The following is a 57,671-nucleotide window of genomic DNA, read 5'->3' on the forward strand; positions in this document are numbered from 1 at the left end:
GACATCGCGGCCGGTTTCGACGAGATCGTGCTGGCCGAGGAATTCGTCACCGGGCGCGAGCTGACGGTGGCGGTGCTGGGACGCGGCGCCGGTGCGCGCGCGCTGCCGATCGTCGAAATCGTGGCACCGGACGGCAACTACGATTACCAGAACAAGTACTTCACCGACGACACCAGGTATTTTTGCCCGGCGCAGCTGGACGACGCCACCAGCGCCGAAGTGGCGCGCCTGGCGGTGGAAGCCTACCGCGCCATCGATTGCGAAGGCTGGGGCAGGGTCGACGTGCTGCTGCGCGCCAGCGACAACAAGCCCTTCCTGATCGAGGTCAACACCTCGCCGGGGATGACCAGCCATTCGCTGGTGCCGATGGCGGCGCGCGCGCTCGGCATCAGCTATGAAGACCTGTGTGTCGAGATTGTTCGTTCGGCACGCTTGAAAATGGCCCAGGGCCAGGGTTAATACAGTAATGTGGCATGACGTACGCGCTTTGAATGCAACCGCCAGCGGCCTGATGGCCGCCGTGGTGATCGCCTGCCTGGCGTCGGGCGTGTGGTGGCTCTCGCAGCTGCCCATGTTCACGCTGCGCACGGTGCGCGTGGACAGCGTGTTCGGGACGGAACTCAAGCATGTGAACAAGCTCACCCTGCGCGCCGGCGTGGTGGGCCGCATCAAGGGGAATTTTTTCACGACCAACCTGGAACAGGTGCGCACCGCCTTCGAAGCGGTACCCTGGGTCAGGCGGGCCACGGTGCGGCGCGAATGGCCGGACCAGCTGATCGTGGAAGTCGAAGAGCACGAAGCGCTCGGCACCTGGGGCGAAGACGGGCGCCTGCTGTCGATGAAGGGCGATGTCTTCACCGCCAACCTGGCCGAGGCGGACGAGGATCATCCCTTGCCGGCGCTGGACGGGCCGGAAGGCAGCGAGAAGGAAGTGCTGGCCCGCTTCCTGGAATTGCGCGCGATGTTTGCGCCGATCGGGCTGGTGCCGGAAAAGCTGGACCTGTCGAACCGCTATGCCTGGACCGTGAAACTCGATAACGGCACCAGCGTGGCGCTGGGACGGGAGCAGGACAAGACCACGCTCAAGGAGCGGGTGCAGCGGCTGGTGGGGATTTATCCGCAACTGGCCAGCCGCCTGCAGGACGGCATCGACACGATCGACATGCGTTACCAGAACGGCCTGGCGCTTTCCGCCGCCGCCCTGGTACTGCCCGACGATCCGCACAAGCCTGTGAAGCCGGCGGCAAAGCCGGTGGTAAAGAAAACAGAAAAGACAACAAGCAGATCAACCAGTAACAAACCAAAGCAAAGACAGTAGGCGACAGCACATGACAAAAGACGCGAAAAACCTGATCGTCGGCCTCGACATCGGCACCTCGAAAGTGGTGGCGGTGGTGGCCGAGGTCATGTCCGACGGCCGCCACGAGGTGATCGGACTGGGTCAGCACGAGTCGCGCGGACTGAAAAAAGGGGTGGTCGTCAACATCGAGGCGACCGTCGAATCGATCCAGCGCGCGCTCGAAGAAGCCGAGCTGATGGCCGACTGCAAGATCCGCAATGTGTACGCGGGCATCGCCGGCAGCCATATCCGTTCCTTCAATTCGAGCGGCATGGTCGCGATCAAGGACAAGGAAGTCACGGCCACCGACGTGGCGCGCGTGATCGAAACGGCGAAGGCGGTCAACATCCCGACCGACCAGCAACTGCTGCACACGGTGCCGCAGGAATTTATCGTCGACAGCCAGGAAGACGTGCGCGAGCCGATCGGCATGAGCGGCATCCGGCTGGAGGTGCGGGTGCACATTGTCACCGGTGCGGTGTCGGCGGTGCAAAACATTGTAAAGTGCGTGCGCCGCTGCGGCCTCGAAGTGTCGGACCTGATCTTGCAGCCGATGGCCTCGGCCGACGCGGTGCTCACGCTCGACGAAAAGGAACTGGGCGTGGTGCTGATCGATATCGGCGGCGGCACCACCGACATTGCGGTGTTCTCGGACGGCGCGATCCGGCACACGGCGGTCATTCCGATCGCCGGCGACCAGATCACCAACGACATCGCGATGGCGCTGCGCACGCCGACTTCGGAAGCCGAAGAGATCAAGATTCGCTACGGCGTGGCCAAGCAGGTGCTGGCCGATCCGCACGAATCGCTCGAAGTGCCGGGACTGGGCGACCGCGGGCCGCGCAACCTGTCGCGCCAGGCGCTGGCGGCGGTGATCGAGCCGCGCGTCGAGGAATTGTTCGCGATGGTGCACCAGGTGGTGCGCGAATCGGGATACGAAGGGGTTCTGTCGTCGGGCATCGTGCTCACCGGCGGCACCGCGATCATGCCCGGCATGGTCGAAATGGCGGAAGATATTTTCCTCAAGCCGGCGCGCCTGGGCACGCCGGACTATCGCGGCCAGCTGGCCGACGTGGTGCGCAGTCCGCGCTATGCCACGGTACTCGGGCTGCTGCTCGAAGCGAAAAAGCAGTATCTGCGCGGGCACATCGTGACACGCCAGGATGGGTCGGTGAAAGCGGTCTGGCAGCGCATGAAGGAATGGTTTTTAGGGAATTTTTAGGTCGGCACGGTTTGGAATACAACGCACACGGGTTCTTGTTATTTAACGGTTAACGCAGTTTTCAACCTCCAGGTTTCATACGACTATGAGTCCTGGCGCTTGGAAACCGCACTTTGATTAGGAGTTCATCATGGAGTTTGATATGGTCGATAACGCAGCACTAGGAACCGTCATCAAGGTCGTCGGCGTCGGCGGAGCGGGTGGCAATGCGGTTCAGCACATGATCAACAAGGGCGTGTCGGGCGTTGAGTTCATCGCGGCCAATACCGATTCGCAGGCGCTGGCCAAGTCCAGCGCGCACAACATCATCCAGATCGGCGAGTCGGGCCTGGGCGCCGGCATGAAGCCGACCGTCGGCCGCCAGCTGGCCGAAGAATCGCGTGCGCGCATCGAAGACGCGCTGCGCGGCGCGCACATGGTCTTCATCGCGGCCGGCATGGGCGGCGGCACCGGCACCGGCGCGGCTCCGATCGTGGCCGAAATCGCCAAGTCGCTCGGCGCCCTGACGGTGGCCGTGGTCTCCAAGCCCTTCTCGTACGAAGGCCAGAAGTGCATGGACGTGGCCGAGAGCGGGCTGGAAGAACTGTCGCTGCACGTCGACTCCCTGATCATCATCCTCAACGAAAAGCTGGAAGAGATCTACGAAGACGAATCGATGATCGAGTGGATGCGCCACGCCGACGATGTGCTCAACAACGCGGTGGCCGGTATCGCCGAGATCATCAACGTGCCGGGTCACATCAACGTCGACTTCAACGACGTCAAGACCATCATGGGCGAGCAGGGCAAGGCCATGATGGGCACCGCGACCGCCAGCGGCGTCGATCGCGCGCGCATCGCGGCCGAGCAGGCGGTCGCTTCGCCGCTGCTCGACGGGATCGACCTGTCGGGCGCGCGCGGCGTGCTGGTCAACGTCACCGCCAGCCGTGGTCTCAAGGGTAAGGAGATCAAGGAAGTCATGGCGGCGGTGCGCGCGTTTGCAGCGCCGGACGCGTCGATTGCGCAGGGTATCGCGTACGACGACGAAATGGGCGACGACATCCGCGTGACCGTGGTGGCGACGGGCCTGGGCAAGGCCAAGAAGGCCATGCAGCTGGTGCAGCAGCCGATGCTGCGCACCGGCACCCACAACGGTCCGATGATGTCGGCCGGCGGCGCGAGCGCCACCGTGGGCGTGTCGATGGGCGCCGGCGCGGCCGGTGGCCACGCGATGGAGGGCATGAAGCAGCCCGCCGTATGGCGCCGCGAGCAGGCCTCCGAGCAGGTCCAGGCGATGCAGCGCAATGGCGTGGAAACCTACGACATCCCGGCCTTCCTGCGCAAGCAAGCCGACTGATCGGATCGACATGTTGAAAAAGCCGGGGATTCCCCGGCTTTTTTTTGTCCACTTCAGTGCCTGTCCACTTCGGTGCCAGGTCTGACTTTCGGACACGGGCTCATCAAAAATGTCCGCTTCTGTCCACTTCGGTGCCAGGTCTGACTTTCGGACACGGGCTCATCAAAAATGTCCGCTTCTGTCCACTTCGGTGCCAGGTCTGACTTTCGGACACGGGCTCATCAAAATGTCCACTTCGGTGCCTGTCCACTTCGGTGCCAGGTCTGACTTTCGGACACGGGCTCATCAAAAGGGAGGCTTGCTTGAATAGCTCACCATTGTTCAGTTCGTGTCCGAATGTCAGACCTGGCACCGAAGTGGACAGAAGTGGACATTGTTCAGTTCGTGTCCGAATGTCAGACCTGGCACCGAAGTGGACAGCAGTGGACATTGTTCAGTTCGTGTCCGAATGTCAGACCTGGCACCGAAGTGGACAAATGTCAGACCTGGCACCGAAGTGCACACGAACTCGACGGCACGCGGGGACGCGCCGCTTGGGCGCTGCCTGCAAGATTGATGAGGATCAGGCATACTAGCCGTCTTATCAACCTCATACTATGGAGCCTCGAATGACTATTAAAATCGGCGACCGCCTGCCGGAAGGCACCCTCTCTGAATTCGTCGAGACCGAAACCGAAGGCTGCTCGCTCGGCCCGAACACTTTCCAGGTAGCCGACCTGGTCAAGGGCAAGAAGATCGCGATCTTCGGCCTGCCGGGCGCCTACACCCCGACCTGCTCCGCACAGCACGTGCCGGGCTACGTCAAGCTGGCCGACGAACTCAAAGCCAAGGGCGTCGACGAAATCTGGTGCATCTCGGTCAATGACGCTTTCGTCATGGGCGCCTGGGGCCGCGACCAGAAAGCCACCGGCATCGTACGCATGATGGCCGATGGTAATGCCGCCTACAGCAAGGCCCTCGGCCTGGACGCCGACTTCTCCAAGTTCGGCATGGGCACGCGCTCGCAGCGCTACTCGCTGCTGGTCGACGACGGCGTGGTCAAGCAGCTGAACGTGGAGCAGGGCGGCGCTTTCGAGGTATCGAACGCCGAAACGCTGCTCAAGCAAGTCGCTTAAGCCGCCGCTGTCATTCCAGTCGCACAAACGGCGCCGCGGCGCCGTTTTTTATATATCGCCATGCTTATTCAAACCGAATCCCCGCGCCAGCCCGACATCATCGCCATGCTCGAACGGCTGGACGCCTATTTTGCCGGCCTCTATCCGGCCGAGAGCAACCACCTGATGGACGTCGATTCGCTGTGCCAGCCCGGCGTGGTGTTCCTGGTGGCGCGCGACGCCGCCGGCAGTGCGCTCGGCTGCGGCGCCTACGTCGTGCGTGACGGCTACGGCGAAGTCAAACGCATGTACGTCGATCCGGCCAGCCGCGGCCAGGGCGTGGGCGGCAAGCTGCTGGCCGAGCTCGCGCAGCGCGCGGCCGCCGCCGGCCTGCCTTGCCTGAAACTCGAAACCGGCATCAGCCAGCCGGAAGCCATCGGCCTGTACGAGCGCGACGGCTTTCTGCGCTGCGCCCCGTTCGGCGACTATCGGGCCGACCCGCTGAGCCTGTTCATGGTCAAGCGCCTGTGACGGCCCGCAGCGGCAACCTGCGCGCCATCTATGCGATGCTGATCGCGGTGGCCATGTTCTCGCTGATGGACACGGTGATGAAGCTGCTGTCGGCGCATTATCCGGCGCTGCAGGTGGCGTCCCTGCGCGGCCTGTCCTCGCTGCCGCTGGTGTTCGCGTACGTGGGCTGGCGCGGCGCCTTCGCGAGCGCCTTGCAGGTGCGCTGGCCGCTGCACCTGCTGCGCGCGGGCCTGAGCATCACCATGCTCGGACTGTTCGCCTTCGGCCTGCGCAACCTGTCGCTGGCCGAAGCGTATTCGATCTTCTTCATCGCCCCCGCGCTGATTACCGCCTTGTCGGTGGTGTTTTTGAAGGAAAGCGTCAACCTGGCGCGCTGGATCGCCATTGCGGTCGGCCTGGGCGGGGTGCTGGTGGTGCTGCGCCCGAGCGGCGAGGGCATGCTGACCCTGGGCGGGCTGGCGGTGCTGGGCGCGGCCGGCTGCTACGCGGTGTCGGCGATTACCACCCGCATCGTCGGACGCACCGACCGCGCCGAGCACATGGTGCTGTGGCTGATGGTGTTCCTGGCCATCGGCGCGACCACCCTGGCCGCGCCCGACTGGGTGCCGGTGCGCCCAAGCGATGTCTGGCTGCTGTGCGGCCTGTCGCTCAGCGGTTTCCTGGGCCAGCTGGCGGTGACGGAAGCGTTCAATTCGGGCGAAGCGTCGCGCGTGGCGCCGTTCGAGTATTCGGGACTGGCCTGGGGCGTGGGCCTGGACTGGATCCTGTGGCGCACCCTGCCCGACGAGTACACCCTGGTCGGCGCGGCCATCATCATCGGCAGCGGCATGTACCTGGTGCGCCACGAGCGCACCCATGCCCAGGCCGAGCATCCCTGAGCGTGCGGAGCGCCAGCCCATCAAGTTCGCTATAATCGCCCGATGTTAAAACAAAGAACCGTCAAACAACTGGTGCGCACCATCGGCGTGGGGCTGCACTCCGGGACCAAGGTCGAGCTGACCCTGCGCCCGGCCGCGATCGATACCGGCATCGTGTTCCGCCGCGTCGACCTCGACCCGGTGGTGGAGTTCCCGGCCAGCGCCGGCGTGGTCGGCGATACGCGCATGGCCTCGGTGCTGGTCAAGGACCAGGCGCGCGTGTCCACCGTGGAGCACCTGATGTCGGCCTGCGCCGGGCTCGGGATCGACAATCTGTATGTGGACGTGTCGGCCGAAGAGATCCCGATCATGGACGGCTCGGCCTCGTCGTTTGTCTTTTTGCTGCAACAGGCGGGCGTGCAGGAGCAGGGCGCGGCGAAAAAATTCATCCGCGTGCTGAAGGACGTGGAAGTTCGCCAGGGCAGCGGCGCCAACGAAAAGTGGGCGCGCCTGACCCCGTACGACGGCTTCAAGCTCGATTTTTTCATCGAATTCAATCATCCCGCCGTCGATGGCACCACCCAGCGCGCTTTTGTGGACTTCGGCGACGTCTCGTATGTGCACGACGTGGCGCGCGCGCGCACCTTCGGCTTCATGCAGGACGTGGAAAGCCTGCGCGGCATGGGCCTGGCGCGCGGCGGCTCGCTCGAAAACGCGATCGTGATGGACGAGTACCGCATCCTCAATTCGGACGGCCTGCGCTACGACGACGAATTCGTGCGCCACAAGATCCTCGACGCGATCGGCGACTTGTACCTGGTCGGCCATCCGCTGCTGGCCGGCTACGAGGCGCACAAGTCGGGCCATGCGCTCAACAACCTGCTGCTGCTCGAACTGCTCAAGCATCCGGACGCCTACGAGATCGTCGCGTTCGACAAGCCCGGCACCGCCCCGGCCTCGTACGTGCGCCAGATGGCGCGCGAGTGGGCGCTTACCTGACCACCGTCGCTCCCGCGCAGGCGGGGGCATGACGGCGCCCGGTGTAGCGGCGATCGATTCCTGCCGTGCCTAGCGCTGGCGCGCCGCCATCGCCTTGATGGCGGCGATCAGGGTGGCGTTGGCCTTGGTATCTGGCAGCGCGTCGCCGAGCGCTTCGAACGCCGACACGGCGCTGCCGGGCAGGATCAGCTGGTGCGTGTGCACCACCGGCGCGATGCTGCGCGTGACCTGCACCTTCAGCTTGATGTCGTCGATATGCCAGCCGCGCTGCTGCAGCGCGCCCTGCAGCTTGGGCAGCTGCTGTTTGAGCTTGGCGGCGACGGCCGAACTGGGCACGGCCAGCACCAGCCGCGCATCCTCGAAGGAGAGCACGTCGCAGTTGCCGAACATCGGCGGCAGCGCCCTGGCGCAGTCGCTTTGCAGGCTGGCCATGCGCATCGCGGTCGGCAGCAGGGCCGCGATCTTGTCGTTGCGCTTTAAAAAATCGGTGGCGACGATCGAGGTGCGGCGCGTCTTGGTTCCGTAGATATGCATAAGGCGCAACATAGCACAGCGCGCGGCGCCCCGCCAGAAGCGCTACGCGAAGTCATTTTATTAACTTTGTTTTGCCCCTGCCCCTTGAGTTCCGGGCCAATATCCCCAAGTGTGGCCGGATCGCATGATAAAATCACAGTCTTTTTTGCATAGTCGGCCGTTCGATGATATGTTTTTGCTATCATTGCGGCTTCTTTTTGCGGCGTTTTTTTCAAGAATTCAAGCATGTCATTACTGACCCAGATTTTCGGTAGCCGCAACCAGCGGCTGCTCAAGCAATATCAAAAAACCGTGCGCGAGATTAACGCGCTCGAGCCACAGATCGAAAAGCTGTCGGACGCTGAACTCCAAGCGAAGACGCCGCAGTTCAAGGAGCGCGTCGCGAAGGGCGAAACGCTCGACCAGCTGCTGCCGGAAGCGTTCGCGGTGTGCCGCGAAGCGGCCAAGCGGGTGCTCAAGATGCGCCATTTCGATGTGCAGATGATCGGCGGGATGGTCCTCCATTACGGCAAAATCGCCGAAATGGGCACCGGCGAGGGCAAGACGCTGATGGCGACCCTGCCGACCTACCTGAACGCGCTGTCCGGCAAGGGCGTGCACGTCATCACGGTCAACGATTACCTGGCGCAGCGCGATGCCGAGTGGATGGGACGCCTGTACGGCTGGCTGGGCCTGACGACCGGCATCAACCTGTCGCAGATGGACCACAGCGTCAAGCAGGCCGCTTACGCCTCCGACATCACCTACGGCACCAACAACGAATTCGGTTTCGACTACCTGCGCGACAACATGGTGTTCGAGGCCAGCGAGCGCGTGCAGCGCAGCCTCAATTTCGCCGTGGTCGATGAAGTCGACTCGATCCTGATCGACGAGGCGCGTACGCCGCTGATCATCTCGGGCCAGGCCGAAAACCACACCGACCTGTATCACAAGATGAACTCCCTGCCGGCCATGCTGACCCTGCAGATCGGCGAAGAAACGCCGGACGGCAAGGGCGTGGTCTCGGTCCCGGGCGACTACACCAAGGACGAAAAAGCGCACACGGTGCTGCTGACCGAACGCGGTCACGAGAACGCCGAGGCGATGCTCACCAAAATGGGCCTGCTGCCGGAAGGCGCCTCGCTCTACGACGCCGCCCACATCACCCTGATCCACCACCTGTACGCGGCCCTGCGCGCGCACGCGCTGTACCACAAGGACCAGCACTACGTGGTGCAGAACGATGAAGTGGTGATCGTCGACGAATTCACCGGCCGCCTGATGACCGGCCGCCGCTGGTCCGACGGCCTGCACCAGGCGGTCGAAGCCAAGGAAAACGTGCGGATCCAGAACGAGAACCAGACCCTGGCCTCGATCACCTTCCAGAACTACTTCCGCATGTACACCAAGCTGTCCGGCATGACCGGTACGGCCGATACCGAAGCCTACGAATTCCAGGAAATCTACGGTCTCGAGACCGTGGTCATTCCGCCCAACCGTCCGTCGCAGCGCAAGGACCGCCAGGACCAGGTGTACAAGTCCTCGGCCGAAAAATACAATGCGATGCTGATCGATATCCGCGACTGCTACGAGCGCGGACAGCCGGTCCTGGTGGGTACCACCTCGATCGAGAACTCCGAAATGCTGTCGGGGATACTCGACAAGGCCAAGCTGGCGCACAACGTCCTCAATGCGAAGCAGCATGCGCGCGAGGCGGAAATCATCGCCCAGGCGGGCCGTCCGAAGATGATCACCATCGCCACCAACATGGCCGGCCGCGGTACCGACATCGTCCTCGGCGGTAACGTCGAAAAGCAGATCCAGATCATCGAAGCCAATGCGGCCCTGTCGGACGCCGACAAGGCGGCCCAGGCCGAGAAGCTGCGCAGCGAGTGGAAGTCGCTCAACGAGCACGTCGTCAAAGCCGGCGGCCTGCACATCATCGGTACCGAGCGCCACGAATCGCGCCGCGTCGACAACCAGCTGCGCGGACGTTCCGGCCGCCAGGGAGATCCGGGTTCCTCGCGCTTCTACCTGTCGCTCGACGACGCGCTGCTGCGCATCTTCGCGGGCGACCGCGTGCGCGCCATCATGGACCGCCTCAAGATGCCGGAAGGCGAACCGATCGAAGCGGGCATCGTCTCGCGCTCGATCGAATCGGCCCAGCGCAAGGTCGAGGCGCGCAACTTCGACATCCGCAAGCAGCTGCTCGAATACGACGACGTGGCCAACGACCAGCGCAAGGTGATCTACACCCAGCGTAACGAGCTGCTCGAAACGACCGACATTTCGGAACTGATCGCATCGCTGCGCGCCGGCGTGTTCACCGACGTGGTGCATGCCTACGTGCCGGAAGAATCGGTCGAAGAACAGTGGGACATCGCCGGCCTGGAAGCGACCCTGGCCAACGAATGGCAGCTCAACGTGCCGCTGGCGCAGATGCTCTCGACCGACACCAGCATGACCGACGACGACATCCTCGAACGCGTGCTGGCCGCGGCCGACGCCTCGTACAACAGCAAGATCGCGATCGTGGGCAAGGAGTCGTTCGGCGGCTTCGAGCGCAACGTCATGCTGCAAAGCGTGGACAGCCACTGGCGCGAGCACCTGGCGGCGCTGGACCACCTGCGCCAGGGTATCCACCTGCGCGGCTATGCGCAGAAGAACCCGAAGCAGGAGTACAAGCGCGAAGCGTTCGAGCTGTTCGGATCGATGCTGGACATGATCAAGAACGAAGTGATCCGCATGGTCATGACGGTACGCATCCAGTCGCGCGAAGAAATCGATGCGGCCGAAGCGGCAATGCACCAGTCGCACGTCGAAAACGTCAGCTACCAGCACGCCGACTTCAACCCGAACGCCGCGCCGGAAGACCTGCTGGCGCCAGCCGGCGCGCCTGGCGAAGACGAGATGCTCGGACCGAAGGTCGGCCGCAACGATCCATGCCCTTGCGGCAGCGGCAAGAAGTTCAAGGCCTGCCACGGCAAGCTCGCATAAAGCTGCCGGCATGACCGACGAGGGGAGGCGGAACGCAATGTCCGGCCTCCCTTTTTTACGCCCGCGTCAATCGCGCCCCAGCCATTCATCCAAGGAGTCCCCCATGCGCAATCGCCTACCGCGCAACGTCCCGGCGGCGTGCGCGCTGTCATTCACGCTGTCACTCACGCTGTCACTCACGCTGCCGGCGCCGCCGGCCTGGGCCGCGGCTGCGCCGGCGCCGGCGCTGGAACAGGGTTTGCCGCCGCCGGGCTGGTACCGGCTCGATGCGGCCTCGACCAGCAGCGTGGCGGCGCCGGCGCCGGCCAACCGGGTCGACACCCGCGTCGATGGCGCCAGCGGCGACATCGTGCGGCGCGCACGGGTGGCCGGGGCCGACTCGGGCGAGCAGGTCTACCAGGGCAAGGGGCTCGTGACGCACTGCATTCGCCCGCGCCGGACTGCGGACGCGCTGTATTCGTCGGCGCTGGCGCTGGCGTCCTGTCCCGATCAATCGAGCCGGGTCGGCGCGGACGGGGTGCTGGTGCATACGGCGAACTGCCCGTCGGGCGTGGTGACGCTGACGATCCGCCGCATCGACACGCGCACGTGGGAATACGATACCGTCAGCGCCACCCGGGCCGGCGATCCGGCGGCCGATCTGGCGTGGATGCGCCCCGTGCTCGAACGCGAGGCGGCCCAGGGCAAGACGCCCGAAGCGCGCGCCAGGGCGGCGCAGCAGTTGCGCGACCTGCCACGCCTGCAGCGCGAGCTGGCGCAAAAGCAGGCGGCGGTCGATATGGCATTTGCCAAAGCGCTGCGCAACGCCAGGACGCCCGGGGAGGCGGACGCGCTGCGCGCGGCGATGGCGAAGTCGGGCCAGTCGGCGGCGACCGAGACGCGCCAGCGGGTGCGCTGGACGCGCATCGGCGACCGCTGCGGCGCCGCTGCCGCCAGATAGGCGGCGCGTCGCGCGGACGCCACGTTGTTGGCATTGCCGATAGGTAAGAATAAGGAGGTTGACGGAGCGCAACAATAGGCGGAACGCTTCCTGCCATGGTGAGGTTTCATCGCCATTCAGGAGAACCTCATGAAAGCCATCGTTGCCGCTGTCGCCGTGTTTGCAGGTTTGCTGCTTGCATCGTTATGGAGTGCGCCGCGCCATCTGCCCGGCGGGCCGGGCCTGGTCGTGCAGCGCGCCGACAAGCCGTGCCCCGCCAACAGCGTGCTGGCGGGCGCGCACTGCGTCTGCCCGGAAGCGACCAGCTGGACCGGCGCCGAATGCATGCAGGTGTGGTCGAATTCCGAACGCGGGGTGGTCAAGCTGGCCCCGCCAGCGCCGCGCCTGGCCGTGTCAGGCAGCCCGCAGCAGGGGAATGGAAAGAAAGCGGAGATGTATTGAGGCGGGCGCCGCACGGGCCCGCCTTGGGAGGCGGCGGCCATCGAGGATGGCCGCCGCTCGATGCTGCTTGCTGATGTGCAGATTACTTGGCGCGGCGCGCCGGCTTCCTGGCGCCGGCGGCAGGCTTCTTGCCGGCATCGCCCGGCAGCGCGATGGCCTTGCCGTTGACAGTCAGCTTGCCCGCCTTGTAGTCGACCAGCGACACCAGCACGCCGTCTTCCAGGCGCGCATAGCCATCGCCGATGGCCTTGCCCACGGCCATGTCGGTCAGGTTCTTGGCGGTCGCTTCCGTCACCTCGGGCGATTGCGTTTCGCCCTTCTTGGCGGCCTGCGAGAGCGTCATCTTGCGCGCGACGGCGGTCACCAGCGCGACCGGCACGCGCATTTCGAAGCGCGCGTTGACCTTCTTGAGGAAGGCCGCGCCCGAGGCGAAGTCCTTGTCGACCGTCTTGCCGATGGTGAAACGGCCCTTGATCAGCGCGCGGTGGCCCAGGTAGCCCACGCTCATGTCGCTCAGTTCGATGGCCGAGCCGCGCGTCGACATGCCCTTGGCGAAGGCCTTGACCTGCGGGCCGATTTCGTCGAGCGTCGGGGTCTCGCCCGGCTTGGTCTTGCTCTTGAGCGAACGGCTCAACTGCTCGAAGGCCTTCAGGTCGATCTTGCTCATCCGCATGGACATGCGCAAGTCGTCGATCTTTTCATCCATGACCGTGATCAGCTTGATGCCGAAGTCGGTGCCGATGTCGTAATCCTTGCCGTTGCGGTCAACCTGGGAGGTGACGCTCAGATTCTCCATTTTCACGGTGACCGATTTTTCCTTGTCGGTGAACTCGGCCAGCTTGATATCCCCGCGCGCCGAGCCGATCCAGACATCGTCGCTGGTACGGCTTTGCTTGCCTTCCATGCTCATGTTGTTGAACACGATCTTGGAGGCCTTGCTGTCGATCGCCAGCGCCGGCCAGCTGCCGCTGCTGGTCGTGTTGCGGCCGGCGTCGTCGATCAGCATATTGAGCTTGATCGCGCTCCACGACCAGTTCTGCTCGTTGACGTCGGCGTAATTGCGCGCCGGGAGCGAGAAATCGACGTTCTGCATGCCGCCGGCGGCGGGCGTGCGCAGCACGGTGAATGGACGGGCCGTGCCGAAGACTCTGGTCACTTTCTCGGCGGTCGGCGCGGAAAATTCGTAGACCGCCAGCTTGTCGAGGATCGGCAGGGGATTGCCCTTGGCCGTACCGAAACTCTGTTCGAGTTCGCTTGCCATGGCTTCGACGGCCTGGGCCATGTTGGACTGCGGCTTGACGGCCGGCGCTTCAGGGGTCTCGGGAGCCGATGTCGCCATGGCCGGGAAGGAGGCCATCAGGGCCGCGCACAGGAGAAGTTTTTTCACAGGAGATAGATTGGTAAATAGATAATGCCAAGCATTATCGGGCAAATGTGTTTACTTGTCATTAAGCATTTTTCGTGGTGGCAAATATGCAACGGGAATGGCGGCGGCCCGGCACTTGCCGATGGCCCGGGCCGCTTGCCAGGGATGTTAAACTTGCATGGTTTATCCATCGCACCCCGTTCACCCTCACCGAGACGCGCCATGCCCCCGACCCGATCCACCCTCGCCATGGCGCTGCTGCTGGCCTGCTGCACCGCCTGCGGCCGCACCCCGGCGAATGACGCGCCCAAGCCCTTCAACCGCTACATTGCCAGCATGCTGCCGCTGTTCGCCGGCGCCTACCAGGGCCACTGCAAGCGCGGCGGCGAAGCGCCGCGCAAGGGCGCCGTCACCGTCAGCGGCGCCGGCCTGGCCAGCGGCGGCCCCTGGCAGCACGACCTGATGCGCGAGCAGGGCGTGCTGTCCATGCAGCGCATCCTCAAGGCGGGCAAGCCGGAATTGTCGGTTGTCATGTTCGAAGGCAAGTCGCCGGACTGGACGTTCATGCTGTCGTCGCTTGCGAAGCCGGATGCGGCGCCCAGCGCATCGGCCTCACTCGGCGAGGGCGAGGACCTCGTCATGTGCGAGGGCATCGCGCCCGCCACCGGCTTCGGCCAGCGGGCCCTGTATCCGGCCGTGGCGGCGCACTTCAGCGCCGCCTCCGCGCCCATGAGTTGCGAGGCCGTCAACAAGGGCAAGCCGGAAAAGACCACGGTGCGGATCGGGCCGCGCGGCGTCAAGGCCGACGAGTATGCCGTCGCGTTCGACCAGAACGTCGGGACCGAGCGCCTGATCGCCGATGCGGCGGCGAACACCCTCGGCTACGCGGTCAACTACGACAATGGCGACGAATTCACCATGTTCATCGATGGCGCGGGGGCCCTGCTCAGCGCCAGCTTCCTGGGCCAGTCCGGCCTGTGGGTCTGCAAGCGGCCGTAGCGCCGCCTGGATGACGCGCGGCGCCGCGCCGGGCGCCCGGTGCGCCAGGCAGCGCGCCTGGGTGGCCTCGCCATCGGCGCCCCACACCTCGGGCAGCAGCGCGCTGCCGATCCGCGCCACGATCGCGTCCATCGCCGCGAAGTCGCCGGCCATGCAGGCAAAATAGGCAAACGCGTTCAGGTTCCACGCGGCCGGGTACAGCCTGACCAGGTGCTCGAAGCTGGTGCGCATGGTCGGCCAGTCGGCGCGGCCGGCATCGAACAGGCGCCCGTGATACTCGCTCTGGTCCATGAACCAGTAGATGCGCGCGTACATCGACGGCGGTTCCTTGCCGGCGGCATGGCTGGCGTCGTAGGCCAGGCGCGCCACGCCGTCGGGCGTGCCGCCCCAGCGCGGGTGCGAGTAGAGGGCGGCGGTGAAGTAGGCCGCGTGATAATTCGGATGGCGCGCCAGCGCCTGGCGCACCCTTTTGCGGTAGCCCTCGGCCGACATGCCGTCCACGTAGGGCGCCACGCTGAGCATGGCGCGGTGCCATTCGGGATCGTTGGCTTTGCCGGCCAGGACGCGCGTCTGTTCGAGCATGCGCATGGCCACGTCGGCGCCGTACGAGACGGCATGGCGCTGCTGTTCCGGCAGCTTGCTGAACAAGCCGCCGCCGCGCGCCACATGCAGGCGTCCCAGTTGCAGGTACACGCCGAACAGGCGCGCCGGCACCGACTTCGGATAGCTGGCCTGCCACTGGCGCGCCAGGCCTTCCACGCTGTCCCAATAATCGGCATCCGTGGTGAGGGTGCCGAAGCGGCGCAGGTAATTGTAGAAGATGGCCAGTTTCCACAGTCCGCTGGGGGTGCGCTGGCCGGCGTGGTTCAGCGAGCGGTACAGCGCTTCGAGGCGGCCGAAGTCGCCCGCCGCCAGATGGCGCGCGGTCTCCTGCCTGATCGCTTCGTGGGTGCGCAGTTCGGCATCGCCGCCCTGGCTCGCGCGCGCGTCCGGGACGGCGGCATGGGCGCACAGGGCTGCCGACAGGCAGGTCAGCGCGAGGAAGCGGCGGGCGCCCGGGAAAATGCTGGCGAATGTGCTCATGATGTCCCTTTCAATGCCGGAAGACGCCGCGCGCCACTGCTACGGCAGGGAAATAATGACATTGTGCAACTCTTTGCGGTCTGCGCAAGCGCAAGGAAAGCCGCCAGGCGAATCCGTACGGAAAGTATGTTCCCTGTCCGCGCTGCCCTTGCATCCCGCACATCGTTTCAAGCGTTACAATAGCGCCTTCCCACTTCACTGCTAGAGAATCCGCCATGGCCGTTAATTCCCCTCTGCCCGTCGCCGCCGACCTGAAGCCCGTCAACGGGATCGAGATCGGTTTTGCCGAAGCCGGCATCAAGAAGCCCAACCGCAAGGACATCCTGGTGATGAAGCTGGCCGATACGGCCACCGTGGCCGGCGTGTTCACCACCAACCGCTTCTGCGCGGCGCCGGTGCAGGTCAGCAAAGCCAACCTCGCGGCGGTGGCCGCCGGCGGCGCGCCGATCCGCGCGCTGGTGGTCAACACCGGCAACGCCAACGCCGGCACCGGCGAAACGGGACTGGCCAGCGCCAACGCCACCTGCGCCGCGCTGGCCAGGCTGCTCGCTTGCGAGCCGCACCAGATCCTGCCGTTTTCGACCGGCGTGATCCTCGAACCGCTGCCGGTCGAGAAAGTCGTCGGCGCGCTGCCGGCCGCCATCGCCAACCTCAAGGCCGACAACTGGTTCAACGCCGCCGAGGCGATCATGACCACCGACACCCAGCCGAAGGCGGCCTCGCGCACGGTCGATATCTGCGGCCACAGCGTGACCATGACCGGCATCAGCAAAGGGGCCGGCATGATCCGCCCGAACATGGCCACCATGCTCGGCTACCTGGCGATCGACGCCAGGGTCTCGCAAGAGGTTCTCAATGAACTGGTCAGGCACGCGGCCGACCATTCGTTCAACTGCATCACCATCGACGGCGACACCTCGACCAACGATTCCTTCATGCTGATCGCCACCGGTACCGGCAGCCTGGCCATTGCCAACACCGATTCGACCGAATACGCCGAACTGAAAACGGCGGTCACCGACATCGCCCGTTCGCTGGCGCAGATGATCATCCGCGACGGCGAAGGCGCCACCAAGTTCATCACCGTCACGGTGGAAGAGGGCGCCAGCATGGAAGAATGCCGCAAGATCGCCTACTCGATCGCCCATTCGCCGCTGGTGAAAACCGCCTTCTTCGCCTCCGACCCGAACCTGGGCCGCATCCTGTGCGCGATCGGCTACGCCGGCGTGGACGACCTGGACGTGACCAAGCTCGATCTCTACCTCGACGACGTGCTGGTGGCGAAAAGCGGCGGGCGCAATCCGGCCTACCAGGAAGCCGACGGCCAGCGCGTGATGCAAAAGAGCGAGATCACGGTGCGCGTGCGCCTGGGACGCGGCGCCCACAGCGCCACCGTCTGGACCTGCGACCTGTCGCACGAGTACGTGACCATCAACGCCGACTACCGTTCCTGAGCCGCGCCTTGAGCACGCCACTCGAACAATTCCTGCGGCGCGCCGAGGCGCTGCTGCAGCGGGTCGAGGCAGTCCTGCCGCCGGCCCACCTGCGCACGCCCGACTGGCGTTCCGGCACCGCTTTCCGCTGGCGCAAACGCCCCGGCAGCAACGTCAATTACCTGCAGCCGGTGCTGCATGCGGCCACCATTGCGCTGTCGGACCTGCATAATGTGGGGCCGCAAAAGCAGCAGATCGAACGCAACACGCGCCAGTTCGTGCAGGGCCGCCCGGCCAACAACGTGCTGCTGACCGGCGCGCGCGGGACCGGCAAGTCGTCGCTGATCAAGGCTTGCCTGAACCAGTTCGCGGCCGACGGCCTGCGCCTGATCGAAGTCGACAAGGCCGACCTGGCCGAACTGCCCGACATCGTCGACCTGGTGGCCGGACGCCCTGAGCGCTTCATCATCTTCTGCGACGACCTCTCCTTCGAAGAAGGCGAGGCCGGGTACAAGGCGCTCAAGGTGGCGCTGGACGGCTCGATCGCGGCCCAGTCGGACAATGTGCTGATCTACGCCACCTCGAACCGGCGCCACCTGCTGCCGGAAAAAACCAGCGACAACGCCGGCTACAGGCACGGCGCCGACGGCGACCTGCATCCGGGCGAGACGGTGGAAGAGCGCATTTCGCTGTCCGAGCGCTTCGGCCTGTGGCTGTCGTTTTATCCGTTCAAGCAGGACGACTACCTCGACATCGCGGCGCACTGGCTGGCCAGTTTCGGCTGCACCGCGCAGCAGATCGAGGCGGCGCGTCCGGAAGCGCTGCAATGGGCCCTGCAGCGCGGTTCGCGTTCGGGCCGGGTGGCCTGGCAGTTCGCGCGCGACTACGCGGGAAGGCTGCCCGAATGAGCGAAGCGACAGGCAAGAAGCCGATCGATGTCGCGGTCGGCATTCTGATGAAACCGAATGGCGATGTGCTGCTCGGCCAGCGTCCGGCCGGCAAACCGTACCAGGGCTATTGGGAATTCCCGGGTGGGAAAGTGGAAAGCGGCGAAGCCATCCTCGACGCGCTCAAACGCGAATTCGTCGAGGAGCTTGGCGTTCATATCCTGAGCGCGAGCGCATGGTGCGGGGTCGAGCACGTGTACGAACACGCGCACGTGCGCCTGCATTTCTTCATCAGCCGCGAGTGGCAGGGCGAGCCGCAAAGCCTGGAGGGGCAGGCGTTTGCGTGGCAGGGCGCGGTGGGCGTGTCGCCCCTGCTGCCGGCCACCATTCCGCTGCTCGCATGCCTCGACCAGCTGCGCTACCCCTGAGTTTTTTCGTCCCTTGCCGCTCCGGCAAGCAAACGCACCGCAAGGAAGTCCGTGAAGATTATCGTGCTGGGTAGTGGCGTGGTCGGTACCACGTCGGCTTATTTTCTGGCCAGGGCCGGCCACGAAGTGACCGTCATCGAGCGCCAGGACGGCGCCGCGCTGGAAACGAGTTTCGCCAACGCCGGCGAAGTCTCGTCCGGCATGGCCGCACCCTGGGCCGCGCCCGGCATTCCGATGAAGGCGCTGCGCTGGCTGGCCATGCAACACAGCCCGCTGGTGATCCGCCCGTCCTTCGATCCGCGCATGTGGCGCTGGCTGTTCCAGATGCTGGGCAACTGCAATCCGGCCAGCTACGCCGTCAACAAGAGCCGCATGGTGCGCCTGGCCGAGTACAGCCGCGATGCGCTGATCGCGCTGCGCAAGGAGACCGGCATCGCCTACGACCATCGCAGCAAGGGCACCTTGCAGGTGTTCCGCAATCCGCGCCAGCTGGACGAGGCGCAGGGCGATATCGCGGTGCTCAAGCGCTACGGCGTGCCGCATGCGCTGCTCGACGCCATCGGCTGCGAAGCGGCGGAACCGGCGCTGGCGCGGGTGCGCGGCAAGATCGTCGGCGGCCTGCACCTGCCGGGCGACGAAACCGGCGACTGCTTCAAGTTCACCCAGGCGCTGGCGCGCATGGCGGCCGACCTGGGCGTGGTGTTCCGCAACCAGGTCGAGATCCGGCGCCTGCTGCACGCGGGCGAGGCCATCGAGGCGGTCGACACTTCGCTCGGGGAACTGAAGGCCGATGCCTTCGTGATGGCGCTGGGGAGTTATTCGCCGCTGATGCTGGCGCCGCTGGGGATCAGGATTCCGGTGTATCCGGTCAAGGGTTATTCGATCACGCTGCCGATCGTCGATGCGGCCAGCGCGCCCGAGTCGACCATCATGGAAGAGACCTACAAGGTCGGCATCACGCGCCTGGGCGAGCGCATCCGGGTCGGCGGGACGGCCGAACTGGCCGGCTACGACCTGCGCCTGCACGCGTCGCGCCGCGCCACCCTGGTGCACGCGGTGAGCGAGCTGTTTCCGGGCGGGGGCGACGTGGACAAGGCGAGCTTCTGGTGCGGCCTGCGGCCGATGACGCCGGACGGCACGCCGCTGATCGGGGCAACGCGCTACCGCAACCTGTTCCTCAATACCGGGCATGGCACGCTGGGCTGGACCATGTCCTGCGGTTCGGCGCGGGTGCTGGCCGACCTGGTGTCGGGCCGCCCGCCGGAGATCGATACCGAGGGGCTGTCGATGAGCCGCTACCGGGCCTGACGCCGTCTCAGGCCTTCGGCGTGCGCGGCAAATGCGCGGTGAAGGTGGTGCCGGTGCCGGCGCTGGAGGTCACCCTCAGGCTCCCGCCATGCGCCGCCGCGATTTCGCGCGCGACGAACAAACCCAGTCCCAGGCTGGTGCGCGGGCGTTCTTCGCTGTCGCCGTCGCCAGGCAACTGGATCAAGGGACTGAAAATGCTCTCCAGCGAGGCCGCCGGTATCACCGGGCCGTCGTTGGTCACGGCCACCGTCACCGCGTCCGGATGGGCGCGCGCTTCGATGCGCACGGCGGCGCCGCGCGTGCCGTACTGGGCGGCGTTGACCATCAGGTTGGTAAACAACTGGTGCAGGCGCACGGGATCGTACTGGCCCGCGAGGGCGGCGTCGGCCTCGAGCTCGAAGCGCGTGGCCGGATGCGTGGCATGGGCGTCTTCCATCGCCGCGCGGCACACCTCGCCGACGTCGGCCTCGCGCCGCACGGTCGGCATGCCGCCGCCGAGCTGGGTGCGGGTGTAGCCGATCAGGTCGTCGACCATGCTGCCCATCAGGCGCGCACCGCGCTTGACGCGCGCGCCGATCTCGCCGGCGTCGGCCGCCGTGCGGATGAGCAGCTCGCCCGCCATCGACATGCTCGACAGCGGCGCGCGCAGGTCGTGCCCGAGGATCGCCAGGAACAGTTCGCGCATGTGGTCCGCGCGCGCCGAGTAGGTCACCACCGACTCGGCCAGGGCCTGGTCGATGGCTTCGTTGAAGCGCACCATTTCGTCGGCCACGTCGGCCGTCATGCGCCGCACCTGCGGCAGCCACAGGCGCAGCACGGTGGCGCGCAGGGCGCGGAACTCGGCGCTCAGCTGGAGCAGGGAAAAATTGCTGGCCTGGCGCAGCGCGCCATGGATCGAGGCCGCGCTGTCGCCAGCGCTGGTGTCGGGCGCCAGGCCCTGCGACTTGGCGATCTGCTGCTGCGGATTCTGATGCGTTTCGATATCGAGCGCGATCGCCTGCAGGATCTGGCGCGCATGGTCGCGCAGCGCCAGGTCGCTCATCTGGCTGGCGGCGGGCAGCAAGGTCTGCGCGAAGCCTTCCCACTCGGTCAGGATGTCTTCCATGCGCTCGTTGATGAAACGGTCGAGTCTCATCGGATGGCCCGTCGTGTCGGCATGCTGTGTCATCCTTCGCAAGGTAGGCGGTCACCCATTGTAAGCGCTCGGCCGCGGCTGCGGCGAATGCTATTGCGGCAGATTATCGTCGTCCAGCAGGGGATCGGACGGGGCGGCGCCGGGAATGGTGTATTTTTCTTCGGCCCAGGCGCCCAGGTCGATCTGTTTGCAGCGCTCGGAACAGAAGGGACGGAACTTGTTGGCCTCGGTCCATTCGACTTTTTTGGCACAGGTGGGGCAGCTGACTACGGTCATGGCAACATCGATTTCAGAAATTACAGAGCGTGAGCTCGAACGGGACGTCTTCTTCCAGCGGCTTGGGCTTGAGATCCCCGCCCTGCGTGGTGAAACGCACCCACAGCATGTACTTGTTGGCGGAAATCTCGGGAATCGCCCCCATCGCCTCGTCCATGGTCAGGCGCAGCATCTGGTATACCTTACCCTGAAGCATTTGCTGATAACTGCCGGCGATGGCGATCATCTTGACCGGGCCGCCCGAGTCGCGCAGCAGGCGCAGCACCAGGGCCAGGGCGTCGAACAGGGGCGCCAGCGGGGCGAACCAGTTGACGATATCGTTGAAGCGCTGTTCGGCCGGGCGCTTTTGCCAGGCGTAGTAGGACGGCAGGTCGAATTCGCAGGCGCCGCCCGGAATGATGGTGCGGCCGCGAATGCTCATCAGCCATTCGTTGTCGCGCACGTTCTGGCCGGTCTTGCCCTGGGCCGCGACCAGCGCGGCGCTGACGGTTTCGACCTCGGCCAGGACGGCGTCGAGCATGTCGGCGGCCACGTTCGGATTGGACCGGTAGCTCAGCAAGCTTTGCTTCTGGCGTTCGAGTTCCTGCAGCAGGTCGCTCTTGAGATCGGCGCGGCCGGCCACTTCGAGCATGTCGAAAATGGTGGCCAGGGCGACGTGATGCTGCATTGCATGTTCCTGGTGCACAAAGAACTTGAACTTCTCATACAGGTCTTCCAGCCGCAACAACGTGCGTATGCGCTCGTTGAAAGGGTATTCGTAGACGATCAAAATGACATCCCTTTACATGGCAGGAGAAGAATCCCGTGATTCTGAACCAAGCGAGGCAAAATTACAAACGCCGCACCCCTTATCGTGCCATTCTCCCGGAAAATGCCAGATATTGTGCATGCAATAGAGCAATTTGCGCGTCGAGCGCTTCCAGGCTGCCATCGTTATGCAGCACGTCGTCGGCCGCGGCCAGCCGTTCGGCGCGGCTGGCCTGGGTAGCCATGATGGCGCGCACCTGGGCTTCGCTCATGGCGTTGCGGCGCATGACGCGGGCGATTTGCATTTCTTCAGGGCAATCGATGACCAGGACCCGGTCGACCCGCTCGCGCCAGCCGCCGGACTCGACCAGGAGCGGGACCACGTAGATCAGATAGCTGCCTGTCGCAACGGCGGCCGCGGCGGCGGTGGCGGCGCGGATGCGCGGGTGCAGGATCGCTTCCAGGCGCGCCTTGGCGGCCGCGTCGGAAAACACCAGTTCGCGCATGCGCACCCGGTCGAGGGCGCCGTCGGCGGTCACGAAGGCCGGGCCGAAGGCGTGCAGCAGGGCGTCCATGGCGGCGCCGCCGGGGGCGCTCAGGGCGTGCGCGATGACGTCGGTATCGATGATGCTCGCCCCCAGCGCGGCGAAGCGGTCCGACACCGCCGTCTTGCCGCAGCCGATGCCGCCGGTCAGGCCGACGCTGAATTTGCCGCCATGCGCCGCGCTACCCATGTTACTGGACCCAGTGCTTGACGACGACGTCGGTCACGCCGGCGATCTGCTTGCCGTAGACCAGGGCGATCAGGCCGGCCGCCGCCAGGTAAGGGCCGAAGGGAATCTTCACATTGCGCTCGCGCCCGCCGAACACGATCAGGCAGATGCCGACCACCGAACCGACCGCCGACGAGATCAGGATGATGCTCGGCAGCATGCTCCAGCCCATCCAGGCGCCCAGCGCCGCCAGCAGCTTGAAGTCGCCGTGGCCCATGCCGACCTGGCCGCGCAGCTTTTCGTACAAGGTTGCCACCGACCACAGCACCAGATAGCCGGCCACGGCGCCGATGACGGCGTCCTGCAGCGGCACGAAGCTGCCGTTAATATTGAGCAGGAGGCCGATCCACAGCAGCGGATAGGTCAGCTCGTCGGGCAGCAGCTGGGTGTCGGCGTCGATGAAGGTCATCGCGATCAGCAGGTAGAGGAAGACCAGGGTCGCCAGCCCGGCGTAGCCGCTGCCGAAGGTCCAGATCAGCAGGGCCGACAGCAGGCCGCTGGCCAGTTCGATGATCGGATACCGGGGAGAAATTTTGGCCTTGCAGCCTTTGCACTTGCCGCCCAGGACCAGGTAGCTGATCACCGGGATGTTTTCCAGCGCGCCGATCCGGTGCCCGCAATGGGGGCAGGCCGAGCGCGGCACCGCCAGGTTAAAGGTGTCGGTGTGCACCTGGCGGGTGCCGCAGCCGCAGCCGTACTCGCCGGCCAGGTAGTCGTTATAGTCGCGCTCCATCATCTTCGGGAGGCGGTAGATGACGACATTCAGGAAGCTGCCGACCAGCAGGCCGAACAGGCCGGCGACGAGGGCCGGTCCCAGGGAACCGGGGACGGCGAACAAGAAGGATTCCAGCATGATGCTCCACGTGATGAATTGATCAAGGCAGTTGTGTACAACAAGGCATTTTAGGGGGTTTCGCTCGCTTTGGGGGAGGCCGATGGGCTTCTGACCGGGCGCAAGGCCGATGTTGTCGCATTTGGACAGCCGACGGCGCCGCCCGCCCATACTGGACGCCTTGGCGCGTGCCGGATCGAGGCTGCTATGAATGCCAGACAGTACTACTTTCACCTGCTCGACGGCTTGCGCGGGATCGCCGCCCTGATCGTCATGTTTCGCCATACGGGCTACTTCTGGGGCGGCTGGACCATTCCGCAGAGTTACCTGGCGGTCGACCTGTTCTTCGTGCTCAGCGGCGTGGTGGTGGCCAACGCCTACGAGGCGCGCCTGCGCGCCGGCCTGGCCCCGGCCCGCTTCGCGCTGCTGCGCCTGATCCGCCTGTATCCGCTCTACCTGCTGGGCAGCCTGATCGGCCTGGTTCCGGTCGTGGCCGCGCTGCTGGGACTGGCGCCATCCTCACTCGCCTCGCCCCTGCCGCTGGTGTTGCTGGCGGCCGCGCTGCTGTTGCCGCTGGTGTCGGACCCGAATCTGTTTCCGCTCAATACCCCGGCCTGGTCGCTGTTTTTCGAGATGCTGGCCAACCTGGCGTATGCGGCCACGCTGCGCCACCTGCACTGCGCGCTGCTGGCGGCGCTCCTGCTGGCCTCGGCGCTGGGCCTGGCGCTGGCCTTGCAGGCGGCGCCCGAACAGGGCTTGCACGGCGGCTATTCGCCGGCCACCATGCTGCTCGGCCTGTGCCGGGTGGGCTACGGTTTTTTTGCCGGGGTGCTCTTGCTGCGCCATTTCAACAGCGCCCAAGGGCGGGCGTTGCGGCGCGGCGTGCGCGCCTGGCTGTGCGGCGCGCTGGTGCTGACCGGCGTGCTCGGCTTGCTGCTGGCGCGGCCGCCGGCGGCGCTGCGCCCCTGCTACGATCTGCTGGCGGTGACGATCGCCTTTCCGGCGCTGATTTACCTGGCGATGGGCTGCCGGGTGGCGGGGCGCGCGGCCGTCGCCTGCGCCGTGCTGGGCGCCATCTCGTATCCGCTGTATGTCCTGCATGTGCCGCTCGGGCGCCTGCTCAACGGCGCGCTGGGCCTGCTGCTGCCGCAGGCGCCGCCGTCGGCCATGCTGCTGGCCGGCCTGGCCTTCGCCGGCCTGCTGTTGCCGCTGTGCTGGCTGCTGGAGCGGCGCGTCGACGCGCCGCTGCGGCGCCGCCTGATGCGGATGGCCGGCGTCGCCCAAAAAAAATCGCAGTAGCGGCTTGCTGCGGGAGCAAGCGGCTACTGCGACGGGAGCGGATCGGCCCGTGGCGGGCCGGGCGGTTACACCACCGCGCCCAGTTTGAAGATCGGCAGGTACATGGCAACCACCAGGCCGCCGATGATCACGCCCAGGATCACCATGATCAGCGGTTCCATCAGCGAGGCCAGCGAAGCGACCGCCTCGTCGACCTCGTCTTCGAAGAAGCCGGCGACCTTGCCCAGCATCGAATCGAGCGCACCCGATTCTTCACCGATGGCCACCATCTGGGTGACGATCGGCGGGAACACGTTGGCATTTTGCATCGCCACGGTCAGGCTGGTACCGGTGCTGACCTCGTTCTGGATCTTCTTGGTCGCTTCCAGGTACAGGGCGTTGCCGGCCGCGCCGCCGACCGAGTCGAGCGCTTCGACCAGCGGCACGCCGGCCGCGAACATGGTGGCCAGGGTGCGGGTCCAGCGCGCGATCGCCGCCTTGCGGATCACGGGGCCGAAGATCGGTGCCTTGAGCAGGGTCAGGTCCATGAAGCGCTGCATCTTGAGCGAACGGCGCCAGGACTGGAAGAAGAAGTACAGGCCGGCGAACAGGGAGCCGAAAATCGCCCACCAGTATTCGACGAAGAAGTCCGAAATGTCCATCACGATCATGGTCGGCGTCGGCAGGTTGGCGCCGAAGCTTTCGAACACCTGCTTGAACGCCGGCACCACCCAGATCATGATGACGGCCGTGACCAGGAAGGCCACGCCCAGGATCGAGACCGGATAAATCATGGCCGACTTGATCTTGGCCTTGATGGCCAGGGTCTTTTCCTTGTAGATCGCCAGGCGCGTGAGCAAGTCTTCCAGGATACCGGCCTGTTCGCCGGCGCCGACCAGGTTGCAGAACAGCGGGTCGAAGTAGAGCGGATACTTGCGGAAAGCGTTGTTCAGGCTGGTACCGGTTTCGATATCGCCGCGCAGTTCCATGATCAGCTTGGACATCGAGGGATTCGAGTGACCCTTGCCGACGATGTCGAACGATTGCAGCAGCGGCACGCCGGCCTTCATCATCGTGGCCAGCTGGCGCGTGAACAGGGAAATATCCTTGTCGGTGATTTTCTTACCGCTGCGATAGCGTTTTTTCTTGACCTTGGTCACCATCACGCCCTGGCGCCGCAGGGTCACGTTGACGACGGCTTCGCCCCCGGCACGCAGTTCGCCGCGCACGGTCTTGCCAGTCTTGTCCTTGCCTTCCCAGGCATAGACCGACTCCTTGGTGGCGGTTTTGGTTTGAGCGAGTGCCATACAGTATTTTCCTATTCGTTGGTGCAGCCGAGAACTTCTTCAAGGCTGGTCAAGCCTTGTTTTACTTTCATCAGGCCGGAGCGGCGCAGGGATTTGACGCCCTCCGCTTCCGATTGCGCGGCAATTTCCATCGAATTGCCGTGCGCCAGGATGATTTTTTCGATCGCCGGGGTAATCGGCATGATCTGGTAGATACCGACCCGGCCCTTGTAGCCGCCGCCCGAGCAGCGGTCGCAGCCGACCGGGCCGTAGGGCTTCCAGCCGCCTTCCAGTTCCTCTTCCCGGAAGCCGGCCGCGAGCAGGATTTCGCGGCTGGTCTCGACCGGCTTCTTGCAGGTGCACAGGCGGCGCGCCAGGCGCTGGGCGGTGATCATGATCACCGAGGAAGCGATGTTAAAGGGCGCCACGCCCATGTTCATCAGGCGCGTCAGGGTCGATGGGGCATCGTTGGTGTGCAGGGTCGAGAACACCATGTGGCCGGTCTGCGCGGCCTTGATGGCGATGTCGGCCGTTTCCAGGTCGCGGATCTCGCCGACCATGATGATGTCCGGATCCTGGCGCAGGAAGGACTTGAGCGCGACCGGGAAGGTCAGGCCGGAGCGGTCGTTGATGTTGACCTGGTTCACGCCGGGCAGGTTGATCTCGGCCGGGTCTTCCGCGGTCGAAATATTGATGCCCGGTTTGTTGATCACGTTCAGGCAGGTGTACAGCGACACCGTCTTGCCGGAACCGGTCGGCCCGGTCACCAGCACCATGCCGTACGGGCGCTGGATCGCTTCGAGCAGCAATTCCTTCTGGTCCGGATCGTAGCCGAGCGCGTCGATGCCCATCTGGGCCTGGGTCGCGTCCAGGATACGCATGACGGTCTTTTCGCCGAACAGGGTGGGGCAGGTGCTGACCCGGAAGTCGATCGCCTTGGTGGGCGACAGGATCAGGCGCATGCGGCCATCCTGCGGCACGCGCTTTTCGGAGATGTCGAGCTTGGAGAGCACCTTGATGCGCGAGACCAGCTTGTCGCGGATGGTGATCGGCGGCTGGGCGTGCTCCTTGAGCATGCCGTCCACGCGCAGGCGGATGCGGTAGAATTTTTCGAACGGCTCGAAGTGGATATCGGACGCGCCCAGGTTGATCGCGTCCATCAGGATCTTGTTGAGGAACTTGACGATCGGCGCGTCTTCGATCTCGGCCGCGCCCTGGTCGATCACCGTGGACGGCGCGTCTTCCTCGCCGAACTGGATTTCTTCCTGGTCGCCCACCATGTCGTTGATGCTCTGCTCGGCGTTGCGGCCCAGGTTGGACAGCAGGTTCAGCAGCACGTCGTGCAGCACGATCACCGGCTCGACCGAGGCTTCGCTCTGGAACTTGATCTGGTCGAGCGCCTGGATATTGGTGGGGTCGGAAATCGCGACCGACATCTTGTTGCCGCGCTTGGCCAGGGCGATCACGCGCTGGCTCTGCATCAGCTTGGCGTCGATGGCGTTGGCCGGCAAGGCATCCAGGTTAAAGCTCTGCAAATCCATCAGCGGGTAGCCGAAGGTTTCCGCGCAAAACGCGGCCAGGGTGCGCGCGTCGAAGGTGCCGGTCAGCAGCAGGGTGTCGATGAAAGGGCTCTTGTCCGCCAGCGATTTTTTATGCAGCGAATCGGCTTGCTGCGCACTCAGGCGGCCAGCTTGCATCAGGGCGCGGGCCAGGCCCGGCATCGGGGTTCCGGGGGTGGTATTCGGGAGGACTGCAGCCATATGCGCGCGTGGTTTAAATAGTACGGGGAACGACAAAGCGCCGTCCAGTGGTGACTGTTGCGGCGAACTGCCTTGGATCATGCCTCCGAGCATCACATTTGTAAAGTGTTTGCTGCATGGGGGAGGCAACCATACCACGTAGCCAAAATGGAACGTTCTTTTGCCTTTTGGAACTTCTGTGGTTGGAGTGAAATTGTTGGTGACAGTCTGATCAGGAGCAGGCTCAACGCACCGGCGGCCGGGTCAGCTTGACCGTCCTGATCGCCTGGTTTTGCACCTGGATGACTTCGATCGCCACATTGCCGATTTTCAGGCTGATCGGGGCTTCGGGAATCTCCTGCAATTGCTCCAGCATCAGGCCGTTGACTGTCTTGGGACCGTCCAGCGGGAAGGCCAGCCCCAGCCGCTTGTTGATCTCGCGCAGGGGCGCCGTGCCCTCCAGTAAACACTCGCCGCGCGCATCCCAGCAGAAGTGTTCGCCGAGCGCCGCGCCCGGCACCGAGGTGGTGAAGTCGCCGATCATTTCTTCGATGATATCGTCGAGCGTGACCAGGCCCTGCACTTCGCCGTACTCGTCGACAATGATGCCGAGGCGCTCCTTGTTTTCCTGGAAATATTGCAACTGTGTAAAGGCACTCGTCTCCTGCGGAATGAAGTAAGGGGCGGTCAGCAGGCTGCGGAAGTGATCGATGGTCAATTCCTCTTCCTCGTTGAGCAGGGCGATCGCATGGCGCACGTGCAGGATGCCGATGATGCGGTTGATCTCGCCTTCATAGACGGGCAGCTTGTTGTGGTAGCAGGCGCTCAGCTGGGCCTTGAGTCCGGCGACCGGCACGGCCAGGTTGAGCGCCTCGATCTGGGCGCGCGGGGTCATGATGTCTTCGATCGAAATGGTATCGAGGTCGAACAGGTTGAGCAGGATGCTCTTGTGCTTTTGCGGGATGAAATTGCCGCCTTCGAGCACGATGGCGCGCAGTTCGTCGGGCGAGACGCGGTGGCGGGCGGCGCTGTCGGCCGGCTTGACGCGCAAAATCGTCAGGAACAGGCGCACGAACAGGTTGACGAACCAGATCAGCGGCCTGGCCACCGCCATCAGCGGCTTGAGCAGGGCGCTGGCGACCAGCGAAATGGTTTCTGGATAGGTGGCGCCGATGAACTTGGGCGCGATTTCCGCGAACACGATCAGCACGAACACCAGCAGGGCGATGGCGACCGCGATGACGCTCTCTTCATAGCCGAACAGCAGGATCGCGATCGCGGTCGCCAGCACCGTCGCCATGGCGTTGACCAGGGTATTGGCGATCAGGATCAGCGAGAGCAGCTTGTCGGTGCGCTCCAGCAGCCACAGGGTGGTGATGGCGCCGCGATGGCCGCGCTTGGCCAGGCTGCGCAGGCGGAATCGGTTGGCGGCCATGAGCGCCGTTTCCGCCATGGCGAAAAAGGCCGAACACAGGATCAGGAAGACCAGCGCGGCGACAAGCACCCAGGGTGACACGGTATCCAAGGGTCAGCGTGCGGCAGCGGTAGGAGAACAGGGGAGCATCTTGCGTGGGCCAAGCCCAGAATGGTGGGTCGCCGGAACGGCAACCGCAGAGCTGCTGATTTTAAGTCAAGCCAGGTCCCGGTGCAAGTTTGACCAGCATTATGTGCGGCAACCATGCGCCCCGCATCAGCCGTTCCACCAGTGCGAGGTGGTCCCCGCGCCCGGCAGGCGCGCCTGCACCGCTTGATGGATGATGCCGGCCTGCAGCGCCTGGGTAGCGTCGTAGATGCGCGCGCTGCCGAACAGATTGGTGCGGATATCGTCCTGCACCCCGGCCGCCCTGGTCGCTTCCTCGAAGATGCAGGCATAGCGCTCGGCGTCGAAATCGAGGCAGTCGCGCCACTCGCTCACGCGCGAATGGTCGGCCGCGACCAGGCTGCCGAAGCCCCAGTGCAGGGGATGGACCAGGAAGCGCGTGCCGGGACAGGCGTAGCGCTTGCCGCCGGCTAGGAAAATCACCACGCCGACCGATTCCACGCTGCCGATGTTATGGGTGGTCAGCGGCAGCGGCAGGGACTTGAGGAAGAAGTACAGCGCGAAGCCGGCGGTCATATTGCCGCCTTCGGTCGACATATGCAGTTCGATCTCGCTGGCGCCGCTCTGCAGGGCTTGCAGGCAGAGATTGCGGATGGTGCACACCGCGCTGTGATTGATGGGGCCGATAAAGTGAACGATGTGCAGCGACATTTTCTCTCCCGAAGCTCTCAGCCCAAGAATAGCAAGTTTTTGCCGGCTGCACGTTTTCCTTGGCGGCTCAGCTGCCCCGGTAGGTCGAATACGACCACGGCGTCACCACCAGCGGCACGTGGTAATTCTGGCTCGGGTCGGCGATGCCGAAGGCCAGGGTGACCTGGTCGATGAAGCGCGGTTCGGGCAGCGCCACGCCCTGGGCGGCAAAATAATCGCCGGCGGCAAACACCAGCTCGTAGCGTCCGGCCTGCATGGCCTCGCCTTCGAGCAGGGGCGTGTCGACGCGGCCGTCGCGGTTGGTGGTGACCGTCTTGAGCAGGGTGCGCGCGCCGCTGCCGAGCGCGTACAGTTCGACCACCACCCCGGCGCCGGGTTTGCCCTGGGTTGTGTCGAGCACGTGCGTACTAAGTTTTCCCATAGTCCATCCTATATGTTGAAAATGAGGCAGGTTATCGGCACGATCATATACCGGCGTGCGAACAGCGCTATATGATGCGCACTATACCCTCCATGCAGCCACTTCCCTCCCGAGCCCATCCATGACGACTGACGACAACTATCCCCGCGACCTGATCGGCTACGGGCGCACGCCGCCCCATCCCCAGTGGCCGGGCCGGGCGCGGGTGGCGCTGCAATTCGTGCTCAACTATGAAGAAGGCGGCGAAAACAATGTCTTGCACGGCGACCCCGCCTCCGAAACCTTTCTTTCCGAAATCATCGGCGCGGCGGCCTTTCCGATGCGCCACATGAGCATGGAATCGCTCTACGAATACGGCGCGCGCGCCGGTGTGTGGCGCCTGCTGCGCATGTTCGAGGAGCGCAGGCTGCCGCTGACCGTGTTCGGGGTGGCCATGGCGCTCAAGCGCAACCCGGAGGCGGTCGCCGCCTTCCAGCAGCTGGGGCACGAAATCGCCTGTCATGGCCTGAAGTGGATTTCCTACCAAAACGTGGATGAGGCGACCGAACGCGCCCACATGGCCGAAGCGGTGCGCATCATGCGCGAACTGACCGGGTCCGCGCCGCTGGGCTGGTACACCGGGCGCGACTCGCCGAATACGCGCCGGCTGGTGGTCGAACACGGCGGCTTTGCCTACGATGCCGATCACTACGGCGACGACCTGCCATTCTGGCAACAGGTCGAGCACGCCGGCGGCCGCAGCCCGCAGCTGGTGGTGCCGTACACGCTCGACACGAACGACATGCGCTTCGCCGCCATGCAGGGCTTCAATTCCGGCACCCAGTTCTTCGATTACCTGAAAGACGCCTTCGACGTGCTCTATGCGGAAGGCGATCCGGACGGCCTGGACCAGCCGAAAATGCTCTCGATCGGCCTGCATTGCCGCATCGTGGGCCGTCCGGGGCGGGCGGCGGCGCTGGCGCGCTTCCTCGATTACGTGCAAAGCCACGACAACGTCTGGATCGCGCGCCGCATCGATATTGCCGAGCACTGGAAAAAAGTCCATCCGTATAGTGCTTTTGGATGATAAGCCACATCTCCAAAGAGCTATAATTGTGGGTGCCTTGGGTGTTAACCTTGCATACTGGGATAAAGCCGAGGCAAGAATGTCAACACCGATCCGTTTTTACTATCAGGGCGCCGTGCGCGAAGTCACGCAGGCCGCGCCGACGCAGACCATCCTCCAGCATGTGCGCGAGGACCTGCACTGCACCGGCACCAAGGAAGGCTGCGCCGAAGGCGACTGCGGCGCCTGCACCGTGGTGATCGGCACGCTCGGCGCCGACGGCCAGGTCGAGATGAAGGCGGTGAACTCCTGCATCCAGTTGACGCCCACCCTGGACGGCAAGGCCCTGTTCACGGTCGAAGACCTGCAGCAGCCGAACGGCCTGCTGCATCCGGTGCAGCAGGCCATGGTCGAATGCCACGGCTCCCAGTGCGGCTTCTGCACGCCCGGTTTCGTCATGTCCCTGTGGGGCATGTACCTCAAGCAGGAGGGGCGCGAGCCGACCCGCTGCCAGATCGACGACGCCCTCTCCGGTAACCTGTGCCGCTGCACCGGCTACCGCCCGATCATCGACGCCGCCAAGCGCATGGGCGAACTGCCGGCCGTGCAGTTCGACCGCGCCGCCCTGGCGGCCCGGCTGGCGCCCCTGCAGCGCGGCGCCATGGCGACCTACAGCGCCGGCGGCGCATCCTTTTACGCCCCGCGCACGCTCGATGAACTGGTGCGCATCCGCGCCGGCAAACCCGAGGCCGTGCTGCTGGCCGGCTCCACCGACATCGGCCTGTGGGTCACCAAGCAGATGCGCGAGCTGGGCGACATCATCTACCTCGGCCACGTCGACGCCCTCAAGCAGGTGGTGGAGCGGGACGGCATGATCGAGATCGGCGCCGGCGTCGCGCTGGAAGACGCCTACAAGGCGGTGTGCGCGCACTATCCGGACCAACTGTCGGCCATGTGGCAGCGCTTCGCCTCGCTCCCGATCCGCAATGCCGGCACCCTGGGCGGCAATGTCGCCAACGGTTCGCCCATCGGCGACTCCATGCCCTGGCTGATTGCCCTGGGCGCGCGTGTGGTCCTGCGCGACGCCGCCGGCGAACGCGAACTGGCGCTGGAAGACCTGTACCTCGGCTACCAGAAAAAAGATCTGCAGCCGGGCGAATTCGTCCAGGCCGTGCGCGTGCCGCTGCCGCGCGCCGGGGTGCGGTTCCGCACCTACAAGCTGGCCAAGCGCTTCGACCAGGATATCTCCGCCGTGTGCGCCGCGTTTGCGCTGCGCATCGACGGCGGCGTGGTGGCCGAGGCGCGCATCGCCTTCGGCGGCATGGCCGCCACCCCCAAGCGCGCCGCGCAGACCGAAGCCCTGCTGCTCGGCCAGCCGTGGAGCGAAGCCGCGCTCGACGCGGCCATGGCCATGCTGGCCCGGGATTACGCGCCGCTGTCGGACATGCGGGCTTCGAGCGCGTACCGCATGAAGGCCGCGCAGAACCTGCTGCGCCGCTTCTGGTTCGAGACCCGTCAACACAACCCGCTGGCGGCCGATGCCGTCAACGCCTTTGCCGTGCGCGCGTAAGGAGAGCACCATGAACGACGCAGCTACCCCAGCGCTTAAAGCGGCGGCGTGGACCGGCGTGGGCGTCTCGCGCGCGCACGAATCGGCCGCGCTGCACGTGCTCGGCCAGGCCACCTACACCGACGACATCGCGGAAGTGCAGGGCACCCTGCACGCGGCGCTTGGCTTGTCTTCCAAGGCGCACGCCAACATCACCGCCATCGACCTGGACGCCGTGCGCGCCAGCGCGGGCGTGGTGGCGGTGCTGACGGTGGCCGACATCCCCGGCACCAACGACTGCGGCCCGATCGTCCACGACGACCCGATCCTGGCCGACGGCCTGGTCATGTACGTCGGCCAGCCGATCTTCATCGTCGTCGCCGACACCCACGACCACGCGCGCCGCGCCGCACGCCTGGCCAAGGTGACCTACGAGGAACTGCCCGCCATCCTGACGCCGCAAGCGGCGCGCGCCGCGCAATCGTACGTGCTGCCGCCGATGCGCCTCGCGCGCGGCGACTACCAGGCCGCCTTCGAAAAAGCGCCGCGTTCGGTCAAGGGCGAGCTGTATGTGGGCGGGCAGGAGCAGTTCTACCTGGAAGGGCAGATTTCCTACGCCATCCCCAAGGAAGACAAGGGCATGCTGGTGCTGTGCTCGACCCAGCACCCGAGCGAAATGCAGCACGTGGTGGCGCATGCGCTCGGCCTGCACTCGCATCACATCGTCGTCGAATGCCGCCGCATGGGCGGCGGCTTCGGCGGCAAGGAATCGCAGTCGGCGCTGTGGGCGGCCGCGTCGGCCATCGCCGCGTCCAGGCTCAAGCGCCCGGTCAAGCTGCGCGCCGACCGCGACGACGACATGCTCGTCACCGGCAAGCGCCACTGCTTTCATTACGAATACGAAGTCGGCTACGACGACGACGGCCGCATCCTCGCCGCCAGGGTCGACATGGTCACCCGCGCCGGCTATTCGGCCGACCTGTCCGGGCCCGTGGCCACGCGCGCGGTCTGCCACTTCGACAATACCTATTATCTGTCGGACGTCGACATCCGCGCCGCCTGCGGCAAGACCAACACGCAATCGAATACCGCCTTCCGCGGCTTCGGCGGGCCGCAGGGCGCGATCGCCATCGAATACGTGATCGACGAAATCGCGCGCGCGCTGGGGCGCGACGCGCTCGACATCCGCCGCCTCAATTTTTACGGACGCGACGAGCGCAACGTCACGCCCTACGGCCAGGTCGTGGTCGACAACGTGATCCATGCCCTGTCCGCCGAACTGGAAGAAAGCAGCGAGTACCGCGCCCGCCGCGCCGCGATTGCCGCGTTCAACGCCGCCAGCCCGGTGCTCAAGAAAGGGCTGGCGCTCACGCCGGTCAAGTTCGGGATTGCGTTTAACGTCACGCACCTGAACCAGGCCGGCGCGCTGGTGCACGTCTACGTCGACGGCTCGATCATCGTCAACCACGGCGGCACCGAAATGGGGCAGGGCATCAACACCAAGGTGATGCAGGTCGTCGCGCATGAACTGGGGGTGGACATCGCCAACGTGCGCGCCACCGCCACCGACACCAGCAAGGTGTCGAACACCTCGGCCACGGCCGCATCGACCGGCGCCGACCTGAACGGCAAGGCGGCCCAGGACGCGGCGCGCCAGATCCGCGAGCGCCTGGCCGGCTATGCGGTCAAGCTGTACGGCGGCGAGGAGGGCGAGGTGGTGTTTGCCGGCGACACGGTGTTCGTCAACGGCCATGAAGTCGCCTTCCCGGTGCTGGTGCAGAAAGCGTACCTGGCGCGCGTGCAGCTGTGGTCCGACGGCTTCTACGCCACCCCGGGCCTGCACTGGGATCCGAAGACCATGAACGGCCGCCCGTTCTCCTACTACGCTTACGGCGCCGCCGTGGCCGAAGTGGTGGTCGATACGCTGACCGGCGAATGGAAGCTGCTGCGCGCGGACGCGCTGTACGACTCCGGCAAGTCGCTCAACCCGGCCATCGACATCGGCCAGGTCGAAGGCGCCTTTATCCAGGGCATGGGCTGGCTCACCACCGAAGAACTGTGGTGGAACCCGGCCGGCAAGCTGATGACGCACGCGCCGTCGACCTACAAGATTCCCGGCGTCTCCGACTGCCCGCAAGACTTCCGCGTGCGCCTGTTCGACAACCGCAACGTCGAGGACAGCATCCACCGCTCCAAGGCGGTGGGCGAGCCGCCGCTGCTGCTGCCGTTCTCGGTGTTCTTCGCGATCCGCGATGCGATTTCCAGCGTCGGCGGGCACAAGGTGCAGCCGCCGCTGAACGCGCCGGCCACCAGCGAAGAAATCCTCAAATCGATTTCCGCTGTCGAAGCGGCGCTCAAGGCGGCGTGATGGACGACTGGCTCAGCGCCGCCGGTCCCGCCATCCTGGTGACCGTGGCCATCGTGGAAGGCTCCGGTCCGCGCGAATGCGGCGCCCACATGCTGGTCGACGCCACCCGCGTGGTCGACACCATCGGCGGCGGCCACCTGGAGCAGCGCGCCATCGAGACCGCGCGCGCCATGCTGGCCGACGGCCGCCAGCGCCGCATCGAACGCTATGCGCTCGGCCCGAGCCTGGGCCAGTGCTGCGGCGGGGTGGTGCACCTGTCGTTCGAACTGCTCGACCAGGCTCACGCCGCGCTGCTCGGCCGGCGCCGCCAGGACGACAGCTGGCGCGTGGTCGCCATCGACGGTGCGCCCGAGAGCGCGCTGTTCGACGGCGACGGCCGCTGGCTGGCCGGGGCCCGTCCGCCGGTATTCGCGCGCGACCGCGGCGCCTACCTGATGCAGGAGCCGGACGGGCGCCGCTGGCTGGTCGACCCGGTGTTCGCGCCGCGCGCGCACCTGGTGCTGTTCGGCGCCGGCCACGTGGGCACGGCCATCGTGCGCGCACTGGCGCACTTGCCATGCACCGTCACCTGGGTCGACCAACGTGACGACATGTTCCCGCCCTGCGTGCCGGCCAACGTGACGGTGGAGGCGAGCGATGTGCCGGAAGCGCTGGTCGCCGCCGCCCCGGGCAACGCCAGCTACCTCGTCATGACCCACAGCCACGCGCTCGACCAGCGCCTGACGGAAGCGATCATGGCGCGGCCCGACGTGGGCTGGTTCGGCCTGATCGGATCGAAAACCAAGCGCCGCCAGTTCGAACACCGCCTGCGCGCGCGCGGCGTGGACGCGGCGCGGATTGATACAATGGTCTGCCCGATCGGGCTGGCCGGCATCACCAACAAGGCGCCGGCGGTCATCGCCGCTTCTGTCTGCGCGCAATTACTGACCGTGTGGGAAGCCATGCAAAGAACGCCCCCGGCGTTGATGCTACCCTCGGCCGCAATCACCGAAAGAGTCTGATGTCCATCGTAACGAACACCGTGCAAGCCTACCGAGCCAGCTTGCTGCATTTTCACGCCGACCCGGCCTTCAGCAAGGACGCGTGCGGGTGGCATGAAGACGGCCTGCTGATCGTCGCCGACGGCAAGGTCAGGGCGGCCGGCGACTACGCGCAGCTGTTGTCCACGCTGCCTGACGGCGTGCAGCCTGTCGATTATCGCGGCAAGGTGATCATGCCGGGTTTTATCGACACCCACCTGCATTTCCCGCAGACCGACATGATCGCCTCGCCCGCCCCGGGCCTGTTGCCGTGGCTGGAGACCTACACCTTTCCGACCGAGCGCCAGTTCGGCGACCCGGCGCACGCGCGCGACGTGGCCGACTTCTTCCTCGACGAGCTGCTGCGCTGCGGGACCACCACGGCCATGGTGTACTGCACCGTGCACCGCGAATCGGTCGACGCCTTCTTCGAGGCCAGCGCGGCGCGCCAGCTGCGCATGGCGGCCGGCAAGGTGCTGATGGACCGCAACTGCCCCGAGTTTTTGCGCGATACGGCCGAAGGCGGGGCGCGCGACAGCGAAGACCTGATCAACAAGTGGCACAACAAGGGCCGCGCCATGTACGCGATCACGCCGCGCTTTGCGCCTACCTCCACCGAGGCGCAGCTGCGCCTGAGCGGCGAGCTGGCGGCGGCCTACCCGGACACCTATATCCAGACCCACGTGTCGGAGAATGCGGACGAATGCAGCTGGGTCAAGTCGCTGTTCCCCGATGCGCGCAGCTACCTGGACGTGTACGACCGCTATGGACTGATGCGCGAGCGCGCCATGTTCGGCCACTGCATCTGGCTCGACGAGCGCGACTTCGCGCGCATGGCCGAAACCGGGTCGGCGGCGGCGATCTGCCCGACCTCCAACTTCTTCCTCGGCAGCGGCTTGTTCGATTTCGAGAAGGCCGATGCGGCGCGGGTAGCGCTGTCGCTGGCGACCGACGTGGGGGCGGGGACGTCCTTCTCCATGTTGCAAACTATGAATGAAGCCTATAAAGTAGCGCGATTGAAAGGCAGCTACCTGCCGGCCGCGCGCATGTTCTACCTGGCGACGCTGGGCGCGGCGCGCAGCATGCAACTCGAAGGGACCATCGGCAGTTTCGTGGCGGGGGCGGAGGCCGATTTCATCGTGCTCGACCCGAAGGCGACGCCCTTGCTGGCACGCCGCACGGAGCGCTGCGATAACCTCGAGGAGCTGCTGTTCGCGCTGGCGCTGCTGGGCGACGACCGGTGTGTGGGGGCGACGTATGCGGCTGGATGCAAGGTGCATGAGCGAGCAGGCATAACGACGATGTAAGTACCGCTACACGACAAACCGTCGCTCCCGCGCAGGCGGGAGCGACTGCGACATTTATCGAGAGAAGAAGAACCATGATCCGTAAAACGAGCAGCCTGTTGATCGCCCTGGCGCTGGCGGCGAATGCGCACGCGGCCGCACCCAACGCCACATCCAGGGCCAACGAAGCGGCCACCGCGCGCCACCTCGCCAGCCTGATTGCCGGCGCCGAGCCGAAGCTGTCCGAACTGACCCTGTTCTTCTCGCAGATGCCCAAGGGCGCCGATCTGCACCACCATTACTCGGGCGCCATCTACGCCGAACAATACGTCGACTTCCTCGACAAGCAGGGCCTGTGCGTCAACAAGCAGACCTACCGCATCGAAACCAGCAAGGCCGTGATCGACGCCCAGCGCGCGCTGCCGGCGGCCGAACGCACCTGCCTCTCGTCGGCCGAGGTGCTGGCCGACGACTTCACCTACCGCGAGCTGCTGCAGCGCTGGTCGAGCAAGGACTTCTACAACCACGGCGCGATCCAGCCGCCGCCCGACCGCCAGTTCTTCCAGACCTTCGGCTTCTTCGGCCCGGTCTCGAACGCCAACTTCAACGAAGGCCTGCAGGAGCTGAAGAAACGCGCCATCGCCGAAAACGTCGGCTACATCGAAACCATGTTCAAGCTGGCGCCGATGACCGGCAGCGCCGACGCCGATACGGCCCTGTGGAAGGCCGCCGACGACGCCGCGCTGACCGCCGCCATGCGCAGCTGGATGGAAAAACTCGACAAGGACGCCACCTTCAACCAGGGCCTGGCCGACTACGTCGAGCGCATCAAGTCCAACCACGCCAACATCGACGACGAGCAGTTCACCATGCGCTATCAGGCGTACGTCCTGCGCCTGGTCAATCCCTCGCTGGTCTTCTCGTCGATGCTGGCCGGCTTCAAGGCCGCCAGCCAGAGCGACCTGATCGTCGGGGTCAATATCGTCGGCCAGGAAAGCCTGGCGCCGTCGATGCGCGACTACGAGCTGCACATGAAGATGTTCCGCTTCCTGAAGACCCAGTATCCCAAGGTGAAGCTGTCGCTGCACGCGGGCGAACTGGCATTGGGCGACGTGCCGCCGGAAGGGCTCAAGTTCCACATCGAGCAAGCCCTGAACGTGGCCGGCGCCGACCGTATCGGCCACGGCATCGACCTGGCCCACGAATCGAATGCGATCGCGATCATGAAGACCATGCGCGAGAAGGACATTCCGGTCGAGATCAACCTGACCAGCAATGCCTTCATCTCGGGCATCCAGGGCGCCAACCACCCGGTGACCCTGTACCGCAAGTTCGGCGTGCCGTATGTGATTTCGACCGACGACGCGGGCGTCACGCGCCACAACCTGTCGCAGGAATACACGCTGTTCGCCAGCCGCTACCAGCCGTCCTACGCCGAAATCAAGAAGGTCTCCTACAACGGCGTGCGCTACGCCTTCCTGCCCGAGCGCGAAAAGCAGCGCCTGACGCGCCAGCTCGACGAGCGCTTCGCGCGCTTCGAAGCCCAGGTCGCTTCCTGGCCGACGGCCGGCGGCGTCAGGCCGCGCGCACGCTGACCGCCGCGCGCCGGTCCCGCATGCGCGGGATCGGCGCCATTCTGCCGTTTCCCCACCTGCAGCAGCAAAACACGGCACAAGATTTGTCGTGTCATCTTGCGTTATCTCAAAACCCCCTGTTTTTGTTGTAAAAAATGATTGACGTATTGGAAAGTGTGTGGCCGCCCCGCTACACATTTGCGCGTCCGGGCAAACGTTTGTCGAAATTCTGTATGAAAGGATTTCACCTCAGAACCAAGGATTTATAATCCCGCCAAGGCCACAAGCCCGGAAAAACGCCTCGGCATGCTCATCTAGCACTACTTTATGCATGAATTTATATGATCGATATATAAATGCATAAACGAAATGGTATTTGTCAGCCGCGCAGCCGCTGCTGCATAGTTGCCTGAGGCTGATCCACCAAGCAATCTTGCCAGTCGCCACTTGGTCATGCTGGTGACATATTCAATCAGTAGACTTGCGCGTTGCGCAGGGGAATGTCGCGGTCGGGCGCGCTCGCTCGACGGACCTGGAATGACGAACACGACAACGGCACGGCGTTTTATTTGACTGGTTTTTCGTGGCGGCGCCATCCGCGCCGCCAGCGCAGATTTGCAACAAAGTACAGAGGAAAGGCGTCGCCGCCTTTCACCATAACATGTCTTTTTTTGGGGTTACACAATGATCAAACATAATCGGATGCAGGTCACCAAGCTGGCGCTGGCGCTATCGATCGCGCTGGCGACCTTGCCGGCCATGGCGCAGAACACCACGTCGGCCATCGGCGGGCGCATCTCCGCCGCCGACGGCAAGCCAGCCAGCGGCGCGACCGTATCCATCGTCCACGCCGAATCCGGTTCCGTCAGCAATGTCGTCACCGATGGCGAAGGGCGCTATGTGGCACGCGGCCTGCGTTCGGGCGGTCCGTACACGATCATTATCACCAAAGACGGCATCACGGAAAAACGCGAAGGCGTGTTCATCCAGCTGGCCGAGACCGCGTCGGTCGACGCTACCCTGGGCGCGCCGATGCAGACCGTGACCATCGCCGGTTCGGCTGCCCGTTCCGACAAGTTCTCGAAAACCAGCATGGGCGCGGGCACCAACATCGGCTCGACCGAAATCGCCACCCAGGCATCGATCCAGCGCAACCTGCAGGACTACGCCCGTGCCGACCCGCGCGTGGCCCAGACCGACAAGGAACGCGGCGAAATCTCCGTGGCCGGCCAGAACTCGCGCTACAACTCGCTGACCATCGACGGCGTGGCCGTGAACGACACCTTCGGCCTGGAATCGAACGGCAGCCCGACCGCCAAGCAGCCGATCTCGATCGAAGCGATCCAGACCGTGCAGGTCAACGTCGCCAACTACGACGTGACGCAAAAGGGCTATACCGGCGGCAATATCAACGCCGTCACCAAGTCCGGCACCAACACCGTCAAGGGCAGCGTCTACTACGTCTTCCGTAACGACAAGCTGGCAGGCGACCGCTACAACAACGCCAACGACACTTACTACGCGCCGCCATCGTCCAAGGACACCACCGCCGGCTTCACCCTGGGCGGCCCGCTGATCCAGGACAAGCTGTTCATTTTCGCCAACTACGAGAAGCTCGAATCGAGCCGTTCGGCGCCGGCCTTCGGCCCGCTGGGCAGCTCGCTGACCAACGTCGGCCTCACGCCTGCCTTCATTTCCTCGGCCCAGGGCATCGCCAAGGACCGCTTCGGCATCAATGCCGGCACCACCGATATCCCGAGCGGCGCCAAGCTGAACGTGGAAGACGCGCTGGTCAAGGTCGACTGGAACATCAGCGACGACCACCGCGCCATGTTCCGTTACTCGAAGACCTCGCAGTCGGAGCCGCAATTTGCCGGTATTTCGGCCAACGGCCTGTCGCTCAACTCGCAGTGGTATGCGCAGGACAAGTCGATCGAAACCTTCGTGGCCCAGCTGACGTCCGACTGGACCCCGAACTTCTCGACCGAATTCAAACTGTCGCAGCGCGACTACGACAGCGTGCCGACCCTGAACTCGCGCCTGCCGTCGATCAGCCTGTCGATGAGCGGCCCTAACCCTGCCGGCACGCCGGCATCGGTCCCGACCACCAACCGCTCGCTGAACTTCGGTACCGAAAACAGCCGTCACCGCAACATCCTCGGCACCAAGACCGACGACATCTACCTGGGCGCCAACTGGGCCCTGGGCGACCATGAAGTCAAGTTCGGCACCGACTACAGCAACAACAAGGTGTACAACGCCTTCCAGCAAAACATTTTCGGTAACTACTCGTTCAGCTGCCAGAACAGCAGCAGCACCTGGACCTACAGCTTCGGCGCCATCACCTGCGGCAGCGCGACCCCGGCCCAGGTTGAACAAGCCATCCTGGAAAACTTCAGCAAAGGCCGTCCGAGCTCGTACCAGGTGCAGGTTGCCGCACCTGGCATTAACCTGAACGACGCCGTGGCCGACTTCGCGCTGAAAAACTACGGCGCGTTTGTGCAGGATACCTGGACCATCAACCCACGCCTGACGCTGACCGCCGGCGTGCGTCTGGATGCCGCCCGCATCAGCGACCGTCCGCGCCGCAACAATGCCATCGCCGCGGCGAAGATCGAAGGCAATGCCGCCACCGGCTTGCGCGAAAAAGGCGGTTATGGCCTGGACAACACGAATACCTTCGACGGCCAGAACCTGATCCAGCCGCGTTTCGGCATCAACTACAACCTCGACACCACCCGCAAGATGCAAATCCGCGGTGGCGCCGGCCTGTTCCAGGGTAACGCTGCCGCTGTCTGGCTGTCGAACCCGTTCTCGAATCCTGGCGTGGCAACGACCACCGTCGGTTGCGGCACCGGCACCTTCGCTTCCTGCAACGGCGCGACCATCTTCAGCGCCGATCCGGACCAGCAAAAGACCAACTTCGCCGGCGTGACCGCGCCAGCGGCCAACGTCGACATCCTGGCGCAAGGCTTGCGCCAGCCGTCGGTGTGGAAAGCCAACGTCGCCTTCGACATGGAACTGCCATGGTATGGCCTGGTCTTTTCCGCGGAATACCTGCACGTGAAGTCCAAGGATGCGATCTTCTACCAGAACCTGAACCTCGGCGCAGCAACCCGCAAGGGCAGCGACGGCCGCGACCTGTTCTACACCGCGCAGGGTTACAACCCATCGTGCTGGAGCGCGACCGGCAATGCCATCACCAGCGGCGGCGCCTGCGGCGGTTTCCGTTCCAAGGCACTGAGCAACGAATCGTTCGCCAACGTGCTGCTGGCGCAGAAGACCGACAAGGGCGGCAGCGGCATGGCCACCATGTCGATCAGCCGTCCGATGACCTCGGGCCTGGGCTGGTCGATGGCCTACACCTACACGGACGCCAAGGAAGTCTCGCCACTGACCTCGTCGACCTCGAACTCGAACTTCACCGGCCGTTCGGTGTTCAATCCGAACGAAGAAGTCAACGCCAATTCGAGCTACCTGGTCAAGAACCGCGTGAACGCCATTGTTAACTTCCAGAAGAACTTCTTCGGTGCTTACAAGACGCGTTTCGGCATGTTCTACGAAGGCCGTTCGGGCAAGCCATACAGCTGGACCGTCAACAACGACTTGAACGGCGACGGCTCCGGTGGTAACGACCTGATGTACATCCCGTCGGCGCCAGGTTCGGGCCAGGTGGTGTTTGCAGGCGACACGGCCACCAGCCGCGTCAACGAAGACAAGTTCTGGGGCATCGTCAACAGCAACAGCGTGCTGAAGAAAGCCGCTGGCGGCGTGGTTGGCCGTAACACGGACTTCTCGCCATGGAGCAACAGCTTCGACATGCGTATCGCCCAGGAACTGCCAGGCCTGTTCGCCAAGAACAAGGCCGTGTTCAGCCTCGACTTCTTCAACGTCGGCAACCTGCTGAACAAGAAATGGGGCCGTATCAATGAAGTCGGCTTCCAGGGCGCCGGCGCCCAGGCGCGCAGCTTCGTCGACTACGTCGGTCTCGATGCACAGGGCCGCTACATCTACAAAGTACGCGACAACGTCGAATCGCTGGACGTTCGCCAGACCAAGGGCGAATCGCAGTGGGCCATCCAGGCGACCGTCAAGTACGAATTCTGATGCCTGGCTAAGTAATCCAAGGAACGGCCGGTGGCGACACTGGCCGTTTTTTTTCGTCCCGCGCGATACATTCCCGCTACATTTCGGAGGGCATGGCGTCCGCTGCGGCATGCGCTCTTCGGTTATCCTACTGTCCATGAAACTATTCTCAAGGCCCCTCTGCGCCGCGCTCGCCGCGGCCTTCCTGTCGGCGGGCTGCGCCACGCGCCCGACGGCCCCGATCGAGATCAACCTGGTAGCCCTGAACGACTTCCACGGCCATCTCGATTCCACCAAATTCCAGTACACCAGCATCCACGCCAGCGGCCAGCAGACCGTGCAGGCCGGCGGCGTGGACACCATCGCCGCCGCCGTCCAGGCCTGGCGCCGCGAAGACAAGGACCTGCTGTTCGTCGGCGCCGGCGACCTGATTGGCGCCTCGCCGGCCATGTCGTCGATGTGGGCGGACGAGCCGGCGCTGGAGGCGCTGACCATGGCCGGCATGCGCATTTCGTCGGTCGGCAATCACGAATTCGATAACGGCCGCGCCGAACTGCTGCGCCAGCAGCGCGGCGGCTGCGACTCGATCCGTCCGCAAAAGGCTTGCCAGTTCGCGCCCGACTTCCGTGGCGCCGGCTTTACCTATCTGGCCGCCAACGTGATCGACGACGCCACCGGCAAGCCCTTCCTGCCGGCCTACCGGATCGAAGACGTCAAGGGCGTCAAGGTCGGCCTGATCGGCGCCGTGCTGCGCAACACCGCTTCGGTGGTGCTGGCTTCGGGCATCGTCGGATTGACGTTCGAAGACGAGGCGAGCGCCATCAACCGCGTGCTGCCGGCCATGCGCGCCGAGGGCGCACAGGTCTTCGTGGTGCTGATCCACGAAGGCGGACACACGCCGGAGCCGTTCGACAAACCCGATTGCAGCGCCCTCAAAGGGCCGGTGGTCGATATCGTCAAAAAGCTCGATCCGGCCATTCGCGTGATCGTCAGCGGCCATTCGCATACGGGCTTCCAGTGCAAGGTCGACGGACGCGTGGTGACCCAGGGCGAGATGGGCGGCCATGTCCTGTCGCGCATCAAGATGATGGTCGATCCGGCCAGCGGCGCGGTGCGCGACATCGCGGTGCGCAACGTGATCATGAAACCGGGCCAGTATCCGCCCGACGAACGCGTGTCGGCCTACCTGAAGCTGGCGAAGGAACGCAGCGAGGCGGCGCTGGCGCGGCCGGTGGCGCGCGTGGCCGTGCGCTCGATCGACAAGAAGGAAAGCGCGGCCGGCGAAACCGTGCTTGGCGGCGTGATCGCCGATGCCGTGCTGGCCGCCACCAGATCGCAGGGCGTGCAGATCGGCTTCATGAACATGGGCGGCATGCGCCAGGACCTCGACGTCGGCGCCAGTCTCACCGCCACCTACGGCGACGTGCAGATCGTGCTCCCGTTCGGGAACACCATCGTCGCCATGGACATGACAGGCGCCCAGATCCGCGCGCTGCTGGAACAGCAGTGGGCGCGCCCGAAGGCCAGCGTGGTCTCGGTGCTGCAGGTGTCGGACGGCTTCAGCTACCGCTGGAACCCGGCCGCGCCGAAGGGCCAGCGCGTGATCCACGACAGCGTTACCCTGAACGGCAAGGTGCTCGACGACGCCGGCGTGTACCGCGTGGCTGGCAATAACTTCCTGGCCGAAGGCGGCGACAGCTTCCCGGCGTTCGCCGCCGCGACCAACAAGCGCGATACGCAGATCCGCGATATCGACGCCGTGGTGCAGTTCCTGATCCAGCAGGACAAGGCGGGCAAACCGGCGGGCGCCGAAACGCCGCCGGGCCGCATCGGGACGGCGCAATGATGTCCCTTCGGCGCGGCCTCGCCGCACTGCTTGCGCTGGTCCTGGGACCGCAGGCGCAGGCCGGATTTTCGATTCCCGGCTATGAACTGGTGCACACGGCGCCGGTGGAAACCACGCTCGTCAACCCCGACCTGCGCAGCAGCGCCGCAGTGTGGACCCAATTGTTCGACGAAGCGCGCAGCGAGATCGCGATCGGCCAGTTCTACGCCATCAGCAAGGCCGGCACCCCGTTCGACAAGGTGGTGGAACGGCTGGAGGCGGCCGGCGCGCGCGGCGTGAAGATCCGCTTCCTGCTCGACAAGAAGGGCATCGGCCTGTCCGATCCGGGCACCCTGGAGCGGCTGCGCAAGATCCCGAATCTGGAGATGCGCGTGCTCGATTACGCGCAGTTGACCGGCACCGGCATCATCCACGCCAAGTACCTCGCGGTGGACAGGAAGGCGGCGTTTATCGGCAGCCAGAACTTCGACTGGCGCGCGTTCACCCACATCCACGAGACCGGCCTGTTGATCACCGATGCGGCCATGGTGGCGCAGGTGCAGGCCGTGTTCGAACGCGACTGGCAGGCGCAGTCGCTGCTGGCGGCCAGGCTGGCCGTGCCGCGCGCGGTGTCCGCCAGCGTTGCGCCGCAGGCCGCGCAGCTGGTCGCCAGCCCGGCGGCCTACAATCCTCCCGGCGTAGCCGATTCCGAAGCGGTGCTGCCGGCCTTGCTGGCCGATGCGAAGAGCGAAGTGCGGATCCAGCTGCTCGACTACGCCCCGCTCGGCTACGGGCCCGACAACACGCGCCCGTACTACGGCGTGATCGACAACGCGGTGCGCGCAGCGGCTGGGCGCGGCGTGAAGATCAAGCTGATGGTCTCGAACTGGAACACCGACCAACCCGGCATCGCCTACCTGAAAAGCCTGGCGCTGCTGCCGAACGTGGAGGTGCGCATCGTCACCTTGCCGGTGGCCTCGACCGGGCCGATTCCGTTCGCGCGCGTCATCCACAGCAAGACCATGACGATCGACGGCAAGCTGGCCTGGGTCGGCACCAGCAACTGGGCCGGCGGCTACTTCGACAAGTCGCGCAACCTCGAAGTCGTGCTGCGCAACGAGAAGATGGCGCAGCGCCTTGGCGCGCTGCACGAGCAGGCCTGGAGCTCCTCGTACGCGGCGCCGATCGACGTCAAGCATGACTATCCAAAACCGAACAAGGGAAATGAATGATGAACAAACTGGCTTGTGTACTGGCGCTCGGCGCCGCCTTCGTGTCGGTGGACGCGCTGGCCTGGGGCGCCGAAGGGCACCGCGCGGTCGGCGCCATCGCCGAGAAACTGATCAAGGGCAGCAACGCGGAAAAACAGGTCGCGGCCTTGCTGCTGCCGGGCGAGAGCCTCGAATCGATCACCGTGTGGGCCGACAGCGCCAAGGGCGGCGCCGGCTACACGCCGCCGACCGCCGAGATGAACGCCTACACGGCGGTCAACCCGCGCCACAACGAGTATCACTACACCGACATCCCGTTCCAGAACGAGCACTATCACGATGGCGCGGTGGGTACGGCCGATGTCGACATCGTGCAGACGCTCAAGCAGGCCATCGCGGTATTGCAGGGCAAGACCGACCCGGCGCTCAATCCCAACAAGCTGACCAAACGCCAGGCCTTGCTGCTGGTGGCGCACATGACCGGCGACATTCACCAGCCGCTGCATGTGGGTGCGGCCTTCGTGAGCAAGGATGGCAAGTTCGTGGTGCCGAAGAAGCACGAGGATATCGACAGCCTGAATATCTACGATTCGCGCGGCGGCAACAGCCTGCTGCTCGACGACGACAAGCTGACGTCCCTGAGCGCGAAGCTGATCGAAGGCGAAGCCAAGCCGCTGCCGCCGGGCGCGCAGAAGTGGACCACGCGGCCGTTCCACTCGTACTGGGACAGCACCGTGGTCGACTACGCGATGCGCCGCATCAGCACCAGGACGCCGGAGCAGTTTGCGCAGAAGGTCATCGACAGCAAACCGGTGGTGGCGAAGAACACGGGCGACGCCACCAGCTGGCCGTACCAGTGGGCCGACGATGCGCTGGCTGCGTCCAAGCTGGCGTATTCGGACGTGACGCCGGGCGCCATAGGCAAGCAGACCAACCGCAAGGGCGAGACCTATTACACCTTCGGGCTGGAGATGGGATCGAACTACCCGGTGCCCAGTTCCGCGCTGGCCAAGACGCAGCTGATCAAAGGTGGATACAACCTGGCGTCGCTGCTGCAAACCATTTGGCCATAAGTGCCGTAGGTCAGTTATTTCCAGCCCCTATCTCGTCGTCCCCGCGCAGGCGGGGACCCAAGTTCGCAATGTCACCTTGGACTCCCACATGAAACTCGCCGCTGCCATCCTGCTCGCATTTCCGATCGTCGCCTGCGCCGCACCGGCCGAAAACAAGCCGCTCCCTCTATGGGAAGCCGGCGTCCTTGGCGGTGTTGCGTCCACGCCGGCCTACCCCGGTTCGGCCGACCGCTCGTCGCGCGGCCTGCTGCTGCCGTTCCTGATCTACCGGGGCAAGGTATTCCGCGCCGATCAATCGGGCATCGGCGCGCGCCTGGTCAAGCGCGAAGCGGTCGAACTCGACGTCGGCCTGGCCGCCTCGCTGCCGGCGCGGTCGGACGATGTGGCTGCGCGCGCCGGCATGCCGAACCTCGGCACCTTGCTCGAATTCGGCCCGCGCCTGAAGGTGCGCGTAACCGAGCCGAGTGCGTCGAGCCGGATTCGCCTCGACATCCCGCTGCGCGCCGTGATCGAAGCGCGCGCCGGCGTGCGCACGCAGGGTTTCACCTTCGAGCCGAAGGTGGTGTACGAGATGCGCAGCGCCGACGGCCTGTGGACTTTCGATGCCAACGCGGGCGTGGTCATCGGCGACAAAAAGGTAAACCGCTACTTCTACGAAGTGCAGCCGCAGTATGCCAATTCCACGCGGCCGGCCTATCAGGCCGATGCGGGGTTGATGCTGACGCGGGTGGGGGCGAGCGCCTCGCGCATGATCAACCAGGATGTGCGCATCTTCGGCTTCATGCGCCTGGAGAGTTATGCGGGCGCTGCCAATGAAGACAGCCCGCTGATGAAGAAGAAGTCCGGCGCGTCGGCAGGGGTGGCGTTTGCGTGGACCTTGGGCCGGTCGACGCGCATGGCGGGTGATTGAAGAGTATTGCAAGTACCGCTATGGTGTGGCGCCGAATGAGTCCTATGGGATCATGATTTCTGCTGCATGACATACGGTGCCTGAATTGTCAGGAATTCTAACGTCAATTCATCAGCTAGCTGCGATTTACCAATTTCAATATGTTCCCAAAGCGTTGCCACTTCACGCAAACTGCGTTGTTTTGGCATCGTATCCTCTCTTCCAGCTGGAAGCGCTCCGGAATTCAACGTGCTTTTTTTCGCACGTTCCGTCTGGAAAATATCATCGTCAATTAATGCAGGGGCGGCACTGCGCACCATTTAATCCATTGTGCGGATCGTTACCCTGATAGTGTGGTTTTCTTCAGCGATCTGTGTATTTTTGCATTGATGTGTAAGCGATCACAATAATTGCGCCTTATCAACGTGAATTCATAGTTGCCTATTATGATTTGTCAGCGGGCAGGGTCTGGGGTCTGCAAGGCCACCGAAGCGGCAACCGGTGCATACAGAGGTCATTGGAGAATATATGAAAACGTTGACAATCGATGAAATCGGTGAAGTTTCTGGCGGTGGCAGAGTTAGTGAGGGTGTTGTCACAATCGGTGTAAGTGCCGGCTCAGCACAAATCGGTGCATTTCTCGCCGGCGCGAGATTGGGTGGAACTTTCGGAGCCGCAGCAGGCCCTATGGGGGCCGTTGTAGGGGCCATTGTCGGCGGGGGGCTAACCTTGGCATATTTGCGCTCCAAAAATTAGAAGTGATTCGAAAATCGTAAATAAAGCGAACGATTTTTCGTCGGCGTTTTTGTTGGGCGGTGTGATTTTGGCGTCTCACTGCCCAGAGTTCATTAGAATCAGTCTATAGTTGGAGAGAGCGCGATGCATGATAGTCTAAAAACAACTGATAATATTTCCGGGATCTCTTATCCTAAACCCGTTTGGCGCTATATTCTTCTTTTTCAATCCTGGTCCCAGCTAGGTTCATGGTTGGTGATCGTTTTATCGACCACTTTAATAATGTGTGGATTGTTCTTGGAATTAAAGGAGGTCGCGACCATTTGGGAGCTATTTCTGGGTGTCGCGTTGGGGTCGCTGGTCTCCGTGTTCATGGTGTTGCCCGCACAAGTCAAAGTGTCTTCTAACAGTGCTGCTGTCGATCAAGGCGTAGCCCAGGCGCTCGAACACATGCATTACGTTGAAAGTCATCGGACCGTTGACACCGTTTTCTACCGCCAGAAGCTACCGAGATTTTTACGCTGGAGAGAGGGAGCAATGGTCGTTCGAAAGTACCCTGAGAGCTTAGTGATAGATGGCCCTCGTGCCGTTTTGGGAAGAGTAAGGGCGGAGCTCATGAGTGCAACTCGCGGATGACTGTGGCTTGCTGTCGTACGACCTTGGTCATTGTTTGGAGGGGACAAATCCTCTGAGGTGCAGGGCCATAAAATTTCCGATGCGCGTTTCATACTCGCGCGTCGCGAAGCCATGAAAGTCTGTATGCGCCGCTCCGGGCACAATCCACAGCTGCTTCGGTTCCGGCACAGCCGCGTAAATGCGGCGGGTTTCAAGCTCGCTGGTATGCTTGTCGAACTCTCCGCCCACCACCAGGGTAGGGCAGGCCAGCGCGCCGGCCGCGTCGATCGGCCGTAGCTGTTCCAGCGTCAGGTCCAGCCGCAAAGGCAGTTGCCATAGCAGCAGCGGCGCCAGTGCACCACCCGCGCTGCCCAGGTGCAGGCGCAGCCGGTTCTCGATGGCTTCTTCAATCGTCGGATACATCGCCTCGATCACCAGCGCGTCGATCTCGCGTCCCGGTCTGGATAGCACCAGCGCGGCGGCGCCGAGCGACATGCCGATCACCCCACTCCGTTCGCCGGGCTGTTCGCGTTTGAGGTAAGCCAGCGCGGCGCGCACGCCATCGGCCTCCCGCACTCCGAAGCCGATGCGCTTCCCCGCGCTTTCCCCGTGCGCCTGCTGATCGATCAGCAGCACGCCATAACCAAGACCTGTGAGAAAGCGCGCCCGTCCCAGCATCTGCAGGCGGTTGCCGCGCACGCCGTGCAGCAGCAGGACAACGCCGGCGCCCGGCGTGCCGCGCGCCATCCAGCCCTGTACGGGGCCGGCGGCGCTGGCAATGGCGACGGAGGATGCGGGAAAGCCGGGAGGCGCGGCGCCGATGGCGCGCCGCGCGGGAGAACTGAGGTATTCGCCGGCGCCGAACAGCGCCGCCAATCCCAGCAACAGCAGACAGGCGAAGGTGGCCAGGCCACGCTTCGCCATGGAGGTCAACGCGATTTGACGAACGGCTTGCCGATCGCTTTGGGCGCGACCGACTTGGCCATCAGCCCGGCCAGCACGATCACGGTCACCACGTACGGCACCATCTGGATCAGCGAACCCGGAATGCGGCCGATACCGGGCAAGTCCACGCCTTCGATCTGGATCTGCACCGCGCTGAAAAAGCCGAACATCATGCAGCCCAGTGCCGTGTACATCGGCCGCCAGTTACCGAACACCAGCGCGGTCAGCGCCAGGTAGCCGGCACCGGCCGACATATCGCGCAGGAAGAAGCCGCTCTGCACGATCGCCAGGTACGCGCCCGAGAACGAGCACAGGATGCCCGCCACCAGCATCGCCATGTAGCGCGTGGTGGCGACGCTGACGCCGGCCGCATCGGCCGCGTGCGGATTTTCGCCGCAGGCGCGCAGGCGCAGGCCGAAGCGGCTGTGGTAGATCACCCAGTGCACCAGCGGGATCAGCGCGAACGCCAGGTACACCAGCGCCGAATGGCCGCCGATCACATGCCCGTAGAACCAGCCGATGAAGGGAATGCCGGCCAAGGCCTCGGTGCCCGGCAGGACGATGTCGAACAGGCGCGCCTGGCCCAGGTCCGGCGTGCGGCCGCCCTGCTGGTAGAAGAACTGGGCCAGCACGAAGGTCAGGCCGCTCATGGCGATGTTGATCGCGATCCCGCCGACCAGCTGGTTGCCCTTCTGGGTGATGCTGACGTAACCCTGCAGCAGCGCCAGGGCGGCCGACACGGCCACGCCGGCAGCCACGCCGTACCAGGCGTTCTGGGTGGTGAAGGCGACGGCTGCCGAGACGAACGCGCTGGCCAGGATCTTGCCCTCCAGGGCGATATCGACCACGCCGCTGCGTTCGGCGAACAGGCCGGCCATCGCGGCAAAAATCAGCACGGGGGCATTGCGGATCGTGGAGACGACAATGCTGGATAGATGAAGGTCTTCGAACATGGCTTATCCTTTGCGAATGTTAAGCAGCTTCAGGACAGCTGGGGCATACAGGTTTTCCATCGCGCCGCAGAACAGGATGATCAGCCCCTGGATGAAGATGAAGGTCTCTTGCGGGATGTTCGGTTTTTCCAGCGACAGGTCGAAGCCGCCCTGGATCAGTGCACCGAACAAGACGCTCGACAGGAAGATGCCGACCGGGTGCTGGCGTCCCATCAGCGCAATCGCGATGCCGATGAAACCGGCGCCGGCCGGGAAGTTCAGGCTCAGGTAATGGGTCGAACCCATGACCGAATTGACCGCGGCCAGGCCGGCCAGGGCGCCCGAGATCAGCATCGCGACGATAATCATGCCGCTGATCGACACGCCGGCGTAGTGCGCCGCGTTTTGATTCAGGCCCGTGGCGCGCAGCTTGTAGCCCCACGACGAACGCCACACCATCACGCCGTAGATGACCAGGGCGGCGATCGCAATCAGGAAGCCGACGTTGAGCGGCGTGTCGCCAAGGATCGGGAACCATTCGTTCAGGCGCGGCATGGCGCCGGCTTCCGAGAACACGCGGCTGGCCGGATTTTGCTGGCCTTCCGGGATCAGGTATTTGACGATGATGAAGTTCATCAGGCTGGCCGCGATGAAGTTGAACATGATGGTCGTGACCACCACATGGCTGCCGCGCTTGGCCTGCAGGTAGCCGGGCAAGAATGCCCATGCCGCGCCGAACACCGCGCTGCCCAGCATCGCGGCGGGAATCAGCAGCCAGGCCGGCAGCGAGTGATCGAGCGTGAGCATGACCACCGTCAGTCCCAGGCCGCCGACGTACATCTGGCCTTCGCTGCCGATGTTGAACAGGCCGGCCTTCATGGCGATCGATACCGACAGGCCGGTAAAGATGAAGGTGCTGGCGTAGAACAGCGTGTAGCTCAGGCCTTCCGGATTGATGACGGCGGAATCGATCAGGATGCCGAGCGACTCGGTCGGGCTTTCGCCGAGCAGGTGGATCACCAGCGCGGCCACCAGCAAGGCCGATAGCAGGTTCAGTACAGGCAGGACAAACGCGCTTGCCCAGCGTGGGAGTTCGGTCGTTTTCATGTTTTGTGCATCCCGCCCATCAGCAAGCCGATGCGGGTAGTGTCGAATTCTTCAATCTTGAGTTCACCGGTAATGCGTCCGCCGGACATGACGATGATGCGGTCGGCCAGCGCCCGCACTTCTTCCAGCTCCACCGACACCAGCAGGATCGCCACGCCTTCGTCGCGCATCTTGAGCAACTGGGTGTGGATGCTTTCGATGGTGCCGATGTCCACGCCGCGGGTCGGCTGGCCGACCAGCATCAGCTTCGGCTTGGCCGACACTTCGCGCGCGATCACCACCTTCTGCTGGTTGCCGCCCGAGAGCAGGCCGATACGCAGGTCCGGATTGGCCGGACGCACGTCGAAGGCCTTGAGCAGGCCGGCGCAGCGTGCCGCGATGGCCTTGAAGTCGAACAGGCCCCAGCGGTTGCAGACCCGGTCCTGGTAGCCGAACACGGTGTTCTGCATGACCGAGAAATCCTTGATCACGCCGTCGCGCAGGCGGTCTTCCGGCACGTGGCCGATGCCGAGGTTGCGGAACACGGCCGGCAAGCCGTCGGCGTCCGAGCGTCTGGCGTAGGGCAGTTCGGTGCCGAGGAAGGCGACCTTGCCGCCGCTCGGCAGGCGCATGCCCGACAGGATCTGCATCAATTCGCTCTGGCCGTTGCCCGAGACGCCGGCAATCGCCACGATTTCGCCCGCGCGCAGGGTGAAGTCGATATCGGCCAGCAGGCGCACGCCGGCGGCGTCCTGCAGCTGCAGGCCGGATACTTCCAGCACCGGGGCGCCGGGATTGTACGGCGCGCGCGGCAGTTCACCCTCGATCGGGCGGCCCACCATCATGTTGGCCAGTTCTTCCTTCGAGGTGGTCGCGGTCTGCACCGCGCCCACCACGCGCCCGGCGCGCATCACGGTCACCTCGTCGGTGATCTCCATGATTTCGCCCAGCTTGTGGGTGATCAGGACGATGGTCTTGCCCTGTTCCTTGAACAGGCGCAGGATCTCGAACAGCGACGCGGTTTCCTGCGCGGTCAGCACGGCGGTCGGCTCGTCCAGGATCAGGATGTTGGCGCTGCGGTAGATCTGCTTGAGGATCTCGACGCGCTGCTGGGCGCCGACCGACAGGTCTTCGATCCTGGCCAGCGGGTCGATATCGAGGCGGTAGCGGGTGCAGATCTCGCGCAGCTTCGCTTCGGTCGCGGCACGGTGCGCGGCCAGCTTGAAGCCGCCCTCGGTGCCCAGCATGACGTTGTCGAGCACCGTGAAATTCTCGACCAGCATGAAGTGCTGGTGCACCATGCCGATACCGAGGGAGATCGCCTGTTGGCTGGTGCGGATGTCCTGCGCCTGGCCGTCGATCAGCAGGGCGCCGCTGTCGGCATTGTAATAGCCGTACAGGATGCTCATGAGGGTCGACTTGCCGGCGCCGTTCTCGCCGATCACGCCATGGATCGAGCCCTTGGCGATGGAGAAGCTGACGTCGGCGTTCGCCTGCACGGCCCCGAAGGCTTTGCAGATATTGCGAAATTCTACAGCTGGCTGCATAGCGGTCAGTGGTGAGTAGTAAAGGTAAATGAGTTCAAAAGCGCGCCGGGCTGGTTCTCACCAGCGCGGCGCGCTTTTCTGGAGTGCGGGGAAAATCTAGACCGGGCAGCTGCTGCCAACGCGGTAGTCGACCACTTTGACTTTGCCGCTGACGATGTTGGCCTTGGCTTCGTTGACGCGTTTTTCGATTTCCGGCGTGACGACCGCGCGGTTATCCTTGTCCAGCGCCCAATCGACGCCGCCTTCCTTCAGGCCCTTGTGGGTGACGCCGGCTTTCCAGGTACCGTTCTTCACCTGCATGAAGGAGTCGTAGATCGCCAGGTCGACGCGCTTGACCATGGAGGTCAGCATGGTGCCCGGATGGAGATAGTTCTGGTTCGAGTCGACGCCGATGGCCAGCTTGCCTTTTTCCTTGGCCGTCTGCAGGGTGCCCATGCCGCTGCCGCCGGCAACGGCGAACACCACGTCCACGCCACGGTCGAACTGCGCGCGCGCCAGCTCGCCGCCCTTGGCCGGATCGTTCCAGGCCGCGGCGGTGGTGCCGACCATGTTCTGCATGGTCTCGATTTTCGGATTGGTCGCTTTCGCGCCCTGGGCGTAACCGCAGGCGAAGGTGCGGATCAGCGGAATGTCCATGCCGCCCACGAAGCCGATTTTTTTCGACTTCGATGCGATGGCGGCGGCCACGCCGGCCAGGTAGGAGCCTTCTTCTTCCTTGAACAGGATCGAATTGACGTTGTTACCCTTGGCTACAGCGTCGATCAGCACGAAGCGCACGTTCGGGAATTCCTGCGCGACCTTCTGCACGGCCTGGGTCTGCGAGAAGCCGACGGCGGCGATCAGGTCCATCTTCTTGCGCGCCAGGCCGCGCAGCACTTGCTCGGCCTGGGTATCGCTGCTGGCCTGCGCCTCGATGTATTTGATGTTGGTCTCTTTCTTGAAGCGCTCGGCGCCTTCGAAAGCGGACTGGTTGAACGACTTGTCGAACTTGCCGCCGGCGTCGTACACGATGCCCAATTTCGGGTCGGCAGCCGCGGCGCTCGCCGCGACGCACAGCGCCGCGATCGTGATACTAAGTTGCTTTAATTTCATGACTTCACTCCTGGAAAGCGATATTGTACCCGGCACACCGGCTGCGATGGGACGAAAGGAATGCGTAAGCTTAACGACACTAAGCAAGCAAAGCCAGCAAATTGGCGTGTGCTTGCTCGAATTGTGTCAGTCCGGCGCGCAAGAGGTCGTTACCAATTGTATCGAGTTCGATGCCGTGGCGGCCCAGTTGCGTCAGTACCGCGCGCGCCCCGTCGACGTCCTCGATCAGCGACAGGCGCGCTTGGCCATGGTCGCGAAACGCCGCCAGGGTCGCATCGGGCACGGTATTGACGGTGTCCGCGCCGATCAGTTCTTCGACGTAGACGACGTCGCGCATGGCCGGATCCTTGACGCCGGTGCTGGCCCACAGCAGCCATTGCGGCGTGGCGCCGAAGGCGGCGAAGATGGCGAAGCCGCTGTCGTTGCGGGACTCGTGGTAGGCCACGCGCGCGGCGGCGATGGCCGCCTTGCCGCGCAGGGCCGCGGCGGCCGGCGGCAGCAGGGCGTCGACGGCGGCGTCGACCCGGCTGATAAATACACTGGCCACGCTGGCGATGCGCTGCACCGACAGTGTGGCTTCCAGGCGGCGCGCCAGGCCACGGCGATGCGCGGCGCGCACGGCGGCCAGCTGTCCGGCGCTGAAAATCAGGGTGACGTTCACGTTGATGCCGGCGTAAATCACTTCTTCCAGCGCCGCGATGCCCGCTTCGGTGGCGGGAATCTTGATCATCGCATTCGGCCGGCCGATCGCGGCCCACAGGCGCTGGGCCTCGGCCAGCGTGCCGGCGGCATCGTGCGCCAGGCGCGGCGAGACTTCGAAGCTGACAAAACCCGCACGCCCGTCGCTGTCGGCGTACAGGGGCGCGAACAGGTCGCACGCGGCCTGCACGTCGGGCAGGACCAGCGCTTCGAAGCGCGCTTCAGGATCGGCATGGGCCGCGCGCAAAGCCGGCAGCGCGGCCTGGTAGGCGCCATCGCTGCGGATCGCGTTGTAGAAAATGGAGGGATTCGAGGTCACGCCCTGGATGCCGTCGTCGGCGATCCAGCGCGCCAGCTGGTTTGAAGCGATCAGGTCGCGGCTGAGCTTATCGAGCCAGATTTGCTGGCCCAGCCCGGCGACGGCCTTGAGGCGGCTGGCGGATGCACTAACTTGGTTCATGGCAATTTTCCTGGCGAACTATGTCGTATTGTTGCAACAACTTATGTGGCGAAAATCACGCGTCGAATCGCGCGTCTTTACGTGTCGAACCTGCTCCTCCAGGCCCCTGTTGCGGAGCCGGTTTCGTCGCCGTGTTCGCTACGCCCGGAAGTGCGCAAGGCTAGGGAATATTGCGCCGCGCCAAATTGCGCAGGCACAGCTTTAGAACTATGCATCAGCCAGAATATGTATGGCAAATACGATTTTGCTTGCTCATTTATATGATCGAAATATAAATGAAAACGCATTTGCCATGATTTCGGGTCAATTCTTTTCATGCTACGATGCCCAGGCAGCAACAAAATACGGACGGAAACGCAGTCGCAGCAGGGTGATCGGGGCCATTTTGTGCGCTGCAAGGCGCCGTCAGCCAGGGTCGTCCATGCCGATGCGAACCGGAACGCAGGTTTCATCAAATGGTTCATCGACCTAAGGAATTACCTACAATGACAATCAAGAGCAAGCAGTTCGCCACCCGTTCGCTGATCGCGCTGGCAGTCGCCGGCGCCTTTCCGCTGCACGCCGCGCTGGCACAGGACAAGCCAGCCGAACAAGCCAGGCCGCAGGCCGGCCAGCTGGAAACCGTCATCGTGACCGCGCAGCGCCGTTCCGAGAACATCAAGGACGTGCCGATGGCGATCACCACGCTCAAAGGCGAAAAGCTCGACGTGCTGACCTCCGGCGGCCAGGACATCCGCTTCCTGTCGGGCCGTTCGCCAAGCCTGAACATCGAATCCGACTACGGCCGTTCGTTCCCGCGCTTTTACATCCGTGGCCAGGGTAATACCGATTTCGACCTGAACGCATCGCAGCCGGTCGGCCTGGTGGTCGACGACATCGTGCAGGAAAGCCCGATGCTCAAAGGCTTCCCGGTGTTCGACGTCGACCAGGTGGAAGTGCTGCGCGGCCCGCAGGGCACCCTGTTCGGCCGTAACTCGCCGGCCGGCGTGATCAAGTTCGACTCGGCCAAGCCGGTCATCGGCAAGCAGGAAGGCTATGCCACCGTCGGCATCGGCAACTACCGCGCGCGCAACCTGGAAGGCGCGGTCAACCTGCCGATCAGCGACACCGTCGCCGCGCGCATC

At 64.5% G+C, this 57,671-nt stretch carries 49 protein-coding genes (2 of these 49 cut by a window edge); 28 read left to right on the top strand and 21 right to left on the bottom strand.

All coding sequences use genetic code 11. The features are described 5' to 3' along the window. The 8 genes from EJB06_RS13350 to lpxC all read left to right on the top strand — a co-directional run. Nucleotides 1–459: the end of a D-alanine--D-alanine ligase gene (locus EJB06_RS13350; protein WP_126074512.1), read on the top strand. It extends 510 nt beyond the left edge of the window; the window shows 459 of its 969 coding nt (coding positions 511–969); the start codon falls outside the window, past its left edge; the stop codon is at nucleotides 457–459. Between the two features lie 7 nt (nucleotides 460–466). Further along, complete coding sequence (locus EJB06_RS13355; RefSeq protein ID WP_126074513.1) at nucleotides 467–1,318, top strand: cell division protein FtsQ/DivIB; 852 nt, start codon at nucleotides 467–469, stop codon at nucleotides 1,316–1,318. A 10-nt stretch (nucleotides 1,319–1,328) separates the two neighbouring features. Then, nucleotides 1,329–2,561: a cell division protein FtsA gene (gene ftsA / locus EJB06_RS13360; protein ID WP_054266460.1), complete on the top strand. Its 1,233-nt coding sequence runs from the start codon at nucleotides 1,329–1,331 to the stop codon at nucleotides 2,559–2,561. Nucleotides 2,562–2,691: 130 nt separating this feature from the next. Next, nucleotides 2,692–3,897 (top strand): cell division protein FtsZ, encoded by a 1,206-nt coding sequence (ftsZ, locus tag EJB06_RS13365; protein WP_126074514.1) that lies wholly within the window; start codon nucleotides 2,692–2,694, stop codon nucleotides 3,895–3,897. A gap of 608 nt (nucleotides 3,898–4,505) precedes the next feature. Next, nucleotides 4,506–5,012 carry a peroxiredoxin gene (locus EJB06_RS13370; protein ID WP_126074515.1) on the top strand — a complete coding sequence of 169 codons (507 nt, stop codon included), beginning with the start codon at nucleotides 4,506–4,508 and terminating at the stop codon, nucleotides 5,010–5,012. A 60-nt stretch (nucleotides 5,013–5,072) separates the two neighbouring features. Further along, nucleotides 5,073–5,522 (top strand): GNAT family N-acetyltransferase, encoded by a 450-nt coding sequence (locus EJB06_RS13375; protein ID WP_126074516.1) that lies wholly within the window; start codon nucleotides 5,073–5,075, stop codon nucleotides 5,520–5,522. A 35-nt stretch (nucleotides 5,523–5,557) separates the two neighbouring features. Beyond that, nucleotides 5,558–6,400 carry a DMT family transporter gene (locus EJB06_RS13380; protein ID WP_126074664.1) on the top strand — a complete coding sequence of 281 codons (843 nt, stop codon included), beginning with the start codon at nucleotides 5,558–5,560 and terminating at the stop codon, nucleotides 6,398–6,400. A gap of 42 nt (nucleotides 6,401–6,442) precedes the next feature. After that, entirely contained in the window at nucleotides 6,443–7,378 is a 936-nt protein-coding gene (lpxC, locus tag EJB06_RS13385) for a UDP-3-O-acyl-N-acetylglucosamine deacetylase (protein ID WP_126074517.1), read from the top strand. Between the two features lie 69 nt (nucleotides 7,379–7,447). Here lpxC and EJB06_RS13390 read toward each other — a convergent pair whose 3' ends face one another. Continuing rightward, complete coding sequence (locus EJB06_RS13390; protein WP_126074518.1) at nucleotides 7,448–7,912, bottom strand: DciA family protein; 465 nt, start codon at nucleotides 7,910–7,912, stop codon at nucleotides 7,448–7,450. A 225-nt stretch (nucleotides 7,913–8,137) separates the two neighbouring features. On the opposite strand from EJB06_RS13390, the gene secA reads away from it, so the two are divergent. The 3 genes from secA (at nucleotide 8,138) to EJB06_RS13405 (ending at nucleotide 12,269) form a co-directional block, all read left to right on the top strand. Continuing rightward, the gene (gene secA / locus EJB06_RS13395; protein ID WP_126074519.1) at nucleotides 8,138–10,888 is read left to right on the top strand and encodes a preprotein translocase subunit SecA; all 2,751 of its coding nucleotides are present in this window, start codon (nucleotides 8,138–8,140) and stop codon (nucleotides 10,886–10,888) included. Nucleotides 10,889–10,991: 103 nt separating this feature from the next. Continuing rightward, nucleotides 10,992–11,828 (top strand): hypothetical protein, encoded by an 837-nt coding sequence (locus EJB06_RS13400; protein WP_126074520.1) that lies wholly within the window; start codon nucleotides 10,992–10,994, stop codon nucleotides 11,826–11,828. Between the two features lie 129 nt (nucleotides 11,829–11,957). After that, nucleotides 11,958–12,269, top strand: coding sequence for a hypothetical protein (locus tag EJB06_RS13405; RefSeq protein ID WP_126074521.1), 312 nt, complete (start codon nucleotides 11,958–11,960; stop codon nucleotides 12,267–12,269). Between the two features lie 82 nt (nucleotides 12,270–12,351). On the opposite strand, the gene EJB06_RS13410 is transcribed toward EJB06_RS13405, so the two are convergent. The 3 genes from EJB06_RS13410 to EJB06_RS13420 form a co-directional block, all read right to left on the bottom strand. Then, nucleotides 12,352–13,656: a DUF945 family protein gene (locus EJB06_RS13410; RefSeq protein WP_126074522.1), complete on the bottom strand. Its 1,305-nt coding sequence runs from the start codon at nucleotides 13,654–13,656 to the stop codon at nucleotides 12,352–12,354. A 338-nt stretch (nucleotides 13,657–13,994) separates the two neighbouring features. Continuing rightward, nucleotides 13,995–14,276, bottom strand: coding sequence for a hypothetical protein (locus EJB06_RS13415; RefSeq protein WP_126074523.1), 282 nt, complete (start codon nucleotides 14,274–14,276; stop codon nucleotides 13,995–13,997). Beyond that, a complete protein-coding gene (locus EJB06_RS13420) occupies nucleotides 14,248–15,717 on the bottom strand; it encodes a hypothetical protein (RefSeq protein WP_126074524.1) in 1,470 nt (489 codons plus the stop codon). Before EJB06_RS13420 ends, EJB06_RS13415 begins: the two co-directional genes overlap by 29 nt. A gap of 215 nt (nucleotides 15,718–15,932) precedes the next feature. On the opposite strand from EJB06_RS13420, the gene argJ reads away from it, so the two are divergent. Genes argJ through EJB06_RS13440 form a run of 4 tightly spaced genes read left to right on the top strand, consistent with a single transcriptional unit; the run spans nucleotide 15,933 to nucleotide 19,773 of the window. Continuing rightward, the gene (gene argJ / locus EJB06_RS13425) at nucleotides 15,933–17,171 is read left to right on the top strand and encodes a bifunctional glutamate N-acetyltransferase/amino-acid acetyltransferase ArgJ (protein WP_126074525.1); all 1,239 of its coding nucleotides are present in this window, start codon (nucleotides 15,933–15,935) and stop codon (nucleotides 17,169–17,171) included. A gap of 8 nt (nucleotides 17,172–17,179) precedes the next feature. Next, a complete protein-coding gene (locus EJB06_RS13430) occupies nucleotides 17,180–18,058 on the top strand; it encodes an ATP-binding protein (protein ID WP_126074526.1) in 879 nt (292 codons plus the stop codon). Further along, nucleotides 18,055–18,465 carry an NUDIX domain-containing protein gene (locus tag EJB06_RS13435; protein ID WP_126074527.1) on the top strand — a complete coding sequence of 137 codons (411 nt, stop codon included), beginning with the start codon at nucleotides 18,055–18,057 and terminating at the stop codon, nucleotides 18,463–18,465. Before EJB06_RS13430 ends, EJB06_RS13435 begins: the two co-directional genes overlap by 4 nt. Nucleotides 18,466–18,516: 51 nt before the next feature. Continuing rightward, nucleotides 18,517–19,773 (top strand): D-amino acid dehydrogenase, encoded by a 1,257-nt coding sequence (locus EJB06_RS13440; protein WP_126074528.1) that lies wholly within the window; start codon nucleotides 18,517–18,519, stop codon nucleotides 19,771–19,773. 7 nt (nucleotides 19,774–19,780) lie between these two features. On the opposite strand, the gene EJB06_RS13445 is transcribed toward EJB06_RS13440, so the two are convergent. The 5 genes from EJB06_RS13445 to EJB06_RS13465 all read right to left on the bottom strand — a co-directional run bounded on the left by EJB06_RS13445 (nucleotide 19,781) and on the right by EJB06_RS13465 (nucleotide 23,557). Then, nucleotides 19,781–20,908, bottom strand: coding sequence for a sensor histidine kinase (locus tag EJB06_RS13445; protein ID WP_126074529.1), 1,128 nt, complete (start codon nucleotides 20,906–20,908; stop codon nucleotides 19,781–19,783). Nucleotides 20,909–20,998: 90 nt separating this feature from the next. Next, entirely contained in the window at nucleotides 20,999–21,184 is a 186-nt protein-coding gene (gene yacG / locus EJB06_RS13450) for a DNA gyrase inhibitor YacG (protein WP_126074530.1), read from the bottom strand. Nucleotides 21,185–21,197: 13 nt separating this feature from the next. Then, nucleotides 21,198–21,953 (bottom strand): cell division protein ZapD, encoded by a 756-nt coding sequence (gene zapD / locus EJB06_RS13455; RefSeq protein ID WP_126074531.1) that lies wholly within the window; start codon nucleotides 21,951–21,953, stop codon nucleotides 21,198–21,200. Nucleotides 21,954–22,032: 79 nt separating this feature from the next. Beyond that, nucleotides 22,033–22,665, bottom strand: a complete 633-nt coding sequence (gene coaE, locus EJB06_RS13460; protein WP_126074532.1) for a dephospho-CoA kinase — start codon at nucleotides 22,663–22,665, stop codon at nucleotides 22,033–22,035. 1 nt (nucleotide 22,666) lies between these two features. Then, the gene (locus EJB06_RS13465) at nucleotides 22,667–23,557 is read right to left on the bottom strand and encodes a prepilin peptidase (protein ID WP_126074533.1); all 891 of its coding nucleotides are present in this window, start codon (nucleotides 23,555–23,557) and stop codon (nucleotides 22,667–22,669) included. 186 nt (nucleotides 23,558–23,743) lie between these two features. Here EJB06_RS13465 and EJB06_RS13470 point away from each other — a divergent pair, with 186 nt between their 5' ends. Beyond that, the gene (locus EJB06_RS13470) at nucleotides 23,744–24,835 is read left to right on the top strand and encodes an acyltransferase family protein (RefSeq protein ID WP_126074534.1); all 1,092 of its coding nucleotides are present in this window, start codon (nucleotides 23,744–23,746) and stop codon (nucleotides 24,833–24,835) included. 65 nt (nucleotides 24,836–24,900) lie between these two features. On the opposite strand, the gene EJB06_RS13475 is transcribed toward EJB06_RS13470, so the two are convergent. The 5 genes from EJB06_RS13475 to uraH all read right to left on the bottom strand — a co-directional run bounded on the left by EJB06_RS13475 (nucleotide 24,901) and on the right by uraH (nucleotide 30,511). Next, the gene (locus EJB06_RS13475) at nucleotides 24,901–26,121 is read right to left on the bottom strand and encodes a type II secretion system F family protein (protein WP_126074535.1); all 1,221 of its coding nucleotides are present in this window, start codon (nucleotides 26,119–26,121) and stop codon (nucleotides 24,901–24,903) included. An 11-nt stretch (nucleotides 26,122–26,132) separates the two neighbouring features. Next, nucleotides 26,133–27,860, bottom strand: a complete 1,728-nt coding sequence (gene pilB, locus EJB06_RS13480) for a type IV-A pilus assembly ATPase PilB (protein ID WP_126074536.1) — start codon at nucleotides 27,858–27,860, stop codon at nucleotides 26,133–26,135. Nucleotides 27,861–28,083: 223 nt separating this feature from the next. After that, nucleotides 28,084–29,364: an HlyC/CorC family transporter gene (locus EJB06_RS13485; protein ID WP_126074537.1), complete on the bottom strand. Its 1,281-nt coding sequence runs from the start codon at nucleotides 29,362–29,364 to the stop codon at nucleotides 28,084–28,086. A 165-nt stretch (nucleotides 29,365–29,529) separates the two neighbouring features. Then, nucleotides 29,530–30,090: an ATP-dependent Clp protease proteolytic subunit gene (locus EJB06_RS13490; RefSeq protein ID WP_126074538.1), complete on the bottom strand. Its 561-nt coding sequence runs from the start codon at nucleotides 30,088–30,090 to the stop codon at nucleotides 29,530–29,532. A 67-nt stretch (nucleotides 30,091–30,157) separates the two neighbouring features. Beyond that, the gene (uraH, locus tag EJB06_RS13495; protein ID WP_126074539.1) at nucleotides 30,158–30,511 is read right to left on the bottom strand and encodes a hydroxyisourate hydrolase; all 354 of its coding nucleotides are present in this window, start codon (nucleotides 30,509–30,511) and stop codon (nucleotides 30,158–30,160) included. Between the two features lie 121 nt (nucleotides 30,512–30,632). Between uraH and puuE the strand changes: the two genes are divergently transcribed. The 11 genes from puuE to EJB06_RS13550 all read left to right on the top strand — a co-directional run bounded on the left by puuE (nucleotide 30,633) and on the right by EJB06_RS13550 (nucleotide 48,457). Next, nucleotides 30,633–31,577: an allantoinase PuuE gene (gene puuE / locus EJB06_RS13500; RefSeq protein WP_126074540.1), complete on the top strand. Its 945-nt coding sequence runs from the start codon at nucleotides 30,633–30,635 to the stop codon at nucleotides 31,575–31,577. Between the two features lie 79 nt (nucleotides 31,578–31,656). After that, nucleotides 31,657–33,126 (top strand): xanthine dehydrogenase small subunit, encoded by a 1,470-nt coding sequence (xdhA, locus tag EJB06_RS13505; protein ID WP_126074541.1) that lies wholly within the window; start codon nucleotides 31,657–31,659, stop codon nucleotides 33,124–33,126. A 10-nt stretch (nucleotides 33,127–33,136) separates the two neighbouring features. Continuing rightward, nucleotides 33,137–35,473, top strand: coding sequence for a xanthine dehydrogenase molybdopterin binding subunit (gene xdhB, locus EJB06_RS13510; RefSeq protein WP_126074542.1), 2,337 nt, complete (start codon nucleotides 33,137–33,139; stop codon nucleotides 35,471–35,473). Beyond that, complete coding sequence (gene xdhC, locus EJB06_RS13515) at nucleotides 35,473–36,474, top strand: xanthine dehydrogenase accessory protein XdhC (RefSeq protein WP_126074543.1); 1,002 nt, start codon at nucleotides 35,473–35,475, stop codon at nucleotides 36,472–36,474. The genes xdhB and xdhC overlap by 1 nt, the downstream gene beginning before the upstream one ends. Beyond that, nucleotides 36,474–37,799 carry a guanine deaminase gene (gene guaD, locus EJB06_RS13520; protein WP_126074544.1) on the top strand — a complete coding sequence of 442 codons (1,326 nt, stop codon included), beginning with the start codon at nucleotides 36,474–36,476 and terminating at the stop codon, nucleotides 37,797–37,799. The genes xdhC and guaD overlap by 1 nt, the downstream gene beginning before the upstream one ends. A gap of 74 nt (nucleotides 37,800–37,873) precedes the next feature. Then, on the top strand, nucleotides 37,874–39,373 hold the full coding sequence (locus tag EJB06_RS13525; protein ID WP_126074545.1) for an amidohydrolase family protein: 1,500 nt from the start codon (nucleotides 37,874–37,876) through the stop codon (nucleotides 39,371–39,373). A gap of 663 nt (nucleotides 39,374–40,036) precedes the next feature. Continuing rightward, nucleotides 40,037–43,459 (top strand): TonB-dependent receptor, encoded by a 3,423-nt coding sequence (locus tag EJB06_RS13530; RefSeq protein WP_126074546.1) that lies wholly within the window; start codon nucleotides 40,037–40,039, stop codon nucleotides 43,457–43,459. 136 nt (nucleotides 43,460–43,595) lie between these two features. Then, on the top strand, nucleotides 43,596–45,284 hold the full coding sequence (locus EJB06_RS13535) for a bifunctional metallophosphatase/5'-nucleotidase (protein WP_126074547.1): 1,689 nt from the start codon (nucleotides 43,596–43,598) through the stop codon (nucleotides 45,282–45,284). After that, nucleotides 45,281–46,495 (top strand): phospholipase D-like domain-containing protein, encoded by a 1,215-nt coding sequence (locus tag EJB06_RS13540; protein ID WP_126074548.1) that lies wholly within the window; start codon nucleotides 45,281–45,283, stop codon nucleotides 46,493–46,495. Before EJB06_RS13535 ends, EJB06_RS13540 begins: the two co-directional genes overlap by 4 nt. Beyond that, nucleotides 46,495–47,547, top strand: coding sequence for a S1/P1 nuclease (locus EJB06_RS13545; RefSeq protein WP_126074549.1), 1,053 nt, complete (start codon nucleotides 46,495–46,497; stop codon nucleotides 47,545–47,547). The genes EJB06_RS13540 and EJB06_RS13545 overlap by 1 nt, the downstream gene beginning before the upstream one ends. 88 nt (nucleotides 47,548–47,635) lie before the next feature. Next, nucleotides 47,636–48,457 (top strand): MipA/OmpV family protein, encoded by an 822-nt coding sequence (locus EJB06_RS13550; RefSeq protein ID WP_126074550.1) that lies wholly within the window; start codon nucleotides 47,636–47,638, stop codon nucleotides 48,455–48,457. Between the two features lie 50 nt (nucleotides 48,458–48,507). Here the strand turns inward: EJB06_RS13550 and EJB06_RS13555 are convergent, their stop codons facing one another. From EJB06_RS13555 to tal, 7 genes are all read right to left on the bottom strand, one after another. Then, complete coding sequence (locus tag EJB06_RS13555; RefSeq protein ID WP_126074551.1) at nucleotides 48,508–48,756, bottom strand: hypothetical protein; 249 nt, start codon at nucleotides 48,754–48,756, stop codon at nucleotides 48,508–48,510. Nucleotides 48,757–49,834: 1,078 nt separating this feature from the next. Then, nucleotides 49,835–50,710: an alpha/beta hydrolase gene (locus EJB06_RS13560; protein ID WP_126074552.1), complete on the bottom strand. Its 876-nt coding sequence runs from the start codon at nucleotides 50,708–50,710 to the stop codon at nucleotides 49,835–49,837. Between the two features lie 5 nt (nucleotides 50,711–50,715). Then, a complete protein-coding gene (locus EJB06_RS13565) occupies nucleotides 50,716–51,684 on the bottom strand; it encodes an ABC transporter permease (protein ID WP_099874492.1) in 969 nt (322 codons plus the stop codon). Between the two features lie 3 nt (nucleotides 51,685–51,687). After that, on the bottom strand, nucleotides 51,688–52,770 hold the full coding sequence (locus EJB06_RS13570) for an ABC transporter permease (protein ID WP_126074553.1): 1,083 nt from the start codon (nucleotides 52,768–52,770) through the stop codon (nucleotides 51,688–51,690). Then, a complete protein-coding gene (locus EJB06_RS13575) occupies nucleotides 52,767–54,296 on the bottom strand; it encodes an ABC transporter ATP-binding protein (protein WP_126074554.1) in 1,530 nt (509 codons plus the stop codon). Before EJB06_RS13575 ends, EJB06_RS13570 begins: the two co-directional genes overlap by 4 nt. Before the next feature lie 96 nt (nucleotides 54,297–54,392). Further along, entirely contained in the window at nucleotides 54,393–55,388 is a 996-nt protein-coding gene (locus EJB06_RS13580) for a BMP family lipoprotein (RefSeq protein WP_126074555.1), read from the bottom strand. Nucleotides 55,389–55,467: 79 nt separating this feature from the next. Continuing rightward, nucleotides 55,468–56,547 carry a transaldolase gene (tal, locus tag EJB06_RS13585; RefSeq protein ID WP_126074556.1) on the bottom strand — a complete coding sequence of 360 codons (1,080 nt, stop codon included), beginning with the start codon at nucleotides 56,545–56,547 and terminating at the stop codon, nucleotides 55,468–55,470. A gap of 485 nt (nucleotides 56,548–57,032) precedes the next feature. On the opposite strand from tal, the gene EJB06_RS13590 reads away from it, so the two are divergent. Next, a protein-coding gene (locus EJB06_RS13590) for a TonB-dependent receptor (RefSeq protein WP_126074557.1) crosses the window boundary here: on the top strand, nucleotides 57,033–57,671 show its 5' end (the start). The gene runs 1,653 nt beyond the window's last position; the window shows 639 of its 2,292 coding nt (coding positions 1–639); it begins with the start codon at nucleotides 57,033–57,035; its stop codon lies beyond the right edge, outside the window.

The sequence above is a fragment of the Massilia atriviolacea genome (assembly GCF_003953935.1).
In the GTDB taxonomy this organism is placed as follows: Bacteria; Pseudomonadota; Gammaproteobacteria; order Burkholderiales; family Burkholderiaceae_D; genus Telluria_A; species Telluria_A atriviolacea.

Bases quoted from the DNA above. Each gene is read 5' to 3' on its own strand.
- EJB06_RS13355 (WP_126074513.1), top strand. From the start codon at position 467: ATGTGGCATGACGTACGCGCTTTGAATGCAACCGCCAGCGGCCTGATG.
- ftsA (WP_054266460.1), top strand. From the start codon at position 1,329: ATGACAAAAGACGCGAAAAACCTGATCGTCGGCCTCGACATCGGCACC.
- ftsZ (WP_126074514.1), top strand. From the start codon at position 2,692: ATGGAGTTTGATATGGTCGATAACGCAGCACTAGGAACCGTCATCAAG.
- EJB06_RS13370 (WP_126074515.1), top strand. From the start codon at position 4,506: ATGACTATTAAAATCGGCGACCGCCTGCCGGAAGGCACCCTCTCTGAA.
- EJB06_RS13375 (WP_126074516.1), top strand. From the start codon at position 5,073: ATGCTTATTCAAACCGAATCCCCGCGCCAGCCCGACATCATCGCCATG.
- EJB06_RS13380 (WP_126074664.1), top strand. From the start codon at position 5,558: ATGCTGATCGCGGTGGCCATGTTCTCGCTGATGGACACGGTGATGAAG.
- lpxC (WP_126074517.1), top strand. From the start codon at position 6,443: ATGTTAAAACAAAGAACCGTCAAACAACTGGTGCGCACCATCGGCGTG.
- EJB06_RS13390 (WP_126074518.1), bottom strand. From the start codon at position 7,912: ATGCATATCTACGGAACCAAGACGCGCCGCACCTCGATCGTCGCCACC.
- secA (WP_126074519.1), top strand. From the start codon at position 8,138: ATGTCATTACTGACCCAGATTTTCGGTAGCCGCAACCAGCGGCTGCTC.
- EJB06_RS13400 (WP_126074520.1), top strand. From the start codon at position 10,992: ATGCGCAATCGCCTACCGCGCAACGTCCCGGCGGCGTGCGCGCTGTCA.
- EJB06_RS13405 (WP_126074521.1), top strand. From the start codon at position 11,958: ATGAAAGCCATCGTTGCCGCTGTCGCCGTGTTTGCAGGTTTGCTGCTT.
- EJB06_RS13415 (WP_126074523.1), bottom strand. From the start codon at position 14,276: ATGACGAGGTCCTCGCCCTCGCCGAGTGAGGCCGATGCGCTGGGCGCC.
- EJB06_RS13420 (WP_126074524.1), bottom strand. From the start codon at position 15,717: ATGAGCACATTCGCCAGCATTTTCCCGGGCGCCCGCCGCTTCCTCGCG.
- argJ (WP_126074525.1), top strand. From the start codon at position 15,933: ATGGCCGTTAATTCCCCTCTGCCCGTCGCCGCCGACCTGAAGCCCGTC.
- EJB06_RS13435 (WP_126074527.1), top strand. From the start codon at position 18,055: ATGAGCGAAGCGACAGGCAAGAAGCCGATCGATGTCGCGGTCGGCATT.
- EJB06_RS13445 (WP_126074529.1), bottom strand. From the start codon at position 20,908: ATGAGACTCGACCGTTTCATCAACGAGCGCATGGAAGACATCCTGACC.
- yacG (WP_126074530.1), bottom strand. From the start codon at position 21,184: ATGACCGTAGTCAGCTGCCCCACCTGTGCCAAAAAAGTCGAATGGACC.
- coaE (WP_126074532.1), bottom strand. From the start codon at position 22,665: ATGGGTAGCGCGGCGCATGGCGGCAAATTCAGCGTCGGCCTGACCGGC.
- EJB06_RS13465 (WP_126074533.1), bottom strand. From the start codon at position 23,557: ATGCTGGAATCCTTCTTGTTCGCCGTCCCCGGTTCCCTGGGACCGGCC.
- EJB06_RS13470 (WP_126074534.1), top strand. From the start codon at position 23,744: ATGAATGCCAGACAGTACTACTTTCACCTGCTCGACGGCTTGCGCGGG.
- EJB06_RS13475 (WP_126074535.1), bottom strand. From the start codon at position 26,121: ATGGCACTCGCTCAAACCAAAACCGCCACCAAGGAGTCGGTCTATGCC.
- pilB (WP_126074536.1), bottom strand. From the start codon at position 27,860: ATGGCTGCAGTCCTCCCGAATACCACCCCCGGAACCCCGATGCCGGGC.
- EJB06_RS13490 (WP_126074538.1), bottom strand. From the start codon at position 30,090: ATGTCGCTGCACATCGTTCACTTTATCGGCCCCATCAATCACAGCGCG.
- uraH (WP_126074539.1), bottom strand. From the start codon at position 30,511: ATGGGAAAACTTAGTACGCACGTGCTCGACACAACCCAGGGCAAACCC.
- puuE (WP_126074540.1), top strand. From the start codon at position 30,633: ATGACGACTGACGACAACTATCCCCGCGACCTGATCGGCTACGGGCGC.
- xdhA (WP_126074541.1), top strand. From the start codon at position 31,657: ATGTCAACACCGATCCGTTTTTACTATCAGGGCGCCGTGCGCGAAGTC.
- xdhB (WP_126074542.1), top strand. From the start codon at position 33,137: ATGAACGACGCAGCTACCCCAGCGCTTAAAGCGGCGGCGTGGACCGGC.
- xdhC (WP_126074543.1), top strand. From the start codon at position 35,473: ATGGACGACTGGCTCAGCGCCGCCGGTCCCGCCATCCTGGTGACCGTG.
- guaD (WP_126074544.1), top strand. From the start codon at position 36,474: ATGTCCATCGTAACGAACACCGTGCAAGCCTACCGAGCCAGCTTGCTG.
- EJB06_RS13525 (WP_126074545.1), top strand. From the start codon at position 37,874: ATGATCCGTAAAACGAGCAGCCTGTTGATCGCCCTGGCGCTGGCGGCG.
- EJB06_RS13530 (WP_126074546.1), top strand. From the start codon at position 40,037: ATGATCAAACATAATCGGATGCAGGTCACCAAGCTGGCGCTGGCGCTA.
- EJB06_RS13535 (WP_126074547.1), top strand. From the start codon at position 43,596: ATGAAACTATTCTCAAGGCCCCTCTGCGCCGCGCTCGCCGCGGCCTTC.
- EJB06_RS13540 (WP_126074548.1), top strand. From the start codon at position 45,281: ATGATGTCCCTTCGGCGCGGCCTCGCCGCACTGCTTGCGCTGGTCCTG.
- EJB06_RS13545 (WP_126074549.1), top strand. From the start codon at position 46,495: ATGAACAAACTGGCTTGTGTACTGGCGCTCGGCGCCGCCTTCGTGTCG.
- EJB06_RS13550 (WP_126074550.1), top strand. From the start codon at position 47,636: ATGAAACTCGCCGCTGCCATCCTGCTCGCATTTCCGATCGTCGCCTGC.
- EJB06_RS13555 (WP_126074551.1), bottom strand. From the start codon at position 48,756: ATGGTGCGCAGTGCCGCCCCTGCATTAATTGACGATGATATTTTCCAG.
- EJB06_RS13560 (WP_126074552.1), bottom strand. From the start codon at position 50,710: ATGGCGAAGCGTGGCCTGGCCACCTTCGCCTGTCTGCTGTTGCTGGGA.
- EJB06_RS13565 (WP_099874492.1), bottom strand. From the start codon at position 51,684: ATGTTCGAAGACCTTCATCTATCCAGCATTGTCGTCTCCACGATCCGC.
- EJB06_RS13570 (WP_126074553.1), bottom strand. From the start codon at position 52,770: ATGAAAACGACCGAACTCCCACGCTGGGCAAGCGCGTTTGTCCTGCCT.
- EJB06_RS13575 (WP_126074554.1), bottom strand. From the start codon at position 54,296: ATGCAGCCAGCTGTAGAATTTCGCAATATCTGCAAAGCCTTCGGGGCC.
- EJB06_RS13580 (WP_126074555.1), bottom strand. From the start codon at position 55,388: ATGAAATTAAAGCAACTTAGTATCACGATCGCGGCGCTGTGCGTCGCG.
- tal (WP_126074556.1), bottom strand. From the start codon at position 56,547: ATGAACCAAGTTAGTGCATCCGCCAGCCGCCTCAAGGCCGTCGCCGGG.